General features: G+C 51.0%; 64 protein-coding genes, 3 tRNA genes and 2 pseudogenes (2 of these 69 cut by a window edge). 31 read left to right on the forward strand and 38 right to left on the reverse strand.

All coding sequences use genetic code 11. The annotated features are described in order from the left end of the window. The 9 genes from cheB to flhD form a co-directional block, all read right to left on the reverse strand. Positions 1-287, reverse strand: partial view of a protein-glutamate methylesterase/protein glutamine deamidase gene (gene cheB / locus F4V72_RS17755; protein ID WP_023248815.1) — the beginning only. It extends 763 nt beyond the left edge of the window; 287 of the gene's 1,050 nt are visible here — the first part of the coding sequence; its start codon is at positions 285-287; its stop codon lies off the left edge, out of view. Then, the gene (gene cheR, locus F4V72_RS17760) at positions 284-1,150 is read right to left on the reverse strand and encodes a protein-glutamate O-methyltransferase CheR (protein WP_000204357.1); all 867 of its coding nucleotides are present in this window, start codon (positions 1,148-1,150) and stop codon (positions 284-286) included. The genes cheB and cheR overlap by 4 nt, the downstream gene beginning before the upstream one ends. A 161-nt stretch (positions 1,151-1,311) precedes the next feature. Beyond that, positions 1,312-2,973, reverse strand: coding sequence for a methyl-accepting chemotaxis protein II (gene tar, locus F4V72_RS17765; protein WP_023248816.1), 1,662 nt, complete (start codon positions 2,971-2,973; stop codon positions 1,312-1,314). 238 nt (positions 2,974-3,211) lie between these two features. Continuing rightward, entirely contained in the window at positions 3,212-3,715 is a 504-nt protein-coding gene (cheW, locus tag F4V72_RS17775) for a chemotaxis protein CheW (protein ID WP_000147290.1), read from the reverse strand. 20 nt (positions 3,716-3,735) lie between these two features. After that, positions 3,736-5,751 carry a chemotaxis protein CheA gene (gene cheA, locus F4V72_RS17780; RefSeq protein WP_136058333.1) on the reverse strand — a complete coding sequence of 672 codons (2,016 nt, stop codon included), beginning with the start codon at positions 5,749-5,751 and terminating at the stop codon, positions 3,736-3,738. Positions 5,752-5,755: 4 nt separating this feature from the next. Continuing rightward, a complete protein-coding gene (motB, locus tag F4V72_RS17785) occupies positions 5,756-6,685 on the reverse strand; it encodes a flagellar motor protein MotB (RefSeq protein WP_023248818.1) in 930 nt (309 codons plus the stop codon). Next, positions 6,682-7,569: a flagellar motor stator protein MotA gene (motA, locus tag F4V72_RS17790; protein WP_000906315.1), complete on the reverse strand. Its 888-nt coding sequence runs from the start codon at positions 7,567-7,569 to the stop codon at positions 6,682-6,684. The genes motB and motA overlap by 4 nt, the downstream gene beginning before the upstream one ends. Positions 7,570-7,693: 124 nt before the next feature. After that, on the reverse strand, positions 7,694-8,278 hold the full coding sequence (gene flhC / locus F4V72_RS17795; protein WP_000605987.1) for a flagellar transcriptional regulator FlhC: 585 nt from the start codon (positions 8,276-8,278) through the stop codon (positions 7,694-7,696). Then, positions 8,275-8,616, reverse strand: coding sequence for a flagellar transcriptional regulator FlhD (gene flhD / locus F4V72_RS17800; RefSeq protein WP_001804550.1), 342 nt, complete (start codon positions 8,614-8,616; stop codon positions 8,275-8,277). The genes flhC and flhD overlap by 4 nt, the downstream gene beginning before the upstream one ends. Before the next feature lie 673 nt (positions 8,617-9,289). Between flhD and F4V72_RS17805 the strand changes: the two genes are divergently transcribed. Both F4V72_RS17805 and uspC read left to right on the forward strand, forming a co-directional pair. Then, positions 9,290-9,406 (forward strand): hypothetical protein, encoded by a 117-nt coding sequence (locus F4V72_RS17805; RefSeq protein ID WP_044136501.1) that lies wholly within the window; start codon positions 9,290-9,292, stop codon positions 9,404-9,406. After that, positions 9,403-9,831, forward strand: a complete 429-nt coding sequence (gene uspC / locus F4V72_RS17810; protein ID WP_023248819.1) for a universal stress protein UspC — start codon at positions 9,403-9,405, stop codon at positions 9,829-9,831. Before F4V72_RS17805 ends, uspC begins: the two co-directional genes overlap by 4 nt. Before the next feature lie 17 nt (positions 9,832-9,848). Here uspC and otsA read toward each other — a convergent pair whose 3' ends face one another. From otsA to F4V72_RS17830, 4 genes and pseudogenes are all read right to left on the reverse strand, one after another. Further along, positions 9,849-11,270, reverse strand: coding sequence for an alpha,alpha-trehalose-phosphate synthase (gene otsA, locus F4V72_RS17815; protein WP_053508904.1), 1,422 nt, complete (start codon positions 11,268-11,270; stop codon positions 9,849-9,851). Beyond that, a complete protein-coding gene (otsB, locus tag F4V72_RS17820; protein WP_136058334.1) occupies positions 11,245-12,048 on the reverse strand; it encodes a trehalose-phosphatase in 804 nt (267 codons plus the stop codon). Before otsB ends, otsA begins: the two co-directional genes overlap by 26 nt. A 162-nt stretch (positions 12,049-12,210) precedes the next feature. Further along, a pseudogene (locus F4V72_RS17825) lies at positions 12,211-12,781 on the reverse strand (ABC transporter permease subunit); the annotation flags it as partial. Positions 12,782-13,052: 271 nt separating this feature from the next. Continuing rightward, positions 13,053-13,610, reverse strand: coding sequence for a DJ-1/PfpI family protein (locus tag F4V72_RS17830; RefSeq protein ID WP_023248823.1), 558 nt, complete (start codon positions 13,608-13,610; stop codon positions 13,053-13,055). Between the two features lie 554 nt (positions 13,611-14,164). Here F4V72_RS17830 and F4V72_RS17835 point away from each other — a divergent pair. Further along, a complete protein-coding gene (locus F4V72_RS17835; RefSeq protein WP_023185714.1) occupies positions 14,165-14,668 on the forward strand; it encodes a non-heme ferritin-like protein in 504 nt (167 codons plus the stop codon). A gap of 86 nt (positions 14,669-14,754) precedes the next feature. Here the strand turns inward: F4V72_RS17835 and F4V72_RS17840 are convergent, their stop codons facing one another. Continuing rightward, on the reverse strand, positions 14,755-15,006 hold the full coding sequence (locus F4V72_RS17840) for a DUF2766 family protein (RefSeq protein ID WP_023248824.1): 252 nt from the start codon (positions 15,004-15,006) through the stop codon (positions 14,755-14,757). A gap of 168 nt (positions 15,007-15,174) precedes the next feature. Beyond that, positions 15,175-15,813: an RpiB/LacA/LacB family sugar-phosphate isomerase gene (locus F4V72_RS17845; RefSeq protein ID WP_023248825.1), complete on the reverse strand. Its 639-nt coding sequence runs from the start codon at positions 15,811-15,813 to the stop codon at positions 15,175-15,177. A gap of 255 nt (positions 15,814-16,068) precedes the next feature. Here F4V72_RS17845 and F4V72_RS17850 point away from each other — a divergent pair, with 255 nt between their 5' ends. Together F4V72_RS17850 and ftnA are read left to right on the forward strand one after the other, a co-directional pair. Next, positions 16,069-16,404 carry a YecR-like lipofamily protein gene (locus tag F4V72_RS17850; protein ID WP_000803229.1) on the forward strand — a complete coding sequence of 112 codons (336 nt, stop codon included), beginning with the start codon at positions 16,069-16,071 and terminating at the stop codon, positions 16,402-16,404. A 351-nt stretch (positions 16,405-16,755) separates the two neighbouring features. Continuing rightward, positions 16,756-17,253 (forward strand): non-heme ferritin, encoded by a 498-nt coding sequence (ftnA, locus tag F4V72_RS17855; protein ID WP_000920616.1) that lies wholly within the window; start codon positions 16,756-16,758, stop codon positions 17,251-17,253. A 45-nt stretch (positions 17,254-17,298) separates the two neighbouring features. Here ftnA and F4V72_RS17860 read toward each other — a convergent pair whose 3' ends face one another. Further along, complete coding sequence (locus F4V72_RS17860) at positions 17,299-17,538, reverse strand: YecH family metal-binding protein (protein WP_023242292.1); 240 nt, start codon at positions 17,536-17,538, stop codon at positions 17,299-17,301. A gap of 226 nt (positions 17,539-17,764) precedes the next feature. Between F4V72_RS17860 and tyrP the strand changes: the two genes are divergently transcribed. After that, positions 17,765-18,976 (forward strand): tyrosine transporter TyrP, encoded by a 1,212-nt coding sequence (tyrP, locus tag F4V72_RS17865; protein WP_136058335.1) that lies wholly within the window; start codon positions 17,765-17,767, stop codon positions 18,974-18,976. 73 nt (positions 18,977-19,049) lie between these two features. Here the strand turns inward: tyrP and F4V72_RS17870 are convergent, their stop codons facing one another. The 10 genes and pseudogenes from F4V72_RS17870 to uvrY all read right to left on the reverse strand — a co-directional run bounded on the left by F4V72_RS17870 (position 19,050) and on the right by uvrY (position 26,456). Further along, positions 19,050-19,715, reverse strand: coding sequence for a YecA family protein (locus tag F4V72_RS17870; RefSeq protein WP_023248827.1), 666 nt, complete (start codon positions 19,713-19,715; stop codon positions 19,050-19,052). 435 nt (positions 19,716-20,150) lie between these two features. Next, positions 20,151-20,477, reverse strand: coding sequence for a hypothetical protein (locus F4V72_RS17875; RefSeq protein WP_023248828.1), 327 nt, complete (start codon positions 20,475-20,477; stop codon positions 20,151-20,153). 214 nt (positions 20,478-20,691) lie between these two features. Next, the gene (locus tag F4V72_RS17880) at positions 20,692-22,131 is read right to left on the reverse strand and encodes an SH3 domain-containing C40 family peptidase (protein WP_136058336.1); all 1,440 of its coding nucleotides are present in this window, start codon (positions 22,129-22,131) and stop codon (positions 20,692-20,694) included. A 214-nt stretch (positions 22,132-22,345) separates the two neighbouring features. Next, positions 22,346-22,677, reverse strand: a pseudogene (locus F4V72_RS17885) (hypothetical protein). A 247-nt stretch (positions 22,678-22,924) separates the two neighbouring features. Beyond that, positions 22,925-23,011 (reverse strand) — tRNA-Leu (locus F4V72_RS17890). 11 nt (positions 23,012-23,022) lie between these two features. Continuing rightward, positions 23,023-23,096, reverse strand: a tRNA-Cys gene (locus tag F4V72_RS17895). 43 nt (positions 23,097-23,139) lie between these two features. Then, positions 23,140-23,215 (reverse strand) — tRNA-Gly (locus tag F4V72_RS17900). Between the two features lie 150 nt (positions 23,216-23,365). Beyond that, positions 23,366-23,914 carry a CDP-diacylglycerol--glycerol-3-phosphate 3-phosphatidyltransferase gene (gene pgsA, locus F4V72_RS17905; RefSeq protein ID WP_001160192.1) on the reverse strand — a complete coding sequence of 183 codons (549 nt, stop codon included), beginning with the start codon at positions 23,912-23,914 and terminating at the stop codon, positions 23,366-23,368. A 56-nt stretch (positions 23,915-23,970) separates the two neighbouring features. Further along, complete coding sequence (uvrC, locus tag F4V72_RS17910) at positions 23,971-25,803, reverse strand: excinuclease ABC subunit UvrC (RefSeq protein ID WP_023248831.1); 1,833 nt, start codon at positions 25,801-25,803, stop codon at positions 23,971-23,973. Next, positions 25,800-26,456 (reverse strand): UvrY/SirA/GacA family response regulator transcription factor, encoded by a 657-nt coding sequence (gene uvrY / locus F4V72_RS17915; RefSeq protein WP_023248832.1) that lies wholly within the window; start codon positions 26,454-26,456, stop codon positions 25,800-25,802. Before uvrY ends, uvrC begins: the two co-directional genes overlap by 4 nt. A 311-nt stretch (positions 26,457-26,767) precedes the next feature. Here uvrY and F4V72_RS17920 point away from each other — a divergent pair, with 311 nt between their 5' ends. Together F4V72_RS17920 and F4V72_RS17925 are read left to right on the forward strand one after the other, a co-directional pair. Then, a complete protein-coding gene (locus F4V72_RS17920; protein WP_023248833.1) occupies positions 26,768-26,923 on the forward strand; it encodes a hypothetical protein in 156 nt (51 codons plus the stop codon). Beyond that, positions 26,920-27,144, forward strand: a complete 225-nt coding sequence (locus F4V72_RS17925) for a DUF2594 family protein (RefSeq protein ID WP_000106483.1) — start codon at positions 26,920-26,922, stop codon at positions 27,142-27,144. Before F4V72_RS17920 ends, F4V72_RS17925 begins: the two co-directional genes overlap by 4 nt. A gap of 66 nt (positions 27,145-27,210) precedes the next feature. Here F4V72_RS17925 and sdiA read toward each other — a convergent pair whose 3' ends face one another. The 9 genes from sdiA to F4V72_RS17970 form a co-directional block, all read right to left on the reverse strand. Then, complete coding sequence (gene sdiA, locus F4V72_RS17930; protein WP_079817699.1) at positions 27,211-27,933, reverse strand: transcriptional regulator SdiA; 723 nt, start codon at positions 27,931-27,933, stop codon at positions 27,211-27,213. A 231-nt stretch (positions 27,934-28,164) separates the two neighbouring features. Continuing rightward, positions 28,165-28,917, reverse strand: a complete 753-nt coding sequence (tcyN, locus tag F4V72_RS17935; protein WP_136058337.1) for an L-cystine ABC transporter ATP-binding protein TcyN — start codon at positions 28,915-28,917, stop codon at positions 28,165-28,167. Then, complete coding sequence (tcyL, locus tag F4V72_RS17940; protein ID WP_023248836.1) at positions 28,914-29,582, reverse strand: cystine ABC transporter permease; 669 nt, start codon at positions 29,580-29,582, stop codon at positions 28,914-28,916. The genes tcyN and tcyL overlap by 4 nt, the downstream gene beginning before the upstream one ends. A 20-nt stretch (positions 29,583-29,602) precedes the next feature. Beyond that, positions 29,603-30,589: a D-cysteine desulfhydrase gene (dcyD, locus tag F4V72_RS17945; RefSeq protein ID WP_023248837.1), complete on the reverse strand. Its 987-nt coding sequence runs from the start codon at positions 30,587-30,589 to the stop codon at positions 29,603-29,605. Positions 30,590-30,742: 153 nt separating this feature from the next. Continuing rightward, complete coding sequence (gene tcyJ / locus F4V72_RS17950; RefSeq protein ID WP_023248838.1) at positions 30,743-31,543, reverse strand: cystine ABC transporter substrate-binding protein; 801 nt, start codon at positions 31,541-31,543, stop codon at positions 30,743-30,745. 146 nt (positions 31,544-31,689) lie between these two features. Then, a complete protein-coding gene (gene fliZ, locus F4V72_RS17955; RefSeq protein WP_023248839.1) occupies positions 31,690-32,241 on the reverse strand; it encodes a flagella biosynthesis regulatory protein FliZ in 552 nt (183 codons plus the stop codon). Between the two features lie 58 nt (positions 32,242-32,299). After that, entirely contained in the window at positions 32,300-33,019 is a 720-nt protein-coding gene (locus tag F4V72_RS17960) for an RNA polymerase sigma factor FliA (protein ID WP_079817701.1), read from the reverse strand. Positions 33,020-33,215: 196 nt separating this feature from the next. Continuing rightward, the gene (fliB, locus tag F4V72_RS17965) at positions 33,216-34,421 is read right to left on the reverse strand and encodes a flagellin lysine-N-methylase (protein WP_079817702.1); all 1,206 of its coding nucleotides are present in this window, start codon (positions 34,419-34,421) and stop codon (positions 33,216-33,218) included. Positions 34,422-34,499: 78 nt separating this feature from the next. Continuing rightward, positions 34,500-36,002, reverse strand: coding sequence for a FliC/FljB family flagellin (locus F4V72_RS17970; RefSeq protein WP_136058338.1), 1,503 nt, complete (start codon positions 36,000-36,002; stop codon positions 34,500-34,502). A gap of 255 nt (positions 36,003-36,257) precedes the next feature. On the opposite strand from F4V72_RS17970, the gene fliD reads away from it, so the two are divergent. From fliD to amyA, 4 genes are all read left to right on the forward strand, one after another. Next, positions 36,258-37,664 (forward strand): flagellar filament capping protein FliD, encoded by a 1,407-nt coding sequence (fliD, locus tag F4V72_RS17975; RefSeq protein WP_023246854.1) that lies wholly within the window; start codon positions 36,258-36,260, stop codon positions 37,662-37,664. A gap of 11 nt (positions 37,665-37,675) precedes the next feature. After that, positions 37,676-38,083 (forward strand): flagellar export chaperone FliS, encoded by a 408-nt coding sequence (fliS, locus tag F4V72_RS17980; protein ID WP_000287764.1) that lies wholly within the window; start codon positions 37,676-37,678, stop codon positions 38,081-38,083. Next, positions 38,083-38,451 (forward strand): flagella biosynthesis regulatory protein FliT, encoded by a 369-nt coding sequence (gene fliT / locus F4V72_RS17985; protein ID WP_000204899.1) that lies wholly within the window; start codon positions 38,083-38,085, stop codon positions 38,449-38,451. Before fliS ends, fliT begins: the two co-directional genes overlap by 1 nt. 71 nt (positions 38,452-38,522) lie before the next feature. After that, complete coding sequence (gene amyA / locus F4V72_RS17990) at positions 38,523-40,007, forward strand: alpha-amylase (RefSeq protein ID WP_088733887.1); 1,485 nt, start codon at positions 38,523-38,525, stop codon at positions 40,005-40,007. A 39-nt stretch (positions 40,008-40,046) separates the two neighbouring features. On the opposite strand, the gene yedD is transcribed toward amyA, so the two are convergent. Further along, entirely contained in the window at positions 40,047-40,460 is a 414-nt protein-coding gene (yedD, locus tag F4V72_RS17995) for a lipoprotein YedD (protein ID WP_023246852.1), read from the reverse strand. A 128-nt stretch (positions 40,461-40,588) separates the two neighbouring features. Here yedD and yedE point away from each other — a divergent pair, with 128 nt between their 5' ends. The 3 genes from yedE (at position 40,589) to F4V72_RS18010 (ending at position 42,730) form a co-directional block, all read left to right on the forward strand. Further along, a complete protein-coding gene (gene yedE / locus F4V72_RS18000; protein WP_328287491.1) occupies positions 40,589-41,851 on the forward strand; it encodes a selenium metabolism membrane protein YedE/FdhT in 1,263 nt (420 codons plus the stop codon). Continuing rightward, a complete protein-coding gene (yedF, locus tag F4V72_RS18005) occupies positions 41,848-42,081 on the forward strand; it encodes a sulfurtransferase-like selenium metabolism protein YedF (protein WP_000790504.1) in 234 nt (77 codons plus the stop codon). The genes yedE and yedF overlap by 4 nt, the downstream gene beginning before the upstream one ends. A 250-nt stretch (positions 42,082-42,331) precedes the next feature. After that, positions 42,332-42,730, forward strand: a complete 399-nt coding sequence (locus F4V72_RS18010; protein WP_162786016.1) for a hypothetical protein — start codon at positions 42,332-42,334, stop codon at positions 42,728-42,730. A 118-nt stretch (positions 42,731-42,848) separates the two neighbouring features. On the opposite strand, the gene fliE is transcribed toward F4V72_RS18010, so the two are convergent. After that, positions 42,849-43,163, reverse strand: a complete 315-nt coding sequence (gene fliE / locus F4V72_RS18015; RefSeq protein WP_023246849.1) for a flagellar hook-basal body complex protein FliE — start codon at positions 43,161-43,163, stop codon at positions 42,849-42,851. Between the two features lie 216 nt (positions 43,164-43,379). On the opposite strand from fliE, the gene fliF reads away from it, so the two are divergent. From fliF to rcsA, 14 genes are all read left to right on the forward strand, one after another. Further along, positions 43,380-45,062: a flagellar basal-body MS-ring/collar protein FliF gene (gene fliF / locus F4V72_RS18020; RefSeq protein ID WP_150342487.1), complete on the forward strand. Its 1,683-nt coding sequence runs from the start codon at positions 43,380-43,382 to the stop codon at positions 45,060-45,062. Beyond that, positions 45,055-46,050 carry a flagellar motor switch protein FliG gene (gene fliG / locus F4V72_RS18025; protein ID WP_023246847.1) on the forward strand — a complete coding sequence of 332 codons (996 nt, stop codon included), beginning with the start codon at positions 45,055-45,057 and terminating at the stop codon, positions 46,048-46,050. The genes fliF and fliG overlap by 8 nt, the downstream gene beginning before the upstream one ends. Beyond that, positions 46,043-46,750, forward strand: coding sequence for a flagellar assembly protein FliH (fliH, locus tag F4V72_RS18030; RefSeq protein ID WP_023246846.1), 708 nt, complete (start codon positions 46,043-46,045; stop codon positions 46,748-46,750). The genes fliG and fliH overlap by 8 nt, the downstream gene beginning before the upstream one ends. After that, positions 46,750-48,120 (forward strand): flagellar protein export ATPase FliI, encoded by a 1,371-nt coding sequence (fliI, locus tag F4V72_RS18035; protein ID WP_136058340.1) that lies wholly within the window; start codon positions 46,750-46,752, stop codon positions 48,118-48,120. The genes fliH and fliI overlap by 1 nt, the downstream gene beginning before the upstream one ends. Before the next feature lie 21 nt (positions 48,121-48,141). Next, a complete protein-coding gene (fliJ, locus tag F4V72_RS18040) occupies positions 48,142-48,585 on the forward strand; it encodes a flagellar export protein FliJ (protein ID WP_023246844.1) in 444 nt (147 codons plus the stop codon). Continuing rightward, a complete protein-coding gene (gene fliK / locus F4V72_RS18045) occupies positions 48,582-49,802 on the forward strand; it encodes a flagellar hook length control protein FliK (RefSeq protein WP_136058341.1) in 1,221 nt (406 codons plus the stop codon). Before fliJ ends, fliK begins: the two co-directional genes overlap by 4 nt. A gap of 104 nt (positions 49,803-49,906) precedes the next feature. Further along, positions 49,907-50,374 (forward strand): flagellar basal body-associated protein FliL, encoded by a 468-nt coding sequence (gene fliL, locus F4V72_RS18050; RefSeq protein WP_023246842.1) that lies wholly within the window; start codon positions 49,907-49,909, stop codon positions 50,372-50,374. Between the two features lie 4 nt (positions 50,375-50,378). Next, positions 50,379-51,383, forward strand: a complete 1,005-nt coding sequence (gene fliM, locus F4V72_RS18055; RefSeq protein ID WP_000502811.1) for a flagellar motor switch protein FliM — start codon at positions 50,379-50,381, stop codon at positions 51,381-51,383. Continuing rightward, entirely contained in the window at positions 51,380-51,793 is a 414-nt protein-coding gene (gene fliN, locus F4V72_RS18060; protein ID WP_001282111.1) for a flagellar motor switch protein FliN, read from the forward strand. The genes fliM and fliN overlap by 4 nt, the downstream gene beginning before the upstream one ends. Continuing rightward, complete coding sequence (gene fliO / locus F4V72_RS18065) at positions 51,793-52,170, forward strand: flagellar biosynthetic protein FliO (RefSeq protein ID WP_072158691.1); 378 nt, start codon at positions 51,793-51,795, stop codon at positions 52,168-52,170. The genes fliN and fliO overlap by 1 nt, the downstream gene beginning before the upstream one ends. Continuing rightward, a complete protein-coding gene (fliP, locus tag F4V72_RS18070) occupies positions 52,170-52,907 on the forward strand; it encodes a flagellar type III secretion system pore protein FliP (protein ID WP_150342488.1) in 738 nt (245 codons plus the stop codon). The genes fliO and fliP overlap by 1 nt, the downstream gene beginning before the upstream one ends. A 9-nt stretch (positions 52,908-52,916) precedes the next feature. Continuing rightward, positions 52,917-53,186 (forward strand): flagellar biosynthesis protein FliQ, encoded by a 270-nt coding sequence (fliQ, locus tag F4V72_RS18075; RefSeq protein WP_000187355.1) that lies wholly within the window; start codon positions 52,917-52,919, stop codon positions 53,184-53,186. An 8-nt stretch (positions 53,187-53,194) separates the two neighbouring features. Further along, the gene (fliR, locus tag F4V72_RS18080; protein ID WP_023246840.1) at positions 53,195-53,989 is read left to right on the forward strand and encodes a flagellar biosynthetic protein FliR; all 795 of its coding nucleotides are present in this window, start codon (positions 53,195-53,197) and stop codon (positions 53,987-53,989) included. A gap of 281 nt (positions 53,990-54,270) precedes the next feature. Continuing rightward, entirely contained in the window at positions 54,271-54,894 is a 624-nt protein-coding gene (gene rcsA, locus F4V72_RS18085; RefSeq protein WP_023246839.1) for a transcriptional regulator RcsA, read from the forward strand. A gap of 38 nt (positions 54,895-54,932) precedes the next feature. Here rcsA and dsrB read toward each other — a convergent pair whose 3' ends face one another. Further along, positions 54,933-55,127 carry a protein DsrB gene (gene dsrB, locus F4V72_RS18090; protein ID WP_000867218.1) on the reverse strand — a complete coding sequence of 65 codons (195 nt, stop codon included), beginning with the start codon at positions 55,125-55,127 and terminating at the stop codon, positions 54,933-54,935. 128 nt (positions 55,128-55,255) lie between these two features. On the opposite strand from dsrB, the gene yodD reads away from it, so the two are divergent. Together yodD and F4V72_RS18100 are read left to right on the forward strand one after the other, a co-directional pair. Further along, positions 55,256-55,483 (forward strand): YodD family peroxide/acid resistance protein, encoded by a 228-nt coding sequence (gene yodD, locus F4V72_RS18095; protein WP_023246837.1) that lies wholly within the window; start codon positions 55,256-55,258, stop codon positions 55,481-55,483. A gap of 308 nt (positions 55,484-55,791) precedes the next feature. Beyond that, on the forward strand, positions 55,792-55,807 hold the 5' end (the start) of the coding sequence (locus F4V72_RS18100; RefSeq protein WP_023246836.1) for a mannosyl-3-phosphoglycerate phosphatase-related protein. It continues 800 nt past the right edge of the window; 16 of the gene's 816 nt are visible here — the first part of the coding sequence; the start codon lies at positions 55,792-55,794; its stop codon lies beyond the right edge, outside the window.

Consider the following 55,807-nt stretch of genomic DNA (forward strand, 5'->3'; position numbering starts at 1 on the left):
GCCCGCAGCGTCACCTCGGAACCTTTACCGGTCAGCGAGGAGACCATCACCACCGGCATCGGACGCAGACGCATCAGTTTTTCCAGAAAATCGAGGCCATCCATACGCGGCATCTCAACGTCCAGCGTCAATACGTCCGGATTAAATTTTTTGATGAGATCCCTGGCGACCAACGGGTCCGGCGCGGTCGCCACCATCTCCATATCGCTATGGCTATTAATAATTTCAGTCATGATTTGACGCATCAGCGCAGAATCATCAACCGACAATACCCTGATTTTACTCATGCTTTATCCTTACTTAGCGCATACACCGTCTGTCCGCGCAGGCTAAACTCGCGCACGAGGTTGCTAAAGTTTTCTGAGTGACCGGCAAACAACAGTCCGTCAGGTTTAAGGAGTGGAACAAAACGGCGCAGAATGTCCTGCTGTGTCGTTTTATCAAAATAGATCATGACGTTACGGCAAAATATCGCGTCAAAGGGGCCGGGTATGTTGTACTGCTTTTCCAGCAAATTAAGGGAGGAAAATTCAACATAATTGGCCAGTTCCTGACGCACGCGCACCAATCCGTCATGCGGCCCCGTACCGCGCATGAAGTAACGCTGTAACTGCTGCGGCGATAACGTTTTCAGTTCGCTGAGGCGATAAATACCGCTTCTCGCTTTTTCCAGCACTTCAGTATCAATATCGCTGGCGAACACTTTCCAGCGACCGGGAGCCATCCCCAACGCATCCGCCAGCGTAATGGCGATGCTGTAAGGTTCTTCTCCCGTCGATGCCGCCGCACTCCAGACGCGGTACTCGCCGTGGCGGCGACGCGCATGTTCCGCAAGGATCGGAAAATGATGCGCCTCCCGAAAAAAAGCGGTCAGGTTGGTGGTCAGAGCGTTGATAAAAGCCTGCCACTCAGCGCTGTTTTGGTTAGCCTCCAGCATACTGAGATAACGGCCAAAATCATCCAGTCCCAGGGTACGCAGCCGACGGACCAGGCGGTTATAAACCATATCCCGCTTATGGTCGGCCAGCACGATCCCTGCGCGCTGGTAGATTAATTGACATATCCGACGAAAATGCGCGTCGGACAGCGCGAGGCGCTGTGTCATCTGTAACAATAATGACGTTTGCCCGGAGGGCAGAGATGATGTCATAGCGCCTTCTTAATCACATTCAAAATACAACGGGCGCGCCCTGCGGCAGCGCCATGCTTCCCGTATTACACATTTTTTGCTTTTATCTATCGCGAACCAGTCGAAAAGTATCGGCAGGTTCGCAAATTAATCGATAACCGATAGCACACAGCGTATGTCGATCAGAAGGTTTCCCAGTTCGCATCATCCCCGGCGGCTAACGGCCGCGGCGTATTGCCAGACTGAACGTCCACTGACGGACGCGTCTCATGTTTATTTGCCACCAGCGGTCGCGACGCCAGGCGGAAAGCCGATACCGCCTGGGTAAGACGGCTGGCCTGCTCTTCCAGCGCGGCGGCCGCCGCCGCAGACTCCTGAACCAGAGAGGCGTTCTGTTGCGTTACGCGATCCATTTCGGAAACGGCCAAAGCGACCTGATCGATACCCCGGCTTTGCTCATCCGAGGCGGAAGCGATTTCGCCCATGATATCCGTGACGCGCGTAACGGCATTGACGATGTCAGTCATGGTTTCCCCGGCGCTTTCCACCAGCACAGAACCGGTATCGACACGCGAGACGGAATCTTCAATCAACGCTTTTATTTCTTTCGCCGCCTGGGCGCTGCGGCTGGCCAGATTACGTACCTCGCCTGCCACTACCGCAAAACCACGGCCCTGCTCGCCCGCGCGCGCCGCTTCTACCGCCGCGTTCAGCGCCAGAATGTTGGTCTGGAAAGCAATACCGTCGATAACGCTGATAATGTCAGCGATCTTTTTCGAACTGTCGGCAATTTCGTGCATGGTGTTCACCACGCCATCGACAACTTTACCGCCATGACGCGCGGTATCGGAGGCGCTTTGCGCCAGTTGCGAAGCCTGACGAGCGTTATCGGCGTTTTGCTTCACGGTAGCCGTCAGTTGTTCCATGCTGGCGGCCGTCTCTTCCAGCGCGGAGGCCTGCTGTTCGGTACGGGAAGAGAGATCGGTATTACCGGCGGCAATTTCGCTGGTGCCGGAATAAATCGCATCCGAACCTTCGCGAACCTGCGTCACGGTGTTAATCAGCGAGCGTTGCATATGATCAACCGTCCCCGCCAGTTCGCCGATTTCATTACGCCCTGAGACGGTGAGCGTTTTCGTCAGATCGCCGCTGGCAATTTCACGGATATGGGCAATCACTCGCACTAATGGGTTAAGCAGGGCATGACGAATACCGTACCAAACCACCACCAAAATCAGCACCAGCACAACCGCGAGAATCCCCAGTTGCCATTGCGCAAAACGGTAGTCATGAGCGCTTTGCTCAAATGTCTGGCGGTACAGGTTTTCGCTCACCCGGGCGTAGTTGCCCAGCGCTTCACCCAACGCGTTTTGCATTCCCTGGGTTGGCTGGGCGAAGTAGGCCTCCATATTACCGTTATCCAGGAACTGGATAAGTTCGGTTAATGCGGCCTGATAACGCTGATATTTTTCATCGACGTTGGCGCTGGCCTCCGCCATCGCAGGCAATGGAGTTATGTTTTTGAAATTGGTGTAGTGCGTCGCCGCCTGTGCGAGGGTCGTTTTTGCGTTCTGGAGTAAATCCTTTTTGGCGCTGCTCTGCTGGTTAGAGGCGTCCATCATCATGCGTGCGGCGGAGCGGCTCAGGTTAATGCGCGTTTGCAGCATTAAGTCCCATGTCGACGTGAGTTCACTTTGCTGCTGGCGTAATTCGTTAGAAATAACAAAACCCTGCTGGTTATGCTGTAATGAAGAAAACAGCAAACCACCGGAAACAAGCTGTAGCAGTGCGAAAACCCCCAGCACCATCATCAGCATTGTGACAACGCGGATACGGTTAAACATAAGGCACCTTCCTGATAACGAGTTATCAACGTTATCGGCACCTGCGGTGATAACTTTACATTTGCGAAAAGGAAAAACGTTATCCCGGAAGGCGATATTGACCATACCGGTGTCGCGGCGGCGATGCTGACGCAAAATGCAGGAGTTCTGGGCGTGGGCGATGAAGAGGCAATATTACCGCAGGTGGAAGCATAACGGTTAATATTGCCGGATGGCGCAACGCCATCCGGCAACGTCATTACGCGACGTGTGATGCTGCGATATCCAGCAGCGCCATCTCTTCGCTGTTAAGCAGTTTTTCGATATTCACCAGAATCAGCATACGCTCGCCGAGCGCGCCCAACCCCGTCAAATACTCCGTTGACAAAGTCACGGCAAATTCTGGCGCCGGACGGATTTGTTCCGCCGTTAACGACAGTACGTCAGACACGCCGTCCACCACGATCCCGACGACACGTTGCCCCAGATTCAGTACGATCACTACCGTATTGTCATCATACTCCACGTCGCCTTCGCAGAATTTCACGCGCAGATCAACAATGGGTACAATCACGCCGCGTAGGTTAGTCACCCCTTTAATAAAGGCCGGTGTATTGGCGATGCGCGTCACCTGGTCATAGCCACGGATCTCCTGCACTTTCAGGATATCGATACCGTACTCTTCATCTCCCAGTGTAAACACCAGGAATTCCTGACCTGACGGCTCGCCGGCCAGTTTGCTTACATTACTCATACCGGTCATATTATTCCCTTCTCACTCAATCAGGCGGCTGTGATCGCCATACGTTGTTCGCGGTTTAAACCCTGCAATGCGGAAACATCAACAATCAGCGCGACGCTACCATCGCCCAGGATCGTCGCGGCGGAAATACCCGGTACCTTGCGATAGTTGCTTTCCAGGTTTTTAACCACCACCTGGTGCTGGCCGATGAGCTGATCGACCAGCAGCGCGTAACGGCGTCCCGCGCTTTGCAGAATCACAACAATGCCCTGCGTGGCTTCGGTTTTCGCCCCTTCCACGTCAAATACTTTCCACAATTCGACCAGCGGCAAATACTCGCCGCGGACTTCCAGAACTCGTTCGCCGCCCGCCAGCGGATGAAGATCTTCTTCACGCGGTTGCAACGACTCCATCACCGCATTCAACGGCAGGATAAAAACTTCCCCCGCTACGCGAACCGACATGCCATCGAGGATTGCCAGCGTCAGCGGTAGCAGAATACGAATCGTGGTGCCGGAGCCCTGTTTTGACTGGATCTCAACGTGACCGCCCATCTCCTGAATGTTACGTTTCACGACATCCATGCCAACGCCGCGACCGGAGACATCCGTGACCTGTTCCGCAGTTGAGAATCCCGGCGCGAAAATCAGCATGCCCACTTCATCATCGGTCATGTTTTCGTTCACCGCCATGCCCTGCGAAATGGCCTTCGCCAGGATACGCTCACGGTTAAGTCCCGCGCCGTCATCGGTTACTTCAATACAAATATTCCCGCCCTGATGTTCTGCCGAGAGAATCAGGTTGCCGACAACATTTTTTCCGGCCTCAAGGCGTTTTTCCGGCATTTCAATCCCGTGGTCGAGACTGTTGCGCACCAGGTGCGTCAGCGGGTCGATAATGCGTTCGATCAGGCTTTTATCAAGTTCAGTGGAGCTCCCCACCAGCGTCAACTCTACCTGCTTGCCCAGTTTGCCCGCTAAATCGCGTACCAGACGCGGGAAACGGCTGAAGACGTACTCCATAGGCATCATGCGAATCGACATCACCGACTCTTGTAAGTCGCGGGCGTTACGTTGTAACTGTCCCATACTGGTAATGAGATCGCCGTGGTTTACCGGGTCCAGCTCATTAGAACGCTGGGCCAACATTGACTGGGTAATCACTAACTCGCCGACCAGGTTTATGAGCTGATCCACTTTCTCTACCGCCACGCGAATACTGGTGGACTCGCGTTCACGCGCAGGTTTTTCGCGCCCCGCATGATGTTCATGCGCCGCGCTTTTGGCGGCAGGCGCAACCACCGCCGGAGGTGCTACCGGCGCCACCTCGATGTTCTCTTGCACTTTTGCAACCGGCGCGGCGACAACTTTTTCAAAAGCGATCTGATCGGCCTCGATGACAAAACAGAGCACTGCGACAATGTCATCTTCCGCAACACTGCCATCCAGAGTCGCCGACAGTGAATCCGCCCCCTTGACGACATCCGTCAGAGTAGCCAGATTACCCAACTCTTCTTCAAGCAGATCGACCTCACTGGCTTTCAACCGCGAAAGTACAATGCGCAGTTTACTCTCGTCACAAGGTGTTTCGGTTTCGGCTACGTTCTCTTCCTGGATCGCGGCGCTTAATGCCGCGGGTTCTACGACCGCCGGCGCGGTTCCGCCTTTCGCTTCCAGTGCCAACTGGCGTAGCGCATTGCAGATATATTCGAAGCTTGCGGCATCCGGCTCTTCGGAGTTTTTATAGGCGTCGAGCTGTTCCTGCATAATATCTTTCGTTTCCAAAAACAGGTTGATAATGTCGGTATTGAGCTGCATTTCACCGCGTCGGGCTTCATCCAGCAGGTTTTCCATTAAATGCGTGGTTTCCTGCAGAATAGTGAAGCCGAATGTGCCCGCGCCGCCTTTAATAGAGTGCGCCGCGCGAAAAATGGCGTTCAGTTGTTCAGCGTCCGGGGATTCCGGCGCCAAATCCAGCAGATGCTGCTCCATATCTGCCAACAGCTCGTCAGCTTCATCAAAAAATGTCTGATAAAAATCGCTAATATCCATGCTCACGCTATCACCTCGGTTCGGCTTGTGGCGATGTGGGTACGCTTGCCGGCGGGACTGCCGCAGGCTGTTGTAATACACTTACCGGCTCATTCTGGCTTTCAGCGTTTTCATGCAAAATGGCCTGTTCCGCCTGTTTGTTTAACACCAGCAGGCTTATACGGCGATTGATGGCGTCATCAGGACCGCGATCGCTCAGCCGCATCGTGGCGGCCATGCCAACCACCCGTAATACTTTTCCGTTATCCAGCCCGCCGGCGACCAGTTCACGACGCGAGGCATTGGCGCGGTCGGCAGATAACTCCCAGTTGCTATAGCCTTTTTCGCCGTTCGCGTAGGGAAAGTCATCGGTATGGCCCGCCAGGCTAATTCGGTTAGGAATACCGTTTAACACTGGCGCAATCGCGCGCAGGATATCGCGCATATACGGCTCAACTTCGGCGCTGCCAGTTTTAAACATCGGACGGTTCTGGCTGTCGATAATCTGGATGCGTAACCCCTCCTGAACTAAATCAATCTTCAGATGCGGACGTAACGCGCGCAGCTTGGGATCGGATTCGATCAGTTGATCCAGATCGCCGCGCAGTTTGTTTAACCGACTCTGCTCCATCCGTTTTTTCAGCTCGTCGATATTCGGTTGCTTTTCCACTTCACCCTGCTGTTGGGTGTAATCATCGCCGCCGCCTGGTATCGGGCTCTCGCTATTGGCAATCCGCTTACCGCCCGTTACCGCGGTGGCCAACGGCGTACGAAAATATTCGGCAATCTGAATTAATTCTTTAGGGCTGGAGATGGAAATCAGCCACATCACCAGAAAAAAAGCCATCATCGCCGTCATAAAATCGGCGTAGGCAATCTTCCAGGAACCGTGAGCCCCGCCGCCATGCGGTTTGTGCTTGCGGCGTTTTACGACGACAATGGGATGAGCCTGATTTTTCATGCTTCCTCAGTCGTCTGCTGCTGGTTTGGGTTTCTCACCGCGCGAACATGTTCTTCCAGCTCGATAAACGACGGACGCTCACTGGAATAAAGGGTTTTACGTCCAAATTCCACGGCAATCGGCGGCGCATAGCCGTTCAGATTAGACAGCAGTGTGATTTTTACGCACTGCATCATCTTGGTGGTTTCGGCGCTCTTCTGGCGCAAAACGGTAGCTAACGGTGAAATGAATCCATAAGCCAGTAAAATACCGAGGAACGTTCCTACCATGGCATGGGCAATCAGCGCCCCCAACTCCGCTGCAGGGCGATCGGCTGAAGCCAGAGCGTGAACCACCCCCATTACCGCCGCTACGATACCAAAGGCAGGCAGTGAATCCCCCACCATCGCCAAACTGTTGGCAGGGACCTCCGCCTCGCTTTCATGGGTTTCAATCTCTTCATCCATCAACGCTTCAATTTCGAACGTATTCATGTTGCCGCTGATGATCAGACGCAGATAATCGACAATAAAATCAAGCATCACCGCATCAGCCAGAATACGCGGATAACTGGCGAAGATTTCACTCTCTTTCGGATTTTCAATGTCGCGCTCAAGGGAGAACATACCCTGCTGGCGTGATTTGGCCATCAGGCGATAGAGCAACGCCAGCAGATCCATGTACATGGTTTTCGTGTATTTCGAACGACGAAACAACAACGGGATCGCTTTCATTGTGCCCTTGATGGCCTTCCCGTTGTTGCCGACAATGAACGCCCCTATCCCCGCGCCACCAATGATGACCAGTTCAGCGGGTTGATAGAGTGCCCCAAGGTGTCCGCCGGTCATGACATAACCGCCGAAAACTGTACCGATAACCACCAGGTAACCTAATAAGATAAGCACGACATCATCCTTCCGCTGTTGACTATGACAGGATGCGCAGTCGGGCGATTAACGCGAAGGTAAGGCAAAAAAAAGCAGCGGTAATGACTTACCGCTGCTGGAGTGTTTGTCCACACCGTTTCGGTTAAACAGCCTGTTCGATCTGTTCATCCAGCAGTTGTGGAATAATATCGGCAGCATCTCGGGAAAGTTTACGTCTTTTTACTGCGCGGGATGGCGGCTGGCACAAACTACACGCAAAGCTACCCACGGGCTGATGCGCATGGGTGATAAAGTTTCCGCCGCAGCAGTTGCAGCTCGACAATTCGAGCAATCCGCTTTCAACAAAACGCACCAGAGTCCATGCGCGGGTCAGCGCCAACAACGGCCCTTCAGGCGGTTGCGGACACTGCTCAAGATAAAGCCGATAAGCTTTAATCACCGCATCCACACCGCTACATAAGCCAGTTTTAAGTAAAAATTGCCAGGCATTGCAGAACATGGAAGCGTGAATATTTTGCTCCCAGGTCATAAACCAGTCTGTCGAAAATGGCAGCATCCCTTTAGGCGGCGGACTACCGCGTAACTCTTTGTACAGCCTGATGAGGCGACCACGGCTGAGCTGTGTTTCGCTTTCCAGCATTTGCAGGCGAGCGCCAAGATTGATCAACTCCATCGCCAACTGGATATCGCGAGCTTCCTGAACAATGCTTTTTTCACTCATTATCACGCCCTTTTCTTACGCGCCGTATCGTCCGCTTCATTGAGCAGACGCGTTGAAAGCATGATACCTGTGTGAATCTGCTGTAAATCGTCGACGCGCGAATCCTGAGTCAAACGGGTGATCGTCTGATGATCGTCAAACCGGAAATGACAAACTAGCTGATTCGTCTCAGCCAGTTTGACCATCTGCGGCAGGGTCAACGCGCCCAGTGTGTTTGCCATCTCTTCGTTGATACCGAGGCGGAACATCGCAGATGCTTTGTCCTGGACGATCAAACGCTGTGCAAGGAGTAAATATGACAAATTGATGTCATAAATGTGTTTTAGCAACTCGGATGTATGCATTGTTCCCATCCAGAATAACCAACTTTATTTTTGTGCGGCGTAGCCGCACCCCGTGATGTCGCCGGGAAGGCCCGGTAAAAGAAGCAAAAAGGTCAAATGCATAGCAGTGCTCAGACATTGTGACGTATAACACAGCCTCCCGCCGGGATTCGCCTTACACGTTTACATCAATTTTTACAAATGCCTAAGATTTTTCCTAATTCGACGCAACTCTACTCGTCAGCTTCGTCACATACAACGGAGCGGGACAGCGATTTTAGAAAATATGTGATGTAGATCACATATTTTAGCGGAATACTTACGATAAAACCATCAGCATGGCTTTTATTTTGTTTATTTAATCACCTAATGTTCACTTTTTCTATTCCACACTGATGAATAGAGGGACGTCAACACCAAATTATTTTTTGTTTCTCTGTGTTAAAATAACGGCAGGGTAATAGATAACACGCTATTATTTCTATTATAGAAACGATTTTATTTTACCTTTAGTAAACAGCAGGTTAAATATTAAATGTTATTAATTAATCATACCTCAGCACAAGCCCTGTCACATTAAAAACAAGCTCAATTAATTTAACTTTTAGCTTTTATTATTCATCGGCTCAATCAAAGTATCTTGATGGTGTGTAAAAAGCATCTTATAACACTATTCTTTTCATAAGAATAATTAATGATTAATTATGATGCCCTTCACATTATTGTGGTATTACCACATTGCAGAAATGAGATAAACAGAGTAAAGCTAAAGGACAACCTCATATTCTTGCAATTAAGGAGCGAGTTATGAGCTACACCCATATTCTTGTCGCTGTTGCCGTCACCCCGGAAAGTCACCAGCTACTGGCTAAAGCCGTTTCTATCGCCCGTCCAGTTCAGGCGAAAGTAAGTCTGATTACCCTTGCTTCCGATCCTGAGCTGTATAACCAATTCGCCGCGCCTATGATGGAGGATTTACGCGCGGTTATGCATGAGGAGACTGAGAATTTTCTTAAGATGCTGGGTGAGAGAGCGGATTATCCGATTGAACAAACCTTCATCACCTATGGTGAGCTAAGCCAGCATATTTTGGATGTGTGCCGCAAACACCATGTTGATCTGGTCATTTGCGGCAACCATAACCACAGCTTCTTTTCGCGAGCGTCCTGCTCAGCAAAAAGTGTGGTTAGCGCCAGCCAGGTAGATGTATTGCTGGTGCCGTTAGCGGGTGACTAGTCGCCGCTCGCGATATATCAGGCCAGCTTAGGGAACGTCGCTACTTTATTCTGCTGTTGACGCTCCGCGCTGCGCGGCGTGACCTCCTTTAGGTCATGAATAAAACGCTCCTGCCAGCGGCTAATGTCATTTTTAACGATTACGTCAAGCATTTCCGCATGACGCGAAATACGCTCGGCAAGCGGCATCGTTAAAGCGCGATTAAGCGCCGCCGCTACGTCATCCCGATCGTAAGGATTGACGATAAGCGCTGACGTCAGTTCATTCGCCGCGCCGGCAAACTGCGACAGTACCAATACGCCAGGGTTAGCGGGGTCCTGCGCGGCGACAAACTCTTTCGCCACCAGGTTCATCCCATCACGCAGCGGGGTGACGAGCCCAACATCTGAATAACGGAATATCTTCATTAATAGCTTACGGTCGAAATGCTGATTCAGATAATAGAGCGGCGTCCAGCCCAGTTGTCCATATTTCCCATTAATACGGCCTGCTTCCGTCTCAAGCTGGTGGCGAATATCCTGATATGCCTGTACTTCGCCGCGTGATGTAGGCGCGATTTGGGTGTAACGAATTTTTCCCCGGTGCTGCGGATAGTTTTCCAGTAGCGCTTCATACGCCAGAAAGCGTTCCGGCAACCCTTTCGAATAATCCAGTCGCTCAACGGAAAAAATATTCTTCACATTTTTCAGTTCCGCTTTGAGCTGCGCCAGTTTAGGCGGCAACGGACCGGCAGCCTGTAGGGCAATCTCATCGGGTTCAATACCGATAGGATACACTTCTGTCTGGAAGTCTTTACCCCACGCGATATGCTGCTTGCCACTGCGAGTCGTAACTCGTGTCTGACTTGAAAGGCTATCCAGAAAAGCCAGGCGATCATTTTCCGTCTGGAACCCTAGCAGATCAAAGTCACACAACTGCTCCAGCAGTTCATCATGCGGTGGTAAGGCGTTAAAAATCTCCGGGGTCGGGAATGGAATATGCAGGAAAAAACCAATTCGGTTGTTCACGCCGCGTTTACGCAGTTCGCTGGCAAACGGTAATAAGTGGTAGTCATGCACCCAAATGATGTCGTCCTCTTTAACGAGAGGCAATAACTTATCCGCTAATAACGCATTAACCCGCATGTAGCCTTCCCATGCAGGACGCTGAAACTGCACCAGATCCAGACGATAGTGGAACGCAGGCCAGAGAACCGCATTGGAAAATTGACAGTAATAATCTTCGTAATCTTGTTCACTCAGGTTAAACGATGCCCAGGTAATATTACCTTTTGTCACCTTTTTTAATGGCTCATCCTCGTTACCTGTCTCGCCACTCCAGCCGAACCACAACCCGCCAGCCGCTTTTAGCGCGCCAAGCACGCCAACGGCGAGGCCGCCGGCGCCGCCTTTATTATCCGGGGGGGCAATTCGATTAGATACTACGACTAAACGACTCATAGCCATCTCTCCTGTTATTCATTACTTGTTGTTCTTGTTGTGGATAATTGATTTGCTCCAGCCAGCGCCAGACATCGGGTACGCTTTCCAGTCGCCATGCCGCCTGGGTTGCCCCGACGCCCACTTTTACGGAAATTCCGCCAGCGTGATTCACCACGCCAAAGCCAGCCTCGTCGGTCAAATCGTCTCCCACAAAAACGGGAATCCGTCCCGCAAAGGGGGCTTCCTGCATAAAGGCGGCAATCGCTTCGCCTTTGTTGGTTCCTTTAGGTTTGATTTCCACTACGCATTTACCAGGCTGCAACGCCAGTTGTGGCCAGTGCTGCGTAACGTGTTGCGCAAGCGCCAGCAGTGCCGCTTCATGTTCAGGAGCCTGACGGTAGTGCAGCGCAAACGCCATGCCCTTCGTCTCCAGCTCCGCCCCGGGCAGCGCCACTAGCATCGAACGTAATAACGCCTCTACCTCGCGGACTACCGATTCAGGAAGGCGTACGATATGGGTTTTACCATTGATATCACGGCGCTCTGCCCCGTGAACGCCAGCAAGCGGAAAGCGAAAAGGTTTCGCCAAAACATCCAGCTCGGTCATTGAACGCCCTGAAATCAATGCCAGTGCCCCTGCGTTGTGCGCCGCGAGACGGTCTAACAACTGAAGGATTTTATGCGGTACCGCTACCTGATCGGGATGAGGCTTTATCTCTGCCAATGTGCCATCAAGGTCAAAAAAATACGCATAGTTCGCAGTGAGTTCGGGGGATACGGTTAACGGTTCTGCCACCCTGGTCTCCTCCTTATCATCATATTGAGACTCACAAACGGTCTCATTAGTCATGTAAGTATAGACAGTGTGACGCTGCTCGCCATTTAGAAAGGCCATCGCCAGCCGGGGTAGCGGTTAGCGATGGCGTGGGGCTATACTGTTTAGTTGAATGTTAATTCATCAAATCGTACCCTTCGCTTTTTGCTTATAATGGTCGAAAATGACTGCTGCCAGAAGGATTAAGCCGCGAACCACATACTGCGCAAAGGGTGAAATGTTGAGCAGGTTCATCGCGTTCTCCACCGTCCCTAATATCAGTAACCCCGCCACCACATATGAGATTTTTCCGAGACCGTCTTTCAGGGATGCCCCCCCTAATACGCACACAGAAATAATGATTAACTCATAATCCAGGGAGGTCATTGGCTGACCGCTGGTCATACGCGAAGCCAGAATGATACCCGCCGACACCAGGCCAGAGAGAATAAAAATGATAATTCTGGTACGTACAACCGGTACGCCGGCCAGCCGTGCGGCCTCCTCATTGCCGCCTATCGTCAGCGTGTTACGCCCGAAAGTGTTTTGTTCAGAAAAGCTCGTCTTCAATGCCTACCGATTTACCCTCGGAGATGATATAAGCCAGACTGCGCACAATCTGCATTGTGGCGAGTGCGGCAATTTCCAGATGCGCAATCACAAAGCCACTGACCAGTCCGCACAGTACGCCCAGCAGCAGCCCGGCGCCAACACCTTAGTAAATTTGTACATGGTTAACTCCAGCTTTAGCATTCTTTTATGTAGGGTAAAATCGAGCGATTCTTGTTAGATAAATACTGATGGCTGGAATAGTTTTAGTGGGAACTTGATTCCCCACAGGAGAGCAGCACAGCGCTGAATTACAGTAATTGCGTACATAAATTCAGCGGAAAATAACATAAACCAGATCAGGTTTGTCAGACAAGTGGCAGGAAAGCCAGCATCACATCTGCCAGCTAATCCTTACGTCTCTGGGCAAATAACGATTACCAGGAATAATAGATATGTCCGGCTTGTTCGCGAACCGGCGCGTCGTCTGCCAGCAGTCTGGCGGCAAGGGTTAGCGCGAAATCAAAGACATGACCCAAACCTTTGCCGCTGATTAAATTGCCGTCTTCAACAACAGGAGCATCCACATAGACACCTTCCTGAACCGCTTTCCACAGATCGCCGGAGCAAACATAACGACGCCCCTTCAGTAATCCGTGGGCACCCAGTACCCTTGCCGCAGCGGAACAGATAGGACAAATTAATTTACCTGCTGCGTCATGACGCGCAACGAAAGCGATCGCTGCCGGATTAGCGGCCAGATTGGCACTACCCTGTGGACCACCCGGTAGAACTACCGCATCGAAAAGCGCCTGCTGGCGTTCACTCAGCGTGCTGTCCGCAACCATGGGAATATCATGGTAACTCACCACCGCCCGAGATTCAGCACACGCCAGCATTTCTACGTCGATATGCAAACGCCGCAGGATATCAATAGTAACAATGGCCTCTGCCTCTTCAAATCCTGGCGCCAGCAGCACCGCGACCTTTTTCATTGACTGCTCCTTGTTAACGTGTCACCCATCAAAACTATGCTCAACCGAATAATGTGCCCGTATGATTAATGACATTAAAAATGATCTACAGCAAAATCAGTTTTTTTATAAAAACAGGTAAATTTGCTATCAACCGTTCATGCGTGTGACAACCAGATCGGATAATGTTTATTTTATTGATACTACCACGATTCAAACGATCATTCTATGATCTGAAACAATGTTTCATAAAACAAAACAATAATTATATATCTATTGTTTTTCAATTAGTTATAATTACAAAAGCACAACAGAAAACATTACTATTGAAAAAATCGCGTCACTGAAAATGTAAAAAAAGATAAACAATTGCATTTAAGGATTTTCTTATTTTTATTGACGCGCTATTCTCGTTACCGATCGATAAACAGGAAATCAGATCGCATAAGGGACTGGCGGAACGGAGTTCTTCTGCTAAGAGTATTTATTGTGCATGGATGTAAGAGTGTGACAACGGCCTGTTGCATTTTCGTCCGTCATGCACATCAACACTTTCTGGAAATAAGGATATTGTTATGGCAGCAGTAGGAATGGTTCAAAAGCTCAACACGCAAATGAACCTTGAATTTTACGCATCAAATCTTTACCTCCATCTAAGCGAATGGTGTTCTGAACACAGTTTAACAGGCACCGCCACCTTTCTTCGTACCCAGGCGCAAGGCAACGTGACGCAAATGATGCGCATGTTTAATTTTATGAAAAGCGCTGGCGCCACCCCTATCGTCAAAGCCATTGACGTTCCGGGCGATGAGCTCTGTTCTCTGGAAGAACTGTTCCAGAAAACTCTGGAGGATTATCAGCAACGCGCCAGCACGCTGTCGCGTCTTGCGGACGAAGCGAAAGCGCTCAATGATGCCTCAACGCTTGATTTTCTCCATACCCTGGAAAAAGAGCAGCAGCAGGATGGTGTACTTTTACAAACTATTCTCGAAGAAGTTCGCAGCGCTAAACGAGCAGGGTTATGTCTGGCGCAAACCGATCAACATCTCCTTAACGTCGTGACCTATCAGCATCACTGATAACAGCTACCTGAACGACGATATTGAGACGTTATTACGCCGGATAGCAACGTGAAGCGGCTAATCCGGCCTACAGTCAGCGGTTGTTAGTGAGAGTCACCCTGGGGCGTAAATTTCAGTTCGATCAGAGCTATCGCTTTTTGGATGGCGCGCATCGTGACCGGATCAGCGGCGGCAGGATGATTAGAAAAGTCTATATTTTTCAATTGGCTGGACATTTTTTCGCGTACTTCCACTGGCGCAATCACATCGATTACGTCCAGAATCTGCTTGATAACCAACTGACAAGCGACAACGTCAGAAAGCAGTTCCTGGTCGGCATTAAGTGTATGGGGCATGATGAACTCCTTATAGTCAGGACGTCATAGTACCCATTCATAGCCAGAAACGGTAGCAACACCGTTTCTGGTCTGTATGCCAGGGATAGAACCTGTCGCTACTGGTCTTTTATCGACACATCATGCCTGGCGACAGGGCGAAACGCTTCTGACTTGTCAGGCGGGGCATTACCCCAGAATCTCACGTACAAACGCTTCTATTTCTTTATTCTGGCCGTTTTCAAACAAACATTGCTGGAAACGCGGCCCTGAAACCGCTGTTTTAACCAGCTCAGAATCGATAGCCCGTAATGTATCCAGATAATTCTCTTTGACGACCGCAGCTTTAACCTGATTCAAAATGCCCGCATTGCGAACCTGCGGCGCTTTACGTTCAGGCGGATAGCCCTCGCCTTTACGACCGGTAAACGCTTTTTCAAAGATGAAACGCACGTTCAGCTCAGCGCCCCAGCCAAAGCCTTTCGCAAATGGCAGGGACAACGCATTACCGTTGTTGATCTGCGCAAACAGAAAAGCATCTGCCGGATCGATGCAATAGCCACAAATGACACCAGGATGAATATTTAGCGACATGAGCGCGCCCTGACCGGTACCGCAGCCGGTAACGACGAAATCAACCGCTTTTGAATTAAGCAGAATACTCGCCATAATGCCTAAATGAATGTACGTCAGATGATGGTCATTTTCGTCGCACATACCGACGTTAAAAACGGGAAATCCCTTTTCATCGGCGACAGCGCTAAGTTCGTTATAAATGATGGCGTTTTTGCTGGCCTGGCTGTTTTCCATCATCAATGCGATTTTCATGGTGTTCCTCCTGAATGCAGGCGATCGCGCCTGCGTAAATCATGACGTTTCGCCTACACTACACGCTTACAAACATACTTTCAAATTTAATGAAACCAAGTTTTAAAAAATAAAAAGGCGCTCACACATTTTCTGCTCCCGCTGTAAATCTCCTGCCGTTACCTTTAATCAAGGCGAATCCGTAAGTTATTCCAGCCATTGACGGTGAAAGACACGAGGTAGCATGGTCCGATACCGAACTGTCGGAGCGATTTTATGAAGCCTCTTATTTTTACTCTTTCACTGCTAGCCCTGACGGGGTGCACCATTACTCGACAAGCGCAGGTCAGCGAAGCCAGCCCGATAAGCGGCATTGTGCGCCTGACGTATAACCAGCCGCTATTTTTTACGTCACGGACAGACGACTATGTTTCTCACGGGACCGCAACTCGCGAATGCCAGCAGATGGGCTATGCCGATGCCGTGTCGTTTGGTCAGCCGGTAGGAACCTGTAGCATTTATGCGGGCTCTTTGTGCCTGAACACCCGATTTACCCTCTCCTGGCAGTGCCGGGGCGTAGCCGTCCCGCAAATCATGCCGCTTTATTATTAAGGTTGCTGGCTTAACGCCGACACCATGTACAATGGAGGATAGTGCATGGTCGCTATTGCCAGCATGAAGGTGCTGGCTTTCCTTTATTTATATACTCGTCATACTTCAAGCGGCATGTGCGTTGGCTTTCCTCGTTTCCCCAGCCACTTAATTATGTCCCCCCTCTGGGATTCGCCGCGCCGCCTGCCTGCAACCTGAATTATTTAGAGTACACAATGGTGCTAATGCGTTTTATTCCCATTCGTATTTTTAATAATTAATTTTAATATTTTACCTTTTGCAAATAATAAAATAACAAATTATAGTGGCGCCACATCACTGTATATCTTTTGCTATTTGTGGAGCGGAACCATGCTGAAAACAGAAATGATCGACAAGCTGAATGAGCAAATGAATCTGGAGCTGTATTCCTCACTGCTCTATCAACAGATGAGCGCGTGGTGCAGCTATCACAGTTTTGAAGGCGCCGCCGCATTTCTTCGTCGCCATGCGCAAGAAGAGATGACGCATATGCAACGCCTGTTCGACTACCTTACCGATACCGGAAGTCTGCCGCGCATTAATACCGTTTCTTCGCCCTTCGCTGAGTACGCCTCACTGGATGAACTGTTCCGCGCGACCTATGAGCATGAGCAACTTATTACGCAAAAAATTAATGAACTGGCTCATGCCGCAATGACCAGCCAGGATTATCCGACATTTAATTTCTTACAGTGGTATGTGGCAGAACAGCATGAAGAAGAAAAATTATTCAAATCCATTATTGATAAATTAACGCTGGCGGGAAAAAGCGGCGAAGGGCTTTATTTCATTGATAAAGAACTCTCAACACTGGATACGCAAAATTAATCCAACACGTCCTTACACGGTGAGACGAACTCTCACCGTGGTGTATTAATGGCGGCAGATCTTACTCTCATGCGTTGAAAAACCGCCATCCACGGCAATAAACTTTCCTTTCGCCGCCAGAAACGCGACCAGTTCCGCCGCCGTCATATCTGACGCTGAACAGGTGTGAAATCGTGCCCGCTCGCCAAAGCGCGCTTTAATTGCCGCCTCCAGCGAAGTATGCGTATACTGCTCGCCAGACTCAATCATCATGTTGAGCACCTCGTGACCATGAATGGAATCCATAACCCCTCCTGAATAAAACCCGTAGCCTAATGTGTCCTTGTGCGAGCGACTTTGCGCTAGCGCAGGTTTGCGGTGGTTGTACGCGTCTCTTCCCATATTCGCTTTTATGCCCGGAACTGTAAAATTTACAGTACACACATTGTAACGGCCATTTGACGAAAATAGCGTAATGGCTTACCCTGCGCCGCGGATATCACCGTTCTTTTTTACCGGGGTAGTAGAAAGCGTGAAAAACAGAACTCTGGGCAGTATTTTTATCGTGGCAGGCACCACTATCGGCGCCGGGATGCTGGCAATGCCGCTGGCAGCGGCTGGCGTTGGTTTCAGCGTTACGCTGGGATTGTTGATTGGACTGTGGGCGCTGATGTGTTATACCGCGTTACTATTACTGGAGGTGTATCAACATGTTCCGGCGGATACCGGGCTGGGCTCGTTGGCAAAACGCTATCTTGGACGTTACGGACAGTGGCTTACGGGATTCAGCATGATGTTCTTAATGTATGCGCTCACCGCCGCCTACATTTCCGGAGCCGGTGAATTACTGGCGTCCAGTATTAACAACTGGGTCGGCGCCACGCTCTCTCCTGCCGCCGGTGTGCTGCTGTTCACCTTTGTTGCCGGTGGTGTGGTGTGTGTGGGTACCTCGCTGGTCGATCTTTTTAACCGCTTTCTGTTTAGCGCGAAGATCATTTTTCTGGTCATCATGCTTGCGTTGCTAACACCACATATTCATAAAGTAAATCTTCTTACGCTTCCTTTACAGCAGGGACTGGCATTATCTGCAATACCGGTCATTTTCACCTCCTTTGGTTTTCACGGAAGTGTACCGAGTATTGTAAGTTATATGAACGGCAACATTCACAAGCTGCGTTGGGTCTTTATGACGGGCAGCGCCATTCCGTTAGTGGCCTATATTTTTTGGCAGCTTGCCACGCTGGGAAGCATCGACTCGCCGACATTCAGAGGGCTGCTAGCCAGCCATGCCGGGTTAAATGGTCTGCTGCAGGCGCTCAGAGAAGTGGTCGCTTCCCCACATGTCGAACTGGCGGTCCACCTGTTCGCCGATCTGGCGCTGGCAACCTCTTTTCTGGGCGTAGCGCTAGGATTATTTGATTACCTGGCCGATCTATTCCAGCGTCGCAGTACGGTGTTCGGGCGTATGCAAACCGGGCTGATTACCTTTCTGCCGCCGCTGGCGTTTGCGCTTTTCTACCCACGCGGATTTGTGATGGCATTAGGCTATGCCGGCGTGGCGCTGGCAGTGTTGGCACTGCTAATCCCTGCCATGCTGGTCTGGCAATGCCGCAAACAGAATTCTCAGGCGGGATATCGTGTGGCAGGCGGCACCCCGGCGCTGGCGCTGGTGTTTATCTGCGGCATTGTCGTGATTGGCGTCCAGTTTTCGATCGCAATGGGATTCCTGCCCGATCCAGGTTAATGCCAGGAAAAGATTACCGGGCCCGGACCCCATCCAGGCTCGATAATCATCACGCTATGTCGTTTATGAGGAATTAATGCAGGCAGCACTGCTTAAATTTTTTGCCGCTCCCGCATGGACAAGGATCGTTACGCCCCACTTTCACCTCTACTTTTACCGGCATCTGTAGCGGCGTAGTCTGCGGATGCGCCATCCACCAGGCATGCAGCTCAAGCGCCGCGATACGGATAGCGTCAACGCTTTTATCGAACGCTTCCGGGCTCATTTTATCCAGCAGGTCAAAGTTTTCTTCAGTGCCGTGTAATGCAATCGCTTCCAGAGCCGGTTTTAGCGTATCTGGCAAATCTGACCAGTCGGACAGCGACACTCCACGCATATAACCAAAGCACCATTCTTCAACAATCGTTAGTTCATGGCCATCAACTTCTCGCAGGCCAAACAGCGGCTCGAACTGTTCTGGATAGTCTTCAAGCCGGGCGGCTGTGTCCGCCATGTGCTGGAACACCAGGTCCATAAATCGCGTCATTTCTTTTTCAGATGTCCAGCGCGGTACGTACGCGGGTCCACCCCATATCGCTACCAGCCACTGCTCCGGCTCAATTGGACGCGGAGAACTCAGTACCGCAGTAATCAAACCGTCCAGTTCCGCGACATCCAGAATGGCCTGATCGGTATTGTATTTCGTCAACACATCATCCAGCCATTCCAGCTCGTTCTCATTTAATGGTTCCATTTTCATAACGCTTTTCCTCAGTGATGACTTCCGCCTGTGGCTCTCTTACATTGCAGCGGATAAAAATAATTTTTGCAGGCAGTTTGGATGGCAACCATCAGGGGCCAGATTAACACGAAATGGGGAGGATTCCGGAAGTTAACGCACAAAAGGAGGATCGGGACGCAGGTTTTCCGCTAAGAAGCGCTCAAATCCACATAAAAGCCAGGCATCTGAACTCGCGTTCGCGACGGTCATTGCCCGCGCATTCTCTACCATGAGATACTCTCCACTGCATATTTCTCATAACGGCGGGGGCGTCACTGTCCTATATGAGTACAACATCCTCTTCCCTTATTGAAATCAGACATTCTTTACTCAGTGTAATAATCGCTATGCTGGCGGTGCGCAAGACGGGACAGGCATTCTAAATGTTTCTCGCTATATTATACTCATGCTAACTTATACCACCGCCGCGGACAGATAAAATCGTCCTCTTAAATAGAGCTTATTTTCAGTAAAAAAGTGTTTGATGAGTTCGTCTACCGCTTCTCTGTCAGCAGAAAAGGTTATTTCCATAAACAGAGTATCATACCCTATTTTGATATTTTTTTTCTTACAGTAAGCACGGATCTCATCCTGCACACTCAGCAACGGCAGGCTAAATGTGTATAGCGGTTGCGGTTCTTTTTTCGCCGCTTTCTCAAAAACTTTAGTGACCAGATCCCCAAGATCGCGCTCCGACCGGGTACGGTTATTAAAATGCAATAAACTACGTCTTTTTACCACCCAGCCTCCAGCCAGATACCGCTAACAATAACTCTCACTTCAATGTGTGAGGCTCATGACCACATCCAGAATCAACTCCAGATAGTATTTCAAATAAACAGACCGCACTATAGCGCATACCTTTTTCAGATACAGTTTACAGGGATACCATCTTTATATCCACTGCGCACAGTTGCCTCAATCACGTATTCCGCGATAGCACAGCCTGTCAACCTTATTCTATATAACCAAGTTTAAACAGAACCTTACCAGCCAGCGATACCAGTTCAGGATTTTCAGGATAAAAATGGAGTAGTGGGAAAAATACTGCCTCGCCGATAATGCTCCGGCTATTGGCATTGTTCGGGCGCAATCCCCAGATATTTTGATAAGTGACCGGTACCACCTGCCCGTTCATGGTTGTGTTACCGATATACAGCATAATATGCCCTGGAATATAGACCAGCGTAGTAAACGGTTTTCCGTACCTGGTGAGATAATCGATCCGCATTTGGGTGCTTTTACTGCTGAGATCGACGACTCGTCCAGCAGCCTCTACCTGCGCGGTTGAATGTCTGGGTAGGAATATGCCAAACGGCATCATCAGGCTGCGGATTTCGGCTGAACAATCATTATAAAAGTTAAAATTTCCCCAGCCGTAGGGGGTGCCGCCCATTGATTTCATTAATACGGCAATATTTTCCGGCGTCATTTTCCACGGCATAGCCGTAAACTCTTTGTCACTTAGCCAGACCCAATGGATAGACGCACGACCATTGCTGTCGCGAACTGGCGCCGCAATCAGGAAAAGACCCGCTCGTTGATTCCGGAACGGTAAAATAGTGCCCGGTCGCCCGGTGAAATAATAGACGCCTGCGGCATGGACAGAAACTGGCGAGTTGATAAATGCTCCCAGTTGCTTATGAGCGAGCGAAACCCACTGGGTTACAAATTTCTGATCCACACTGGCAATATCCTCACTATGAACCCAACCTGTTACCGCCGGTGAAACGACATATTGCCAACGTTGGTCTTTGCTCTCCGTTAGCGTATAGACCGGCGTGCCGGGGCGCAGCGAAGACATTTGTAAATTATCAAAAGGGTACCCCTCGCCCGCCCGACGGGGATCGTTAAAGAGCGGATCGTCCGTTGGTAGTGCTCTGACTAAACTCTCTCTGACCATAATGCCACGTCGGGAGGCATGATATATATCATCAATCTGCGTATCCGCATTCCCTCTTACCCCCGCTTTCCAGTGTGAGGAATACAATCTGAAATTTTCCCCCCAATAAGCACTGCCGTCGCTAAGGAACTGCTTAATACTGGCATCCCGGGCCTGCCCTGCGTTTTTTTTCAGCAACGTGGTGATATAAAAAACATTCCACGGCGAGTGTGCTTCACTGTCCATTCCGAAATAATGGGATTTCAGTGCGCTAAAGTAGCGTTGTTGGGTAGCACTATCAATAACCGGAATAGTGTAATCAGCCAAGTCCGGAGGTATCCATTTATCGACCGACTGTGAATAATCCGCTAACGGAAAGCGCGTTTTTGTTGGGTCAATATAACTCCCCGCGGGGATTTCACCTTTGGTCGTTGGTCGGTACGTCGTCTGGTGACAAGCGGTAAGGCACAGCGGCATCAATAAAACGGCCCAGGCTTTGTTTTGCATCATCATCTCCGTAACGTAGGGAAAGCACAATATAGAGACTGACCAAAATCACCATTTACGAAAACCTAAAATTGTCTGTAGTTGACCTGTTATTAAGACATTATTGCAAAACGTGATTAAAGCATGACGCCAATCACATTATCTTATGATGAATGTTAGTCTGCTATTTACCTTTAATTAAATTGTGCAAAAAACATCCATTATGTAGCGATATACTCGTTTAATTTGCATAAATACCCCACTGACCAGCCCCCGTTTTTTTCAGACAATACATACTGTAGCGTGTCGATTCTGCTATTTTTATATATCCTGCAAAATCATTTGCATCGACGTAGCCGATAAAATTACGCGCATCACACGTAGAAGATGAATACTCACCCGGAAAAACATGGGTTACAACTTCCGTATCAGGTTCATATAAAATAAAAAAGAGTAGAAAAGTGCAACCTACAATTCCAATATTAATGAAGCTAATAAAGAATTTTGCATTATCGGTATATTTCACTGGCATATCTACCCTCTTCATAAATCAGGAATAAAACATATCAGTATTTTTTATACAGATTAATGAATTTTACCGGCTGATTTACCTGACGTTTAGTATTTGCCAGCATGGTCCTGGAGGGCGGTAACACGATAACTGCTATACTGGCAGAAATGCCGCTACCAATGTTTTTTACTGTGAATAGCACTGGAAAGTTCACGCTCATGACCGGCGTGTGAATTAAAGGCACAAAAAAACCACCCGTAGGTGGTTTCACGACACTGCTTATTGCTTTGATTATTCTTGTTTTTCCCATGGTACCCGGAGCGGGACTTGAACCCGCACAGCGCGAACGCCGAGGGATTTTAAATCCCTTGTGTCTACCGATTCCACCATCCGGGCTCGGGAAAAATTGGAGGCGCGTTCCGGAGTCGAACCGGACTAGACGGATTTGCAATCCGCTACATAACCGCTTTGTTAACGCGCCAAATTTTTCATCCAGCATCCGCTTTACGCCAATGCTTTTAAACTGGAGCGGGAAACGAGACTCGAACTCGCGACCCCGACCTTGGCAAGGTCGTGCTCTACCAACTGAGCTATTCCCGCATTATCAAGCAACTTGTTAATCACTTGATTTTGTTATCGTCTGGCAATCAGTGCTGCCGTTCGATGCGTTGCATTCTACTTACCTGACGCACTGAGTCAACGATATTTTTCGTCACTCATGATCGTTTGCTGAAATTTGCGGCGAAACGATCACTGATCAAGCAAATCTCCACGTGCTGCGCTCAAATATTGCAACATGGACCACAACGTTAACACTGCTGCGACAAAGAAAAGCGCGATACCCGCATACTCCACCCAGATATTCGGACGCCACAAGAGCCACGCCAGCGCCACCATCTGCGCGGTAGTTTTGACTTTACCGATCCAGGAAACCGCTACGCTACTTCGTTTGCCCAGCTCCGCCATCCATTCACGCAGAGCAGAAATAATAATTTCGCGGGCTATCATCGTCGCCGCAGGTAACGTCACCCACCAGCTATGATAATGCTCGGTGACCAGCACCATGGCGATCGCCACCAGCACCTTGTCGGCAACGGGATCGAGGAAGGCGCCGAAACGCGTACTCTGGTTCCAGCGTCGCGCCAAAAAGCCGTCAAACCAGTCGGTAATAGCGGCAATACAGAAAATCAGCGCGCTGACCATCGGCGCCCAGGCGAACGGCAAATAAAACACCACGACAAAGAATGGAATCAGGATGACGCGAAACAGCGTGAGCAACGTAGGGATATTAAATTGCATAGTGACGGGTAACTATCTGTTGTCAGTGAAATTACCCCTATGTTGCTACAGTGGCCTCAATGTTTCAACGACCAGAAGATCTTTTCTGCCAGACCTTGCGAAATACCCGGCACTTTTGCAATTTCTTCTACGCTGGCGTTACGTAGTCCTTGCAAACCGCCCATATATTTCAGCAGCATTTGACGGCGTTTAGGCCCAACGCCTTCAATAGTTTCCAGCGTACTGGTGTTTTTTACCTTCGCCCGTTTTTTACGGTGCCCGCCGATCGCGTGATCGTGCGACTCATCGCGAATATGCTGAATGACATGCAGCGCTGGGGAGTCTGGCGGCAGGCTAAACCCCTCGCCTTCCGGTTCAAAAAAAAGCGTTTCCAGCCCGGCCTTTCTGTCCGCGCCTTTGGCAACGCCGAGCAGCAACGGGCGATGCTTATCCCAGGGAACATCCAGCTCAGCGAAAACGGCTTTCGCCTGGGCGAGTTGCCCTTTTCCGCCGTCGATCAGAATTACGTCCGGAATCTTACTTTCTTCTATGGCCTTGCCATAACGTCGACGTAGCACCTGATTCATCGCCGCGTAGTCATCACCCGGCGTGATGCCCGCGATATTATAACGACGATACTCGGCGCGTAATGGCCCGTTAGCGTCAAATACCACGCAGGATGCGACCGTTTGCTCCCCCATGGTATGGCTGATGTCAAAACATTCCATTCGCATGACCGCAGGAAGTTTTAACACCGTCGCCAGCGCGGTCAAACGCTGCGTGACGGTGGACTGCTGCGAAAGTTTAGTGGTTAAGGCCGTCGCCGCGTTGGTCCGCGCCAGCTTGAGATAACGGGCGCGATCGCCGCGCGGCTTTGTCTGGACATGAATACGCCGTCCGGCAAGTTCCGACAACGAATCGGCCAGCAGCATTTTATCGCTCAGGTTAAAATCGAGTAGTATCTCGCCCGGTAGCGTGCGCATCTGGCTACCCTGCAGGTAAAACTGGCCGACAAAGGTTTCCACCACTTCGCCCAGTTCCGTACCGCCAGGCACTTTTGGAAAATAACTGCGGCTGCCCAGCACCTTACCCTGGCGAATAAACAGCACATGCACACAGGCCATACCGGCATCAAAAGCCACGCCGATAACGTCGAGATCGTCGCCCGTATTGGAGACAAACTGTCTCTCCGTAACACGGCGTACCGCCTGAATCTGATCGCGAATACGCGCCGCCTCTTCAAATGCCAGATTCTGGCTGGCCTTTTCCATCCGGGCAATCAACTGTGTTAACACCTGGTCGTCTTTGCCGGACAAAAACAGCCGGACATACTCCACCTGTTGCGCGTACTCCTCCTCGCTGACCAGTCCTGCAACGCATGGGCCTAAACACCTGCCAATCTGGTATTGCAGGCAAGGACGCGAACGGTTGCGATACACGCTGTTTTCGCACTGGCGGATAGGGAAAATTTTCTGTAACAGCGCCAGCGTTTCCCGCACAGCATAGCCATTAGGAAACGGACCGAAGTACTCGCCTTTCGCATGTTTGGCGCCACGGTGCATCGCCAGACGTGGATGAGTATCGCCGCTCAGGAAAATAAAAGGATAGGATTTATCATCACGCAACAACACGTTGTAACGCGGTTGATACAACTTGATGTAATTATGTTCAAGTAGCAGCGCTTCCGTTTCGGTATGCGTTACCGTGACATCAATGTGTTGAATTTGCGCGACTAACGCTTCGGTTTTACGCGAAGCCAGGTTGCTGCGAAAGTAGCTGGAAAGACGCTTTTTCAGGTCTTTCGCTTTGCCGACATAAATAACCGTACCACCAGCGTCATACATACGATAGACGCCGGGTTGACTGGTAACGGTTTTCAGGAACGCCTTTGCGTCAAACATTTCACTCACTGGCTTGTTAACGTCTCCGCATTACACAGGCCATGGCGGATTGCCAGGTGAGTCAGCTCAACATCACCATGAATGTTTAATTTACTGAACATACGATAGCGATAGCTGTTCACCGTTTTAGGACTGAGATTAAGCTGTTCTGAAATCTCATTGACCTTCTGACCCTTAGTGATCATCAGCATAATCTGCAACTCGCGTTCAGACAAACTGGCGAACGGCGTTTCCGTTTTTGCAGGCTCGATCTGACTGAGCGCCATCTGTTGGGCAATATCGGAAGCGATATAGCGTTGTCCGGTATACACCGAACGAATAGCGCTCACCACCTCCTGAGGCGCGGCACCTTTACTGAGATAGCCTGCTGCGCCAGCCTGCATCACTTTGGCGGGCAACGGGTTCTCCGTATGGACGGTCAGCATGATCACTTTGATATCCGCTGTCGATCGGGCAATTTTACGCGTCGCCTCAAGGCCGCCGATACCAGGCATGTTCATATCCATCAGCACAACGTCAACGGCGTTAGTACGGCACCATTTTACCGCATCCTCTCCGCAGCACGCTTCACCGACAACTTTAATGCCCTTTATATCTTCAAGAATGCGTCGTATCCCTGCGCGCACCAGTTCGTGGTCATCAACAAGAAGAACGTTGATCAAAGGAATATCTCCAGAATAGGGATAACGCTACTGATAGTTAATCGCCCTTATATTAGCTGGTTTTATCTCAACTTTGAAACGTAAAAAAACGCCGGCTATTCGATTTTGCTCTCGTTTTTGGAAATTATGTTGTACGTCATGCGGAAACCGCCAGTGCTGTAGCCCCTTCTGGCGCAACCGCCTCAGTCAGGTATTTCATAATGGTGACAAAAATTTCACGTTCCGCTGTCTAAACACTAATTAGGAAATCAACTTTGTAACAATAATTAACGAGTGAAATACGCGTAATAAACAAAGAATGAAGAAAATATATGCATCACGCAGCAACGTTTATTTTATGGGTAAATCTTCGGCTTTTTGATCAAAAAACAACCACTGCTATTTTTAGCGTAGCTTATGGTATACTCCGCCGCCTTAACATCTGCTATCGCACATTTTCACTGAAACATAACGAGGAAAATAAATGAGTACGCCTGATTTTTCCACCGCTGAGAATAATCAAGAACTGGCTACTGAAGTCAACTGCCTGAAAGCCATGTTAACGCTGATGCTGCAGGCGATGGGCCAGGCCGATGCAGGCCGCGTGATTCTTAAAATGGAAAAACAGATCGCGCAGATGGATGATGAAGCACAAGCGGCGGTATTTTCCAGTACGGTTAAGCAAATTAAACAGGCTTACCGCCAGTAGTAAAAAACCGGCTGTTAGCGTTGCTTTCAGCCGGTTTCGCGTCTGACGTGAAGAATCGTCAACGCGTCATATCAGACCTGTCGCCGCAGCGTAGCAGGCAATCTGCGTTTTATTCGGCGCATTGAATTTCTTCTGCATGTTTTTCTGATGGAAGTTAACGGTATTTTCAGAAATCGACAGAATAATAGCGATCTCCGATGAGGTCTTCCCCTCCGCTGTCCACTTCAAAATCTCTTTCTCACGTTTACTGAAACGCATCTCCGGCGCCATCACCATGTCGTCTTCCAGTCTTGTCAGCGCCGAAAGACTCTCCCGCGCCAGCAGTTGCAACCTCAGTTCCACTTCATCGTAGGTAAAGGAGGTGCAACGCAGACTGCCACGAGAGACAGACAAAAAGCCCAGCGCCCGATTCGGCAACATCACACACTGGGTTACGCTTCTGCGTAATCCGAAACGCTGGGCTGCATCCCACATCGCCTGTGCCTCATGAAATAGCACGTCATCCCAATGTAAATGGCCCTGCCTGAAATTTTCCGGCTTTAATACCGGATCGATCGCGAAATAGTTTTCGGACTGGTAATGCGTTACCCACGCCTGAGGATAAGTGGTACGAAGCGATATTTTAGGCCGGGTAAAGGGAATGGGATGACGAACACATAGTGCATAATAATCAAATTCCAGCCGCTGTGTCTGATATTGCAATTCAGTATAAACATCTTCTGCTGTCGCCATCTCCTGAAAGCGTAACAGCATTGCGCGTCGCCAGGTGAAGAAATCATTTTCCTGCATATTTTGTGGTCACGCCTTTGATATTGATAATCATTATTATGAATGATTCAAATTAACACATAAATAGCGTTTATATGTAAGAAATATCGGACGAATCGTAGAATACTTGAGCGGCATTACAGTTTTCTGCTTGCGCCTGAGGGAGTAGCTAATATTCTGGCAGAATTAGTTCATAATTATTCATTGCGCTCGCCCGAAGCACGGTTAATTCGGGCGAGCGTTGAAAAGGCATTATTTCATTAAAAATTTCTCAAGGAACTGGCGGGTACGCGGATGTTGAGGATCAGCGAATAAGGTTTTCGCAGGCCCTTGCTCAACAATTCGCCCCTGATCCATAAATATTGCCCGGTCAGCCACGTCGCGCGCAAAGCCCATTTCGTGAGTGACAATCACCATTGTGCGCTTTTCCTGCGCCAGCTGGCGAATCGTATTGAGCACCTCGCCAACTAATTCAGGATCAAGCGCCGAAGTGGGCTCATCAAACAGAATCACTTCCGGGCGCATCGCCAGCGCGCGCGCAATCGCCACGCGCTGCTGTTGCCCGCCCGACAAACGACGCGGATAGCGGGTCTCTTTTGCGGCCAATCCGACTTTGGCTAACAGTTCCCGCGCCAGCGCCGTCGCGTCGGCTTTCGGCTCCCCCTTTACAATCACCGGACCTTCAATGATATTTTCCAGCACAGTACGATGCGGGAACAGGTTAAAACTCTGAAAGACAAAGCCGACATGCTGGCGCAACTGGCGAATCAGCCCTTTCTGCTGGCTTAATGGGCGGGCGGTATCAATGACAATGTCACCCACTTTAATGGTGCCCGCTTCCGGTTGTTCCAGCAGGTTAATGCTGCGTAATAACGTTGTCTTCCCTGAGCCGCTCGGGCCGATAATGGCGACGACTTCTCCGGGCTTCACCTCAAGGTCGATACCGTGCAGCACCGTTTGACCATGAAATTTTTTGACCAGGTTGGTGACTTGGATCGCACTCATTTTGGCTCTCTCTCCTGGCGGTTAAGCTGGTTTTCAAAATAGTTTTGCAGTGCCGATAAGACGGTCGCCATCAGCCAGTAGATTAACGACGCAGCCAGATACATGGTAAACACCTCCAGCGTTCGCGAGGTAATTAACTGCGCCTGGCGAAACAACTCCGGCACCTGAATCGTCGCGGCGAGCGATGTATCTTTCACCAGACTGATAAAACTGTTGCTCAATGGTGGAAGCGCGACGCGAGCCGCCTGCGGCAAAATAGCGCGGCGTAGCGTTTGCCACGGCGTCATGCCAATACTCGCCGCCGCTTCCCATTGTCCCTTGTCGATAGCCGAGATCGCCGCGCGCAGCGTCTCAGACGTGTAAGCCGCGGTATTGAGCGATAAACCAATCATCGCCGCCGGAATAGGGTCCAGCTCAATACCAAATTGCGGCAGGCCGTAATAGATCATAAATAGCTGGGCGATAAGCGGCGTACCGCGAAAAATCGAGATATAAAAGCGCGCCAGCCAGCGAACCGGCCATAGCGGCGACATCCGCATCAGCGCCAGCACAAATCCCAGCAGCAGGCCGAAAAACATACCGCCAATACTCAGTTGCAGGGTAAATACGGCGCCTTTAAGCAAATACGGCAGCGATTCAATAACCAGTTGGATACTTTCTTGCATTCGCGTTGATTACCTGGAGATTATACATGAGGATGGTAGGCAAACAGCGCAGGCGCCCCACCGGTGTGAATAAAGAGAATCGGCCCGTCATCGTTAAAGCGTTTCTGGCTGATGCCGTCTATCAGACCCGCCATCGCTTTGCCGGTATATACCGGGTCCAGCAGTACCCCCTCCAGACGCGCCAGCAGTTTCACCGCCTCCATCCCCGCGTCATTTGGCACGCCGTAACCTGGAGCAAAATAGTCATCCCATAAATGAATATCCGCCGTCGCCGTCAGCGCCAGCTTACCGGCAATAGCCTGCTGCAAGGCAATCACTTTTGGTTTCTGCTCGACGACAGAACGAGAAACGGTCACGCCAATCAGTTCGACATCAGGCATCAGGTGTTCCAGCCCGACGGCTAACCCGGCGTGCGTACCTGCGCTGCCGGAAGCCACCACCACCGAAGAGAGTCCGACGACCTCTTCACACTGCCGGGCGATTTCCAGGGCGCTCTCTACGTATCCCATTGCGCCCAGCGCGCTGGAGCCGCCAACGGGAATCACATAGGGCCTGAACCCTTGCGCTTCAATGCGCGTCGCCAGCGTTTGAAGTTGCGCATCCGGATCGGTCAGCGCATCGCACATCTCAATTTGCGTATTAAATAAATCCAGTAACAGGCGATTACCATTCGTCAGGTAATTTTCCGCGGTAGTACCGATAGGATTTTCCAGTAAGGCGACGCAATGCAGTCCCAATTTAGCCGCGACCGCCGCCGTCTGACGGACATGGTTCGACTGAATCGCCCCTGCGGTTACCAGCGTATCCGCCCCTTCCCGCAGCGCGTCGGCCACCAGAAACTCCAGCTTGCGCAGTTTATTACCGCCCATCGCAATGGGCGTAACGTCATCGCGCTTAATGTAAATCTCACGGCCAAGATAATCAGACAACCGCGGCAGGTATTCGAGCGGGGTAGGCGCGCCGATAAACTCCAGACGAGGGAAGCGCGTTAAGTGATGTAGTGGCATTAAGCCTCCGGTAGTGTTGTCGTGTGTTCTTTTTATTATGCACGTTGATTCAACGGAAATAAAAAAGGCGCCGATTAACGCGCCTCCGTTTGCTGACATAGTATGAGATGGGTATTGCCCGGCGGCGCTCTGCCTGCCAGGCAACGTAGAGGATTATTGGGTCACGTCAGCGCCAAACCATTTTTCGGAAAGCGCTTTTAAGGTGCCATCTTTTTGCATTTCCGCAATCGCGTTATCTACCGCCTTCAGCAAATCTTCGTTACCTTTACGTAATGCAACCCCGGACTCCTGACGCGAAAAAGCATCACCGGTGACAGCCAGCGTCCCTTTGGTTTTTTTCACCAGATCCAGCGCCGCCAGACGATCGACTAAAATCGCGTCAATACGGCCTACGCGCAGATCCTGGTATTTCGTAGGATCATCGTCGTAGGTACGGATATCCACGCCCTGAACATGTTGACGTAGCCACTCTTCATAGTTAGTACCCAGCCCGACGCCTACTTTTTTGCCCTGCAGATCGGCAGCCGTTTTGATCGTGCCTTCATTCCCTTTTTTCACCAGCGCCTGAACGCCGGAGACAGTATAAGGTGTAGAGAAATCATATTTTTTCTTGCGGACGTCTGAAATCGTGACCTGGTTTATCACCACATCAATACGTTTAGAATCCAGCGACGCCAGCATTCCGTCCCATTTGGTCGGCTTCAGCGACGCTTTAACGCCCAGATGTTTTGCTAACGCCTCGGCGAAGTCGACTTCAAAACCGGTTAATTTGCCGTTGTCGCCCTGAAAGCTAAACGGCGGGTAGGTGCCTTCCAGCCCTACCAGTAGCGTGCCGCGTTCTTTAACTTTGTTCAGCAAACCCTCATCGGCAAAGCTCTTCGCGCTCATTCCCGCAACCAGCGCCACAGCCATTACTCCCATCAGTGCCTGACGTCCCAGCAGTGCTAATTTCATAGTAACCCCGAATATTGCCGTTAATGACCATAGACTGTGTCCCGCCATGGCGCATCGTCACGTCTCATGAACCTTGGGGGGACTCAGCCTAATGTAGAAGGTTTACCGCAATTCACCAACACGACTCTGCTACATCTTATTCTTTTTTAATATATATCAGAACTGGCGGTAAAGGGGGATATCTGTCTGGGCGCAATCTGTTTATGCGCTTTATATTGCTGGTATTTACGCAGTGCGATACGGTAATTATTGGTGCTGGTTTCCGGCAACCATGGCGCCAGGCTTTCGTCGAGAAAACCGTCCCGCAGCAGATCGTGGGAAATGTTTTGCTCGCTGAGATAATTGCCAAGACGTCGCAAACGCACTACATATTCCCGCACCGTGCCATGGCTCATCTCGGTTTGTTCAAACAAATACTGTTTAAAACCGATAATATCGAAAAAATCGCTCTGTTTTTTGCAGTGTAAATCGCCGCAAAAGCGACACAGCGCCACCCACTCTTTTTGCTCTCGCTGCCAGGCAGCGTCGTCAAGCAGCATATCCAGCTGTGAAATGGCGATTTTATTAACGATCTTGCCACGACGGACCAGCGTAATGCGGTCGAGCAGTTTGTGACAATGCGCGCAATGCGTCTGGCTGTGTTTAAAGTCTTTAAGATAGCGGCTCAGGGGCCGCCTTTTAGGTTGCTGCACCGTCATGAGAACTCCTGGTAGTCTATACGTTGTGCGGCACTTTTCGGGTGCGATCATGCGCTACCTATAACTTACCCAGTTTGGTACGTAATCGTTTGATGGCCTGACTATGCAACTGGCTGACCCGCGATTCGCCGACTTCCAGTACCGCGCCAATCTCTTTCAGATTGAGCTCTTCCTGATAATACAGCGTTAACACCAGTTGCTCGCGTTCCGGCAGCGATTCAATCGCGTCCATTACCCGCTGTCGCAGGTCACCCTCCAGCAGTTGATGTAACGGGTTTTCCTGTTGATGTTCTTCAGTCACCAGTTCGATGCTATCGCCATGCTCTTCCCGCCACTCATCGTAAGAGAAAAGTTGGCTGTTATTGGTGTCGAGCAACATCTGACGATACTCTGCAACAGGAATGCCAAGACGTTCCGCCACTTCGGTTTCCGTCGCATTACGCCCCAGTTCCTGCTCCAGTTGTCCCAGCGCCTGCGCCACTTCGCGGGCATTACGCCGGACGCTACGCGGCACCCAATCGCGGCTGCGTAATTCATCCAGCATCGCCCCACGAATACGCTGCACTGCGTAAGTGGTAAATGCCGTTCCTTGCAAAGCGTCATATCGGTCGACCGCATTTAATAACCCGATGCCGCCCGCTTGTAGCAGATCGTCCAGTTCCACGCTCGCCGGCAATCGCACCTGCAGGCGCAATGCTTCGTGACGCACCAGAGGTACATAACGCTGCCACAGCGAGTGTTTATCCATTACACCTTCAGCGGTATACAGTGAATTCACGATAAACAGCCCTGCGTTAAATGAGTTATCGGCATGATTATCCGTTTCTGCAGAGGGTTCTATCGAAGGAATAAGGCTATAAAAGAAGGGTTATTTCACTTATGTAACCTGTAGCGCCTTTTTTGCGGATAAAAGAGCAGAATAAAATCAGCCAGATAGAATTAACGGGATGCACAAGAGCCCACCCCGAACAAAATTATGTCAGAAGATGAATCATCGACAGATCGTCGCCAGTACGCACCGTTTCTATATGGCGATGAAAATTCTTCGCCACCTCGCTGTTATGCTGACTGCGGGAGTGAAAACTATACACAATGTTGGTAACGTCATCCCACTCAAGCCGCCCGCGCTCATGCACGCTGGCCGCCGTTAATAGCTTAATAAACGCATATTCCGCCACGATAATATACAGCGCGCGTAACGGGTCAACATTCGGCTGATTGGGGAAATTATTTTCCCAAATTTTATAGAGAATTAAATTCCTGAAGGCCCAGCACCCCTGCTGCTCATCCGCCTGCAAACAACGTGCGAACGAGGTCTCAATATCGCCGACCTTCTGCTCCATTGAAACGCCCTCTTCCGCCGTCAACACCCGCAGAAGACACTGGATGTAGTGATCAAGGATAATACTGCCGCGATTAAGCGGGAGCGAGCGGAAATAGTTCTGCATCTGCAATACCAGCGAGGTTTTTACCTTGCTATCCGGCGCGATATTCATCAACTCCTGCGCCAGCACGCCTGTCTGCAATTGCTCAAGTAACGCGGCATACACTTGTTCCAGTTCACCCAGCGCCGCATCATCAATTTTGGCAAATTTCTGCGCATACATGACAAATTTAATTAACGCATAGAGCGCGGCTTCCGTACTGCTGTTGGCATGGTTGATCAAACTCAGGCAAAACAGATTGAGTAACTTTTGCTGCGGTGGAAATAACGGCGCAGTATTGAATGTCTGCTGAATGATTATTTTTTCGCCAAGCGCCATCGCGTCAGGGTCGTTTAAAATGCGGGACGTCACCTCCGGGCAGGCAAGGCTCAGAGAGTTACGTACCTCATTTTTATAGGTATGATGCGCCCGCGGGAAAGAGGAACAGGTATGACTTAATGCCTTTGCTCCCAACGTTTTTTGCACCCGGCACAGACGGTCCTCATCCAGATAGGGGCAATTTCCCAGCGCGGAAGGCAGTTTAATTTCCCCCCAGTGGCTGTTGTTCTTTTTCAGCAGAATAATATGGTCTTGCGCTATGGTACGAATCGTCGTGTCTTTACTGGCGAGATACTTTTTGACCGTCGTCTTATCCAGCGTGATTTTCCAGCCCTTACAACAGTGGTCGCGACAGGCCGAGCCAGAACAGGAAAAGCGGGTGACAAAGGCAGGTTCAGTGACGGTGATTTCTTTCATTACACAGGCTCCGGAATTAAAAAAGGCAGCTTTCGCTGCCTTGATTGTGTACCACGTGTCGGTGAATCAATCGCCGGATTAACGCAGTAAAGAGAGGACGTTTTGCGGAACCTGGTTAGCCTGCGCCAGAACGGAAGTCCCTGCCTGCTGCAGAATCTGCGCGCGAGACATGTTGGAGACTTCGGTCGCATAGTCGGAATCTTCGATACGGCTACGGGCAGAAGTCAGGTTGTTTACGGTGTTGCCCAGGTTGGTGATAGCGGAGTTGAAACGGTTCTGTACCGCACCCAGGTCAGAACGTAACGTGTCAACCTGTGCCAGCGCAGCATCAATTTTCTGCAGCGGGTTTTCGGTGGTTGTGGTAGCCGCTTCCGCCAGATCAGGCTGTGCTTTAAAGTTGTGACCTTCGGCTTTACTTGCAGCGTAAGTTTTACCACCAATAGAAACAACTTCGGTTTTGCCGTCTGCGCCACCCAGTTGGTTTAGTGCGGATTTAGTATTGCCGTCTTTATCGGTATATTTAGTGGTGTTAATGCTGATCGTTCCATCTTTATTTTTTGTTGCAGCATAAATATCAGCCCCAACTTTAACACCGAAACCGCCATCAATAGTCTTACCGTTTTTATCAGTATAAGACATTGTGACTAATTGACCTTTTGCAGCATCAGCAGCACTAATACCACTGTCGGTCAACTGAGCTTTAACTTCAGTACTGAGAGCTACAGGTTTTGGCTGCGTTTCGGTTACTGCCGCCGCCGTTGCTGGCATACCACCTGCCACTTTCGTGGTTGCCGGCATTGTAACAGTACCATCATCTGCAACACTAACTTCATAAACACCATTTTTAGCAGCGTCGCCAGCGGTTAAACCTTCAACTTCAATAAAATATTTATTATCAGTTGCATCGAAGAAGACTTTATTATCTTTAATGGCAGCAGTACCGCTTGTTGCACCACCAACACCCGTTTTAAGAGCTGCATCATTAAGACCAGTGGTACTTAGTGTTGCCCCACCGCCGCTTTTAACAGCCTCACTCTTCACATCATATTTTTTCTGCACATTCAGCGTATCCAGACCCAGGGTCTGAGAGTTGATCTGCTTCAGATCGATATCAATGGTTTCACCGTCATTGGCGCCAACCTGGATGGTCAGGGTGTTGTCCTGCGCCAGAACTTTCACGCCGTTGAACTGAGTCTGACCGGATACACGGTCGATTTCGTTCAGACGCTGGGTGATTTCAGCCTGGATAGAGTCGAGGTCAGACTGGGAGTTGGTGCTGTTAGCAGACTGAACCGCCAGTTCACGCACACGCTGCAGGTTGTTGTTGATTTCGTTCAGCGCGCCTTCAGTGGTCTGCGCAATAGAAATACCGTCGTTAGCGTTACGGGAAGCCTGAGTCAGGCCTTTGATGTTCGCGGTGAAACGGTTAGCAATCGCCTGACCTGCCGCATCGTCTTTCGCGCTGTTGATACGCAGACCGGAAGACAGACGCTCAATAGCGGTGCCCAGTGCGGACTGGGATTTGTTCAGGTTATTCTGGGTCAACAGCGACAGGCTGTTTGTATTAATGACTTGTGCCATGATCTTTTCCTTATCAATTACAACTTGATGTTATTGGGCTGTTGCCCACGGTTTCTCACCGTAACCCTTGTATCGGCACCTGAATTTCGAACTTTAGAAAATTTTTCACTTCCCCCGATCTTTTTCTTAGCCTGCGAAATAGCCGCTTTATGCATCATTATTCCGCGCATTATTTTTGCAAAATTAACATTAAACTTTGCCTCCAGATTGCCGATAACGCGCTTAACTACTGTTTGCAATCAAAAGGAAGAAGGCATGGCTTCAATTTCATCATTAGGTGTGGGATCAAACTTACCGTTGGACCAGTTGTTGACAGACCTGGCAAAGAACGAAAAAGGACGCTTAACGCCAATTACCAAGCAGCAGAGCGCGAATTCGGCAAAGCTTACTGCCTACGGCACACTGAAAAGCTCATTAGAAAAATTCCAGACGGCAAATACCGCGTTAAATAAAGCGGATCTGTTTAAGTCTACCGTGGCGTCCAGTACTACCGACGATCTCAAAGTCAGTACTACCGCTGGCGCTGCCGCAGGTACTTATAAGATCAGCGTAACCCAGCTTGCCGCCGCACAGTCGCTGGCGACAAAAACCACCTTCGCGACCACCAAAGAGCAGTTGGGCGATACGTCGGCCACGTCCCGGACAATTAAAATTGAACAGCCGGGACGTAAAGAGCCGCTGGAAATTAAGCTGGATAACGGCGACACCTCAATGGAGGCGATTCGCGATGCGATCAATGACGCCGACAGCGGTATTTCCGCCAGTATCGTTAAGGTCAAAGAGAACGAATTCCAGTTGGTGCTTACCGCCGATAGCGGTACCGACAATACGATGAAGATAACGGTGGAAGGCGATAAGAAACTTAACGATCTACTCGCCTATGACAGCACCACCAATACCGGCAACATGAAAGAGCTGGTGAAGGCGGAAAATGCAAAGCTGAACGTAAACGGTATCGATATTGAGCGTCAGAGCAATACCGTAACCGACGCCCCTCAGGGAATTACGCTAAACCTGACGAAGAAAGTGACCGACGCGACCGTGACGGTAACGAAAGATGATACTAAAGCGAAAGAGGCGATTAAATCCTGGGTTGATGCCTATAACTCGCTGGTGGACACCTTTAATTCATTAACTAAATATACTGCTGTCGAGCCGGGCGAAGAGGCCAGCGATAAAAATGGCGCTCTGTTAGGCGATAGTGTGGTTCGTACTATTCAGACCGGGATTCGGGCACAATTTGCCAATAGCGGTAGTCACTCTGCGTTCAAAACGATGGCGGAAATTGGCATCGCCCAGGATGGGACTTCCGGCAAACTGAAGATTGATGATGATAAGCTGTCCAAGGCACTGAAAGATAACACAGCAGCAGCACGTGAGCTGCTAGTGGGCGATGGTAAAGAAACGGGGATCACCACCAAAATTGCCACCGAAGTAAAAAGTTATCTGGCGGATGACGGCATTATTGATAATGCGCAGGACAACATTAACGCCACGCTGAAAAGCCTGACTAAACAATACCTGTCCGTTAGCAACAGCATCGATGAAACCGTTGCCCGTTACAAGGCCCAGTTTACCCAACTGGATACCATGATGAGTAAACTGAATAACACCAGTAGTTATTTGACCCAGCAATTTACAGCAATGAGCAACTCCAGATAACAGAGGTCACCATGTACACCGCGAGCGGTATCAAAGCTTATGCGCAAGTCAGCGTGGAAAGCGCCGTGATGAGCGCCAGCCCGCACCAGTTGATTGAAATGTTGTTTGATGGCGCGAATAGCGCCCTGGTGCGCGCTCGCCTGTTTTTAGAACAAGGCGATGTTGTCGCGAAAGGTGAAGCGTTAAGCAAAGCTATTAATATTATCGATAACGGTCTGAAAGCCGGTCTCGATCAGGAAAAAGGCGGTGAGATTGCGACGAATCTTTCCGAACTATACGACTATATGATTCGCCGTTTACTGCAGGCTAACTTGCGTAACGACGCTCAGGCCATCGAAGAAGTGGAAGGGTTACTCAGCAATATTGCAGAAGCCTGGAAGCAGATTTCACCGAAAGCATCTTTCCAGGAGTCTCGTTAATGACCTCAACCGTGGAGTTTATCAACCGTTGGCAGCGTATTGCGCTGCTCAGTCAATCGCTGCTTGAACTTGCGCAGCGAGGTGAATGGGATCTCTTACTGCAACAAGAGGTCTCCTATCTGCAAAGTATTGAAACGGTGATGGAAAAGCAAACTCCACCGGGCATTACGCGAAGTATTCAGGATATGGTCGCCGGGTACATCAAACAAACGCTGGATAATGAGCAGCTCCTCAAAGGGCTGCTGCAACAGCGACTGGATGAACTCAGTAGTTTGATCGGACAATCCACCCGCCAAAAATCGCTCAATAACGCTTATGGCCGTCTCTCCGGTATGTTACTCGTGCCAGACGCGCCTGGCGCCTCATAATATTTTCCCGTCTCGTATGAAAACTCCTCCATACTCCAGAGGTCGGCTAAACGACTTCTGGAGCGCGGAAGATGAAAAACCCCACGTTATTGCAGTACTTCCACTGGTATTATCCCGACGGCGGTAAACTCTGGCCTGAGCTGGCGGAACGTGCTGATGAGCTGAATGATATCGGTATCAATATGGTCTGGCTACCGCCCGCCTGTAAAGGCGCCTCCGGCGGCTATTCCGTAGGCTATGATACCTACGACCTATTTGACCTCGGCGAATTTGACCAAAAAGGCACCGTCGCGACAAAGTACGGCGATAAACGCCAGTTACTGGCAGCGATAGACGCGCTCAAAAAAAATAATATTGCGGTGTTACTCGACGTGGTTGTGAACCACAAAATGGGCGCAGACGAAAAAGAACGTATTCGCGTCCAGCGCGTGAATCAGGATGACCGCACGCAAATCGATGACAACATCATCGAATGCGAAGGCTGGACGCGCTACACCTTCCCTGCCCGCGCGGGCCAATATTCCAACTTTATTTGGGACTATCACTGTTTCAGCGGCATTGATCACATCGAAAATCCCGATGAAGACGGCATTTTTAAGATCGTCAATGACTATACCGGCGATGGCTGGAACAATCAGGTTGATGATGAGATGGGTAATTTTGACTACCTGATGGGCGAAAATATCGATTTTCGCAACCATGCGGTTACGGAAGAGATTAAATATTGGGCACGCTGGGTCATGGAACAAACCCACTGTGACGGCTTTCGCCTGGACGCGGTAAAACATATACCCGCCTGGTTTTATAAAGAATGGATTGAGCATGTACAGGCCGTCGCACCAAAACCGCTGTTTATTGTCGCAGAATACTGGTCGTATGAAGTGGATAAACTACAAACGTACATCGATCAGGTTGACGGGAAAACCATGCTGTTCGACGCGCCATTGCAGATGAAATTTCACGAGGCCTCCCGCCAGGGCGCGGATTATGACATGCGCCACATTTTCACCGGCACGCTGGTAGAAGCCGATCCTTTTCACGCGGTAACGCTGGTCGCTAACCACGATACACAACCGTTACAGGCGCTGGAAGCCCCGGTAGAACCCTGGTTCAAACCGTTAGCCTATGCGCTGATCCTGCTTCGTGAAAATGGCGTACCGTCGGTATTCTATCCCGATTTATACGGCGCCAGCTATGAGGATAGCAACGAAAATGGTGAGCCCCGTCGGGTCGAAATGCCGGTCATTAACCAACTGGATCGGCTGATCCTCGCTCGTCATCATTTTGCGCACGGCATACAAACACTCTTTTTCGATCATCCTAACTGTATTGCCTTTAGCCGCAGTGGTACTAAAGAAAACCCAGGCTGCGTGGTCGTACTTTCTAATGGCGACGACGGTGAAAAAACCCTCCTGCTCGGCGACAATTACGCTAACAAGACCTGGCGTGATTTTCTGAGAAACCGGGATGAGCATGTTGTAACTAACAAGCAAGGCGAAGCGACTTTTTTCTGCAACGGAGGCAGCGTCAGCGTGTGGGTTATTGAGGACGCGTGATGAACTTTCCCGGCGGCAGAACGCTGCCGGGAAGCAAAATTACGGCAGTGGCGTCGGCAGTGGCGTTTTTTCTAACGCGGCGGCGCACTCCGGCGTCGGACGAGCGACCCGTTGCAGCGTCATACCATCATATTCCAGGGTATTCCCGTCGCGCTCAATCTCATAAAGCTCACGCTTAACCGTAACATTGGTTAAATCATCGGAGAGCATGGTCAGCTTACCCGGCAGGGCAATAACGCGCTGCCACTGGCGACAGTCCAGCGTATCGCCGTCTTTAGTTACTACCAGGCTGGCGATAGCTTCAGGACTCACCAGCTTACGTTGCGGGCCTTTTGACTGCCAGTACCCTTCCAGACCGGCCGGCGCTGGCGTTTTCACCACATCATTATAATTTTCCACCTCAGCGCATCCGGCCAGAACCAGCAATGCGCCAACGATCGCTACTTTTTTCATCATTCATCCTGCATCAGAAGAAAGAGGAATTGTGGCATTAAAGCCCTGATGCCGCCAGCCTTTCCAGGCTCTGGCCGCAATTTGATCCAGTCGGGATTACCGCTTATTAGGTGTGGGCAAATTCTGTGATCGGTGTAGTATGCACACTTCTTGTTTCACACCTTCTGAGTTCAGAGGCTAAACACATGTCATGGCAACACTTCAGGCAAACCTGGTTAATTAAATTCTGGGCCCCGGCCCCTGCGGTGATCGCAGCCGGTATTCTCTCTACCTACTATTTTGGCATCACCGGTACTTTCTGGGCCGTGACGGGCGAATTTACCCGCTGGGGCGGGCAAATTTTACAGCTTTTTGGCGTTCATGCCGAACAGTGGGGCTACTATAAGCTGATTCATCTGGAAGGTACGCCGCTGACGCGTATCGACGGAATGATGATCCTCGGCATGTTCGGTGGCTGTTTCGCCGCCGCGCTGTGGGCCAACAACGTAAAACTGCGTATGCCGCGTAGCAGAATCCGTATCGTGCAGGCGGTGGTCGGAGGCATTATCGCTGGCTTCGGCGCGCGTCTGGCGATGGGGTGTAACCTGGCCGCCTTTTTTACCGGTATTCCGCAGTTCTCCCTACACGCGTGGTTCTTTGCGCTGGCGACCGCTATCGGCTCCTGGTTCGGCGCCCGCTTTACGCTGCTGCCGATATTTCGTGTACCGGTGAAAATGCAGAAGGTCTCCGCGGCTTCCCCGCTGACGCAGAAACCGGATCAGGCAAGACGGCGTTTCAGGCTCGGTATGCTGGTCTTTATCGGCATGATGGGCTGGGCGCTGTTAACGGCAATGCATCAGCCGAAACTGGGACTGGCGATGCTGTTCGGCGTCGGATTTGGACTACTGATCGAGCGCGCGCAAATCTGCTTTACCTCGGCCTTCCGCGATCTGTGGATCTCCGGACGCGCCCATATGGCAAAAGCGATTATTTTCGGCATGGCGGTCAGCGCCATTGGTATTTTCAGCTACGTGCAGTTGGGCGTTGCACCTAAAATTATGTGGGCAGGCCCGAATGCGGTCATTGGCGGACTGCTGTTCGGTTTTGGCATCGTGCTGGCGGGCGGCTGCGAAACCGGCTGGATGTACCGCGCCGTAGAGGGCCAGGTGCATTACTGGTGGGTGGGACTCGGCAATGTCATCGGTTCGACCATCCTGGCTTACTACTGGGATGATTTCGCGCCCGCGCTGGCGACCAGTTGGGATAAAGTGAACCTGTTGAGTACCTTCGGCCCGCTGGGTGGTCTGCTGGTCACGTATCTGTTGTTATTTGCCGCGCTGATGTTAATCATCGGTTGGGAAAAACGTTTCTTCCGCCGCGCCGGACTAACTCTCGCTAAGGAATCCACATGAAAAATATCGTCCCTGATTACCGTCTTGATATGGTTGGCGAACCCTGTCCGTACCCGGCGGTAGCGACTCTGGAAGCGATGCCGCAGCTAAAAAAAGGGGAGATTCTGGAAGTGGTGAGCGATTGTCCGCAATCTATTAATAATATTCCGCTGGATGCGCGCAATCATGGCTATACGGTGCTGGATATCCAGCAGGATGGCCCAACAATTCGTTATCTGATTCAAAAATAAGCGCATGCTCCCGCTGTACGTTACGGCGGGAGACATTTTTTACGGCGTAACAGGCAAAAATCTAAAACACATAAAATAAATCAGACAAGGTTGTCTTGTGCGCCGCTGCATAAATCTATTATTAATAGATACCGCTTTAATTTTTTCTGAGATGATGAAAAATTTATGACTATTTGACCAAAATATAAAGTAATTATTATTTTTCGCCCACACCATAAAAACTATCGGATATTGATACTTTTACTCACTGATGCCATCAGGTGAGATTTATTTATGCGCAGCAAAAGTCAAAAAAATGATAAAAGTTATTCTCATTTCTCTTATGGTAACCGTCAGCCTTGCTGCTGCCCGTTACTCACCCGTCACAGTAGTCAATGCGTATCCCAGCGTCATTGCCCGCTGTCTCGCTGATAATCTGTACCAGTATGGTTATATACTGGATCTCCATGAAACAGATTTTCCAGGCGTTAATAAAGAATTTACCGTGTATTATCGCAACGGCGCGCACATTGCCGGAACATTCTGGATCGCAAACTCAATGTCAACATCGCCAGAACGAACGGTAGGGATGTATGGCGTCAGTAAACAAGCGTACCCTATTTTTAATAAGTCCCTGCAACAATGTGCAACCCGCTTATCAATGAAATGAGCTCGCCTCGCAAAAAATAAATCCACTTTCTGACGCACTAGTTACATAAGTCACGCTCCCAGCCACTGACTTATGTAAACGCCTGGGAGCTCGCTGCCGATGTGTTGTCAGCTCTGGCTTAAACCTGCATCGACATTACTTCCTGGTACGCAGCCACCAGCTTGTTGCGCACCTGAATTCCCATTTGCATGGAGACGGACGCTTTCTGCATATCGGCCATCACATCATTAAGCGCAATGCCCGGCTCACCCAGAGTGAATTTTTCAGCCTGAACGCGCGCCTCCGTCTGCTTGTCGCTAATACGATCCAGCGCAGCATGTAGCTGACCGGCAAAACTCACCGTCGGCTGCGAGTGCGTTTCTTGCCCGCGCGCGGCCACCGCCGTCGCCTGTAACTGGCTAATAACCCCTTCAATCCCCTGTATTGCTGCCATGCTATTCCCCTGGATGATTTTTTACGCAACAGAGATTACCAGTTTGTCAATAAGATAAAGGCGTTAAATAACGATAAAAAACCTCGGTTTTTAGCGCATAGAAAAATTCGAAACCGCAAATAATGAGACCGTCAATTTTTCGAGTTTGCTGACCCGGGAGTGAGTCTTGTTCCACTTTGCAAAAAACGCCGTCCACGATCAGTCACGAGGTGCGAGATGAGTGCGACTGCATCGACTGCAACCCAACCTAAACCTCTCGAGTGGCTTAATCGCCTACGCGCGAATCCCCGAATTCCATTAATTGTGGCGGGTTCCGCTGCCGTGGCGATCGTCGTTGCGATGGTGCTGTGGGCCAAAACGCCCGATTACCGCACGCTATTTAGCAATCTTTCCGATCAGGACGGCGGCGCGATCGTCGCGCAGTTGACCCAGATGAATATCCCCTATCGCTTTGCCAATGGCAGCGGCGCGATTGAAGTGCCAGCCGACAAAGTGCACGAACTGCGTCTACGTCTGGCACAGCAGGGGTTGCCCAAAGGGGGTGCGGTAGGCTTTGAACTGCTTGATCAGGAAAAATTCGGTATCAGTCAGTTCAGCGAGCAGGTGAATTATCAGCGCGCGCTGGAAGGTGAACTGGCCCGGACGATCGAGACGCTGGGTCCGGTAAAAAGCGCCCGCGTTCACCTGGCGATGCCAAAACCGTCTCTATTTGTGCGGGAACAAAAATCCCCTTCCGCCTCCGTCACCGTCACACTGGAACCGGGCCGGGCGCTGGATGAAGGACAAATTAGCGCCGTAGTACATCTGGTTTCCAGCGCTGTCGCCGGTTTGCCGCCAGGAAACGTTACTCTGGTCGATCAATCCGGTCATCTGCTTACGCAATCCAATACCAGCGGTCGCGACCTTAATGACGCACAATTAAAATTCGCTAATGATGTGGAAAGCCGTATCCAGCGCCGTATCGAAGCCATTCTGTCGCCTATCGTCGGTAACGGTAATGTTCACGCTCAGGTAACCGCCCAGTTGGATTTCGCCAATAAAGAACAGACGGAAGAGCACTACAGCCCGAACGGCGATGCGTCGAAGGCCACCCTGCGTTCACGTCAGTTGAATATTAGCGAACAGATAGGCGCGGGCTACCCCGGCGGCGTGCCTGGCGCGCTGTCGAACCAACCAGCGCCGCCGAACGAGGCGCCGATCGCTACGCCGCCGACCAATCAGCAAAACGCGCAGAATACGCCACAAACCAGCACCAGTACGAACAGTAACAGCGCTGGTCCGCGCAATACGCAGCGTAATGAAACCAGCAACTACGAAGTGGACCGTACCATTCGTCACACCAAAATGAATGTGGGCGATATTGAGCGTCTCTCAGTGGCCGTCGTGGTGAATTACAAAACGCTGGCGGATGGCAAACCGCTGCCGCTGACTGCCGATCAGATGAAACAGATCGAGGATTTAACCCGCGAAGCAATGGGCTTTTCCGATAAACGCGGCGATACGCTAAACGTGGTGAATTCACCGTTTACCGCAGTGGATGAAACCGGCGGCGAACTGCCCTTCTGGCAACAGCAATCCTTTATCGATCAACTGCTCGCGGCAGGTCGCTGGTTACTGGTGCTGTTGGTGACCTGGATTCTGTGGCGCAAAGCGGTACGTCCGCAGCTGACGCGCCGCGTTGAAGAAACGAAAGCAGCGCAGGAACAGGCGCAGGTTCGTCAGGAAACCGAAGAAGCTGTGGAAGTACGCCTCAGCAAAGACGAGCAACTCCAGCAACGTCGGGCTAACCAGCGTCTTGGCGCCGAGGTGATGAGTCAGCGTATTCGCGAAATGTCAGACAACGATCCGCGCGTGGTGGCGCTGGTCATTCGCCAGTGGATGAGTAACGATCATGAGTAATCTTAGCGGTACCGATAAAAGCGTCATTTTGTTGATGACCATTGGCGAAGACCGGGCGGCAGAGGTGTTTAAACACCTCTCCACCCGCGAAGTACAGGCGCTAAGTACAGCGATGGCTAACGTGCGTCAGATCTCCAACAAACAACTGACGGACGTACTGTCAGAGTTTGAGCAGGAAGCGGAGCAGTTCGCCGCGCTGAATATCAATGCCAACGAATACCTACGCTCCGTACTGATAAAAGCGCTGGGCGAAGAGCGCGCCTCCAGCCTGCTGGAAGATATTCTGGAAACGCGCGATACCACCAGCGGTATCGAAACGCTCAACTTTATGGAACCGCAGAGCGCCGCCGACCTGATTCGCGACGAACACCCACAGATTATCGCCACCATTCTGGTCCACCTCAAACGCGGCCAGGCCGCCGATATTCTGGCGCTGTTTGACGAGCGTCTGCGTCATGATGTGATGCTGCGTATCGCGACGTTTGGCGGTGTACAGCCGGCGGCGCTGGCGGAGTTGACCGAAGTGCTGAATGGCCTGCTCGACGGTCAGAACCTGAAACGCAGCAAAATGGGCGGCGTAAGAACCGCGGCGGAAATTATCAACCTGATGAAAACGCAGCAGGAAGAAGCGGTTATTACCGCTGTGCGTGAATTCGACGGCGAACTGGCGCAGAAAATCATCGACGAGATGTTCCTGTTCGAAAATCTGGTGGATGTGGACGATCGCAGTATTCAGCGTCTGCTGCAGGAAGTGGATTCCGAGTCGCTACTGATCGCCCTGAAAGGTGCCGAACCGCCATTACGCGAGAAGTTCCTGCGCAATATGTCCCAGCGCGCCGCCGATATCCTGCGCGACGACCTTGCCAACCGTGGCCCGGTTCGTCTGTCTCAGGTGGAAAACGAGCAGAAAGCGATTCTGCTTATTGTGCGTCGTCTGGCGGAAACCGGCGAAATGGTGATTGGCAGCGGCGAGGATACCTATGTCTAATGAATTGCCGTGGCAAGTCTGGACCCCCGACGACCTCGCCCCGCCGCCAGAGACGTTTGTGCCGGTTGAAGCTGATAACGTTACCTTGACAGAAGATGCGCCAGAGCCCGAGCTCACTGCCGAACAACAGTTGGAGCAGGAACTGGCGCAGCTAAAAATACAGGCCCATGAACAAGGTTATAACGCCGGGCTGGCGGAGGGACGGCAAAAAGGACACGCACAGGGATATCAGGAAGGGTTAGCGCAGGGGCTGGAGCAAGGACAAGCCCAGGCGCAGACGCAGCAGGCGCCGATTCATGCCCGTATGCAGCAGTTAGTGAGCGAGTTTCAGAATACGCTTGACGCGCTCGATAGCGTCATCGCCTCACGGCTGATGCAAATGGCCCTGGAGGCCGCGCGTCAGGTCATCGGCCAAACGCCGGCAGTGGACAACTCAGCGCTGATTAAACAGATCCAACAACTATTGCAGCAAGAGCCGCTCTTTAGCGGCAAGCCGCAGTTGCGCGTGCATCCGGACGACTTACAGCGGGTGGAAGAGATGCTGGGCGCCACGCTCAGTCTTCATGGCTGGCGGTTGCGTGGCGATCCGACTCTGCATCACGGTGGGTGTAAAGTGTCTGCCGATGAGGGCGATCTGGACGCCAGTGTCGCCACTCGCTGGCAAGAGTTATGTCGCTTGGCGGCGCCGGGAGTGCTCTGATGACCACGCGTCTAACCCGCTGGCTTACCGCGCTCGACAACTTTGAAGCAAAAATAGCGTTATTGCCGGCGGTGCGTCGTTATGGACGTTTAACCCGCGCCACTGGACTGGTACTGGAAGCCACCGGTCTCCAGCTTCCGCTGGGAGCAACCTGCATTATTGAGCGCCAGGACGGCCCTGAAACCAAAGAGGTGGAATCGGAAGTGGTCGGTTTTAACGGCCAACGTCTGTTTTTAATGCCGCTGGAAGAAGTCGAAGGCATTCTGCCCGGCGCCCGCGTTTACGCCCGTAACGGGCATGGCGATGGTCTGCAAAGCGGCAAACAGTTACCGCTCGGCCCGGCCCTGCTTGGTCGGGTGCTGGATGGCGGCGGTAAACCGCTGGACGGACTGCCTGCGCCGGATACGATGGAGACTGGCGCGTTAATCACACCGCCGTTTAACCCGCTACAGCGAACGCCAATCGAACATGTGTTGGATACCGGCGTGCGCGCTATCAACGCGTTGTTAACCGTAGGGCGCGGTCAGCGTATGGGGCTATTTGCCGGTTCCGGCGTCGGTAAGTCGGTTCTGCTTGGCATGATGGCGCGCTACACGCGGGCGGACGTGATTGTCGTGGGACTTATCGGCGAACGTGGCCGCGAAGTCAAAGATTTCATCGAAAATATTCTCGGCCCCGACGGTCGCGCGCGCTCGGTGGTGATTGCCGCCCCGGCTGATGTCTCACCGCTGCTGCGAATGCAGGGCGCCGCCTATGCCACTCGCATCGCCGAAGACTTTCGCGATCGCGGACAGCATGTGTTGCTGATTATGGATTCGCTGACTCGCTATGCGATGGCGCAGCGTGAAATTGCGCTGGCGATCGGCGAACCGCCAGCCACCAAAGGTTATCCGCCCTCGGTGTTCGCAAAGCTGCCGGCGCTGGTCGAACGTGCCGGTAATGGCATCCACGGCGGCGGCTCTATCACCGCGTTTTATACCGTGTTGACCGAAGGGGATGACCAACAAGATCCCATTGCCGACTCGGCACGCGCAATTCTTGACGGGCACATTGTCTTGTCCCGCCGTCTGGCGGAGGCCGGACACTATCCGGCCATTGATATCGAGGCGTCAATCAGCCGGGCGATGACCGCGCTCATTACCGAGCAGCACTATGTGCGGGTACGGCTATTTAAACAGTTGCTTTCCAGTTTCCAGCGTAACCGCGATCTGGTCAGCGTCGGCGCCTATGCCAAAGGCAGCGATCCGATGCTCGATAAAGCCATTACCTTATGGCCGCAATTAGAAGCGTTTTTACAGCAAGGCATTTTTGAACGGGCCGACTGGGAGGACTCTCTCCAGGCGCTCGATTTAATTTTCCCGACGGTGTGATAAAGCAGGAGGGCGACGATCATGGCACAACATGGCGCTCTGGAAACACTCAAAGATCTGGCCGAAAAAGAGGTAGATAACGCGGCGCGTTTACTGGGAGAAATGCGTCGCGGCTGCCAACAGGCGGAAGAACAGCTCAAAATGCTGATCGATTATCAGAATGAGTATCGCAGTAATTTGAACACCGATATGGGCAACGGCATCGCCAGTAATCGCTGGATCAATTATCAGCAGTTTATTCAGACACTGGAAAAGGCGATAGAGCAGCATCGCCTCCAGCTTACGCAGTGGACGCAAAAAGTTGACATGGCGCTGAAGAGCTGGTGTGAAAAAAAGCAACGTCTTCAGGCCTGGCAAACCTTACAGGACCGACAAACCGCGGCAGCGCTGTTAGCTGAAAACCGCATGGATCAGAAAAAGATGGATGAATTTGCTCAGCGTGCAGCAATGAGGAAACCCGAATGATCACCCTGCCCCAACTGATCACCACCGATACCGACATGACCGCGGGTCTGACGTCAGGAAAAGCCACCGGTTCAGCCGAGGACTTTCTGGCGCTACTGGCGGGCGCGTTAGGCGCAGACGGCGTACAGGGCAAAGACGCCCGCATCACGCTGGCCGATTTACAGGCGGCAGGCGGCAAATTATCAAAAGGGTTACTGACCCAACATGGCGAACCGGGTCAGGCGGCGAAGCTTGCCGACCTGCTGGCGCAAAAAGCGAATGCGACGGATGAAACGCTTACGGATCTGATACAAGCACAACATCTACTGTCTACGCTAACGCCATCGTTGAAAACCAGCGCTCTGGCCGCATTGAGTAAAACAGCGCAGCATGATGAGAAAACGCCAGCGCTGAGCGATGAGGATCTCGCCAGTCTGAGCGCCTTATTCGCCATGCTGCCCGGACAACCTGTCGCGACGCCTGTCGCCGGAGAAACGTCGGCTGAAAATCACATCGCCTTACCGTCACTTTTACGCGGCGACATGCGATCGGTGCCGCAGGAAGAGACACATACGCTCTCTTTTAGCGAGCATGAAAAAGGGAAAACAGAGGCGTCGTTTGCGCGCATCAGCGACGATCGCGCCACGGGTCAATCACTGACGCCGCTGGTTGCTGCCGCCGCCGCGACCAGCGCGAAAGTGGATGTTGATAGCCCACCCGCGCCAGTAACGCATGGCGCGGCAATGCCGACTCTCAGCAGCGCCACGGCGCAACCGCTACCTGTTGCCTCAGCCCCGGTTCTCAGCGCGCCGTTAGGCAGCCATGAATGGCAGCAAACGTTCAGTCAGCAGGTCATGTTATTTACACGTCAGGGACAGCAAAGCGCGCAGCTTCGATTACATCCGGAAGAGTTAGGTCAGGTGCATATTTCGCTCAAGCTGGATGACAATCAGGCGCAGCTCCAGATGGTATCGCCGCACAGCCATGTCCGCGCCGCGCTGGAAGCCGCGCTGCCCATGTTGCGGACCCAGTTAGCGGAAAGCGGCATTCAGTTGGGACAAAGCAGCATCAGTAGCGAAAGCTTTGCCGGACAGCAGCAGTCTTCATCGCAGCAGCAACAGCCTGCCCGCGCCCAACATGCGGACGCGTTTGGCGCTGAAGATGACATAGCGTTAGCGGCGCCGGCCTCGCTTCAGGCCGCCGCACGCGGCAATGGCGCAGTGGATATCTTCGCCTAACGCCAGAGGTAGCATGATTATCCGCGTCTTTTCCACGCTTTGTCGTGGACAGGACACGGGATAATCAGCCAATAAGCAGTACCGAAACAGGAAGCCCGTATCAGATGACTGACTCCGCGATTAACAAAAAGAGCAAACGCTCGATTTGGATACCTTTGCTGGTGTTGATTACCCTCGCCGCCTGCGCAACCGCAGGTTATAGCTACTGGCGTATGCAGCAACAACCGACCCCGAACGCTAAAGCGGAACCGGCTCCGCCGCCTGCGCCGGTATTTTTTGCGCTGGATACGTTTACCGTCAATCTGGGCGATGCGGATCGTGTGTTGTATATCGGCGTAACCCTGCGTCTGAAAGACGAAGCGACCCGCGCGCGATTAAATGAATATCTGCCGGAAGTGCGCAGCCGTCTGCTGTTGCTGTTTTCCCGTCAGAATGCCGCCGAGCTCTCAACGGAAGCAGGCAAACAAAAACTGATTGCCGCCATTAAAGAGACGCTGGCCGCGCCGCTCGTTGCCGGACAACCAAGACAGGTCGTCACCGACGTGCTTTATACAGCTTTTATTCTGCGGTAACGATATGGGCGATAGTATTCTTTCTCAGGCTGAAATCGATGCGCTGTTGAACGGCGACAGCGACACTAAAGACGAACCCACTCCCGGTATCGCAAGCGATAGCGATATTCGCCCTTACGATCCCAATACCCAGCGTCGCGTCGTGCGTGAACGCTTGCAGGCGCTGGAGATCATTAACGAACGTTTCGCACGCCAGTTCCGGATGGGATTATTTAACCTGCTGCGCCGCAGCCCGGATATTACCGTGGGCGCTATACGTATTCAGCCGTATCACGAATTTGCGCGTAATCTGCCGGTACCGACCAACCTGAACCTTATCCACCTGAAGCCGCTACGCGGCACCGGGCTGGTGGTGTTCTCGCCGAGTCTGGTGTTTATTGCCGTCGATAACCTGTTCGGCGGCGACGGTCGTTTCCCGACCAAAGTCGAGGGCCGCGAGTTTACCCATACGGAACAGCGCGTCATCAACCGTATGCTGAAACTGGCGCTGGAAGGCTATAGCGATGCATGGAAAGCCATTAATCCGCTGGAAGTGGAGTATGTTCGTTCCGAAATGCAGGTGAAATTTACCAATATCACCACCTCGCCGAACGATATCGTCGTCAATACGCCGTTTCATGTGGAAATCGGCAATCTGACCGGTGAATTTAACATCTGTCTGCCATTTAGCATGATCGAGCCGCTGCGTGAGCTGCTGGTGAACCCGCCGCTGGAAAACTCGCGCCATGAAGATCAGAACTGGCGTGATAACCTGGTACGCCAGGTTCAGCACTCCGAACTGGAGCTGGTGGCGAATTTTGCCGACATTCCGTTGCGTCTTTCCCAGATTTTGAAGCTGAAACCCGGCGATGTACTGCCGATTGAAAAACCCGACCGCATTATTGCTCATGTGGACGGCGTGCCGGTACTCACCAGCCAATATGGCACCGTAAACGGACAGTATGCGCTACGCGTAGAACATTTGATCAACCCAATTTTGAATTCGCTGAATGAGGAACAGCCCAAATGAGTGACATGAATAATCCGTCCGATGAGAATACTGGCGCATTGGATGATCTGTGGGCTGACGCGTTAAACGAGCAAAAAGCGACCACCAATAAAAGCGCCGCCGACGCGGTTTTCCAACAACTTGGCGGCGGCGATGTCAGCGGCGCCATGCAGGATATCGACCTGATTATGGATATCCCGGTCAAACTGACCGTAGAGCTGGGCCGCACGCGAATGACCATTAAAGAACTGCTGCGCCTGACGCAGGGGTCGGTCGTCGCGCTGGACGGGCTGGCGGGCGAGCCGCTGGATATCCTGATTAACGGCTACCTGATTGCCCAGGGTGAAGTGGTCGTCGTGGCGGATAAATACGGTGTACGTATCACCGATATTATTACGCCATCCGAGCGTATGCGTCGTTTGAGTCGTTAATGATGAAGACACAGGCCACGGTTTCTCAGCCCGCCGCGTCAACCGGATCGCCGCTAATTCAAGTGAGCGGCGCATTAATTGGCATTATAGCGCTCATTCTGGCGGCGGCCTGGGTGATTAAGCGTATGGGATTCGCCCCAAAAGGAAATAGCGTGCGTGGACTCAAGGTATCAGCCAGCACCTCGCTCGGCCCGCGAGAACGCGTGGTGATTGTTGAGGTCGAAAATGCACGTCTGGTACTGGGCGTAACCGCCTCGCAGATTAACCTGCTGCACACTCTTCCTCCCGCGGAGAGCGACACGGAAGCGCCTGTGGCCCCACCGGCAGATTTCCAGAACATGATGAAGAGCTTACTCAAGCGTTCCGGGAGATCCTGATGCGCCGCTTGTTATTCCTTTCGCTGGCGGGCCTGTGGCTTTTTAGTCCCGCCACCGCTGCGCAACTGCCGGGGCTTATCAGCCAACCATTAGCGGGCGGAGGCCAAAGCTGGTCATTATCCGTCCAGACTCTGGTCTTCATCACCTCGCTGACGTTCCTGCCAGCGATTTTACTGATGATGACCAGTTTCACCCGCATCATCATTGTTTTTGGCTTGTTGCGTAACGCGCTGGGCACGCCCTCGGCGCCGCCAAATCAGGTACTACTCGGACTGGCGTTGTTTTTGACCTTTTTTATTATGTCGCCCGTCATTGACAAGATTTACGTGGACGCTTACCAGCCGTTTAGCGAGCAGAAAATTTCTATGCAGGAAGCGCTGGATAAAGGCGCGCAACCGTTACGCGCGTTCATGCTGCGCCAAACCCGCGAAGCCGATCTGGCGCTGTTTGCCCGTCTGGCCAATAGCGGCCCGTTACAGGGACCGGAAGCAGTACCGATGCGTATTCTCCTGCCCGCCTATGTCACCAGCGAATTAAAGACGGCGTTTCAGATCGGTTTTACGATTTTCATCCCTTTTTTGATTATCGACCTGGTGATCGCCAGCGTACTGATGGCGTTAGGGATGATGATGGTACCGCCAGCGACAATCGCCCTGCCGTTTAAGCTGATGCTGTTTGTACTGGTCGATGGTTGGCAATTGCTTGTGGGGTCGCTGGCCCAAAGCTTTTACAGTTAGAGGCGCAAAATGACTCCAGAATCCGTCATGATGATGGGCACCGAGGCGATGAAAGTCGCCCTCGCCCTGGCTGCGCCGCTGTTACTCGTCGCGCTGATTACCGGCCTCATTATCAGTATCTTGCAGGCCGCCACTCAGATTAATGAAATGACGCTGTCGTTTATCCCTAAAATCGTCGCCGTATTTATCGCAATTATCGTTGCCGGCCCGTGGATGCTCAACCTGCTGCTGGATTACGTACGCACTCTGTTCAGCAATTTACCTTATATCATCGGATAAACAGAACGATGATACAGGTCACAAGCGAGCAATGGCTATACTGGATGAATCTTTATTTCTGGCCTTTGCTGCGCGTGCTGGCGCTGATTTCAACCGCGCCGATTCTCAGCGAGCGCGCTATTCCCAAGCGTGTAAAGCTGGGACTGGGAGTGATGATTACCCTCGTTATCGCGCCGTCGTTACCGACAAACGATACGCCGCTTTTTTCTATTGCCGCCTTATGGCTGGCAATGCAACAAATTCTGATCGGTATTGCGCTGGGATTTACCATGCAGTTCGCCTTTGCGGCGGTTCGTACCGCGGGTGAATTTATCGGTCTGCAAATGGGGCTTTCCTTTGCCACCTTCGTCGACCCGGGCAGCCACCTTAATATGCCGGTCCTGGCGCGTATTATGGATATGCTCGCCATGCTACTGTTTCTCACCTTTAATGGTCATTTGTGGCTTATTTCGCTGCTGGTCGATACCTTCCACACCCTGCCCATCGGTAGCAACCCGGTGAACAGTAATGCGTTTATGGCGCTCGCCAGGGCCGGAGGACTCATTTTCTTAAACGGACTGATGCTGGCATTGCCGGTCATTACCCTCCTGCTTACGCTCAATCTGGCGCTGGGGCTACTAAACCGCATGGCACCACAGCTTTCTATATTCGTTATCGGTTTCCCGCTGACGCTCACCGTCGGCATTATGCTGATGGCCGCGCTAATGCCATTAATTGCACCGTTTTGCGAACATTTATTCAGCGAAATTTTCAATTTGCTTGCTGATATTGTTAGCGAGATGCCGATAAATAATAACCCATAATCTTTATCATGTTTTACTAAGGTTTATCCGAAAATAAATTTTAAAAAACATTCACCAGGATATATCTGTTGCCACTTATTTGTTTTTACTTCACTCACATAACACAATATTCACTTTACTTTAAGATGATTCCTGGCAAATTATATGCAACTTTACGGGATAGTAAGTTCGCCTGAAAAACGGCGTAAGCGTTATCTAAGGTGACTATTCGTGTTCCGTCTGATTATGGTGAGTTATTCAGGTAAGGGGAATTATCGTTACGCATTGAGTGAGGGTATGCCATGTCAACGATTATTATGGATTTATGCAGTTACACCCGGCTAGGGTTAAGCGGGTATCTGGTCAGCAGAGGGGTGAAAAAAAGGGAAATCAACGACATCGAAACCGTTGACGAACTCGCTATCGCTTGTAGCGCGCATCAGCCTTCGGTGGTGTTTATTAATGAGGACTGTTTTATTCATACGCCTTCAGACAGTCAACAAATAAAGCAAATCATTAATCAACATCCTGACACGTTATTTATTGTTTTTATGGCAATTGCTAATGTACATTTTGATGAATATTTATTAGTAAGAAAAAACTTACTGATTAGCTCAAAATCGATTAAACCTGACTCGCTGGATACTATTCTTGGCGATATTCTGAAAAAAGAGTCTGGTATTTCAGGAACCATAAATTTACCAACGTTATCGTTAAGTCGAACTGAATCCAGCATGCTGCGAATGTGGATGGAAGGTCAGGGAACCATTCAGATTTCTGACAGAATGAATATTAAAGCCAAGACAGTGTCCTCCCATAAGGGGAATATTAAACGAAAGATAAAAACGCATAATAAACAAGTGATCTATCACGTAGTACGACTGACAGATAACGTCACTAACGGCATTTTTGTTAACATGCGCTGAGACATCCGGACTGGCAATGCACCTCCAGTCCGGCTCAATTAGTCCTGCTCCGCCTTCTCGACAAAAATGCCGTCCTGATGACCTGACTCATTGAAGAACCAGATGCCGAGCGGGTAATCTTCCAGCGAAACCAGATACATTGTGCCTTCACTAAATTCTTCCACTGCCAGTACCACGCCCGGTCGGCGGGGACCGCCGTCCGTTTTAACGGTTACCCGATCATTCACCTTCATCATTTTCCTCCTGTTACTTTGTGCCAGTGTAGAACAATTTTCCGCGTCTGACAGCGCCTTGCTGACGTGTTTGCTGGTTTTCTCAACGGGCTATACTTAGGCTGTCAGGAACCAGCGAGGTAGTGAAGATGAAAACGGCAAAAGAGTACAGCGATACGGCCAAGCGCGAAGTCAGCGTCGACGTAGATGCGCTACTGGCGGCAATAAATGAAATCAGCGAAAGCGAGGTTCACCGTAGCCAGGAAGATCCTGAGCGAGTGAGCGTAGACGGACGGGAATATCATACATGGCATGAATTAGCTGAAGCATTCGAGCTGGATATTCATGATTTTAGTGTAACGGAAATAAACCGTTAAAAATGGCCGAAAAAAATCCCGGCCTACGGGTCGGGATCAAACTTGCTTATGCAAGAAGCACTTGAAAATTCGTTACACCAGGAAATCTGATGTGAGATTTACCTTATCTGCAATTTTTTTGCATGACAAGTAAATATTTTTTACATGAATGATTAAGCCTGCTAATGGTTCGGTAGCAAAAGTGTGACAACGCATGCGCTGTCTGGAAGCGACGGGATCGGTTCCAGTTAGCGTTCTACTTCTTTCGGATGTGCTTTAGGATTTTTCCTAGAAATAAGCCCGCCGTTGCAATGGAAAATGAGGAAAAAATGCTCTCAATCCATG

The sequence above is a fragment of the Salmonella enterica subsp. diarizonae genome, from assembly GCF_008692785.1.
Classification (GTDB): Bacteria; Pseudomonadota; Gammaproteobacteria; order Enterobacterales; family Enterobacteriaceae; genus Salmonella; species Salmonella diarizonae.

What these genes read in the sequence shown, in the direction of transcription:
- cheR (WP_000204357.1), bottom strand. Translation starts at nt 1,150, where the DNA reads ATGACATCATCTCTGCCCTCCGGGCAAACGTCATTATTGTTACAGATG.
- tar (WP_023248816.1), bottom strand. Translation starts at nt 2,973, where the DNA reads ATGTTTAACCGTATCCGCGTTGTCACAATGCTGATGATGGTGCTGGGG.
- cheW (WP_000147290.1), bottom strand. Translation starts at nt 3,715, where the DNA reads ATGACCGGTATGAGTAATGTAAGCAAACTGGCCGGCGAGCCGTCAGGT.
- motB (WP_023248818.1), bottom strand. Translation starts at nt 6,685, where the DNA reads ATGAAAAATCAGGCTCATCCCATTGTCGTCGTAAAACGCCGCAAGCAC.
- flhD (WP_001804550.1), bottom strand. Translation starts at nt 8,616, where the DNA reads ATGCATACATCCGAGTTGCTAAAACACATTTATGACATCAATTTGTCA.
- F4V72_RS17805 (WP_044136501.1), top strand. Translation starts at nt 9,290, where the DNA reads ATGATTAATTATGATGCCCTTCACATTATTGTGGTATTACCACATTGC.
- uspC (WP_023248819.1), top strand. Translation starts at nt 9,403, where the DNA reads ATGAGCTACACCCATATTCTTGTCGCTGTTGCCGTCACCCCGGAAAGT.
- otsA (WP_053508904.1), bottom strand. Translation starts at nt 11,270, where the DNA reads ATGAGTCGTTTAGTCGTAGTATCTAATCGAATTGCCCCCCCGGATAAT.
- F4V72_RS17830 (WP_023248823.1), bottom strand. Translation starts at nt 13,610, where the DNA reads ATGAAAAAGGTCGCGGTGCTGCTGGCGCCAGGATTTGAAGAGGCAGAG.
- F4V72_RS17835 (WP_023185714.1), top strand. Translation starts at nt 14,165, where the DNA reads ATGGCAGCAGTAGGAATGGTTCAAAAGCTCAACACGCAAATGAACCTT.
- F4V72_RS17840 (WP_023248824.1), bottom strand. Translation starts at nt 15,006, where the DNA reads ATGCCCCATACACTTAATGCCGACCAGGAACTGCTTTCTGACGTTGTC.
- F4V72_RS17845 (WP_023248825.1), bottom strand. Translation starts at nt 15,813, where the DNA reads ATGAAAATCGCATTGATGATGGAAAACAGCCAGGCCAGCAAAAACGCC.
- F4V72_RS17850 (WP_000803229.1), top strand. Translation starts at nt 16,069, where the DNA reads ATGAAGCCTCTTATTTTTACTCTTTCACTGCTAGCCCTGACGGGGTGC.
- ftnA (WP_000920616.1), top strand. Translation starts at nt 16,756, where the DNA reads ATGCTGAAAACAGAAATGATCGACAAGCTGAATGAGCAAATGAATCTG.
- F4V72_RS17860 (WP_023242292.1), bottom strand. Translation starts at nt 17,538, where the DNA reads ATGGATTCCATTCATGGTCACGAGGTGCTCAACATGATGATTGAGTCT.
- F4V72_RS17870 (WP_023248827.1), bottom strand. Translation starts at nt 19,715, where the DNA reads ATGAAAATGGAACCATTAAATGAGAACGAGCTGGAATGGCTGGATGAT.
- F4V72_RS17880 (WP_136058336.1), bottom strand. Translation starts at nt 22,131, where the DNA reads ATGATGATGCAAAACAAAGCCTGGGCCGTTTTATTGATGCCGCTGTGC.
- pgsA (WP_001160192.1), bottom strand. Translation starts at nt 23,914, where the DNA reads ATGCAATTTAATATCCCTACGTTGCTCACGCTGTTTCGCGTCATCCTG.
- F4V72_RS17920 (WP_023248833.1), top strand. Translation starts at nt 26,768, where the DNA reads ATGCATCACGCAGCAACGTTTATTTTATGGGTAAATCTTCGGCTTTTT.
- F4V72_RS17925 (WP_000106483.1), top strand. Translation starts at nt 26,920, where the DNA reads ATGAGTACGCCTGATTTTTCCACCGCTGAGAATAATCAAGAACTGGCT.
- sdiA (WP_079817699.1), bottom strand. Translation starts at nt 27,933, where the DNA reads ATGCAGGAAAATGATTTCTTCACCTGGCGACGCGCAATGCTGTTACGC.
- tcyN (WP_136058337.1), bottom strand. Translation starts at nt 28,917, where the DNA reads ATGAGTGCGATCCAAGTCACCAACCTGGTCAAAAAATTTCATGGTCAA.
- tcyL (WP_023248836.1), bottom strand. Translation starts at nt 29,582, where the DNA reads ATGCAAGAAAGTATCCAACTGGTTATTGAATCGCTGCCGTATTTGCTT.
- dcyD (WP_023248837.1), bottom strand. Translation starts at nt 30,589, where the DNA reads ATGCCACTACATCACTTAACGCGCTTCCCTCGTCTGGAGTTTATCGGC.
- tcyJ (WP_023248838.1), bottom strand. Translation starts at nt 31,543, where the DNA reads ATGAAATTAGCACTGCTGGGACGTCAGGCACTGATGGGAGTAATGGCT.
- fliZ (WP_023248839.1), bottom strand. Translation starts at nt 32,241, where the DNA reads ATGACGGTGCAGCAACCTAAAAGGCGGCCCCTGAGCCGCTATCTTAAA.
- fliB (WP_079817702.1), bottom strand. Translation starts at nt 34,421, where the DNA reads ATGAAAGAAATCACCGTCACTGAACCTGCCTTTGTCACCCGCTTTTCC.
- F4V72_RS17970 (WP_136058338.1), bottom strand. Translation starts at nt 36,002, where the DNA reads ATGGCACAAGTCATTAATACAAACAGCCTGTCGCTGTTGACCCAGAAT.
- fliD (WP_023246854.1), top strand. Translation starts at nt 36,258, where the DNA reads ATGGCTTCAATTTCATCATTAGGTGTGGGATCAAACTTACCGTTGGAC.
- fliS (WP_000287764.1), top strand. Translation starts at nt 37,676, where the DNA reads ATGTACACCGCGAGCGGTATCAAAGCTTATGCGCAAGTCAGCGTGGAA.
- fliT (WP_000204899.1), top strand. Translation starts at nt 38,083, where the DNA reads ATGACCTCAACCGTGGAGTTTATCAACCGTTGGCAGCGTATTGCGCTG.
- amyA (WP_088733887.1), top strand. Translation starts at nt 38,523, where the DNA reads ATGAAAAACCCCACGTTATTGCAGTACTTCCACTGGTATTATCCCGAC.
- yedD (WP_023246852.1), bottom strand. Translation starts at nt 40,460, where the DNA reads ATGAAAAAAGTAGCGATCGTTGGCGCATTGCTGGTTCTGGCCGGATGC.
- yedF (WP_000790504.1), top strand. Translation starts at nt 41,848, where the DNA reads ATGAAAAATATCGTCCCTGATTACCGTCTTGATATGGTTGGCGAACCC.
- F4V72_RS18010 (WP_162786016.1), top strand. Translation starts at nt 42,332, where the DNA reads ATGCCATCAGGTGAGATTTATTTATGCGCAGCAAAAGTCAAAAAAATG.
- fliE (WP_023246849.1), bottom strand. Translation starts at nt 43,163, where the DNA reads ATGGCAGCAATACAGGGGATTGAAGGGGTTATTAGCCAGTTACAGGCG.
- fliF (WP_150342487.1), top strand. Translation starts at nt 43,380, where the DNA reads ATGAGTGCGACTGCATCGACTGCAACCCAACCTAAACCTCTCGAGTGG.
- fliG (WP_023246847.1), top strand. Translation starts at nt 45,055, where the DNA reads ATGAGTAATCTTAGCGGTACCGATAAAAGCGTCATTTTGTTGATGACC.
- fliH (WP_023246846.1), top strand. Translation starts at nt 46,043, where the DNA reads ATGTCTAATGAATTGCCGTGGCAAGTCTGGACCCCCGACGACCTCGCC.
- fliI (WP_136058340.1), top strand. Translation starts at nt 46,750, where the DNA reads ATGACCACGCGTCTAACCCGCTGGCTTACCGCGCTCGACAACTTTGAA.
- fliJ (WP_023246844.1), top strand. Translation starts at nt 48,142, where the DNA reads ATGGCACAACATGGCGCTCTGGAAACACTCAAAGATCTGGCCGAAAAA.
- fliK (WP_136058341.1), top strand. Translation starts at nt 48,582, where the DNA reads ATGATCACCCTGCCCCAACTGATCACCACCGATACCGACATGACCGCG.
- fliL (WP_023246842.1), top strand. Translation starts at nt 49,907, where the DNA reads ATGACTGACTCCGCGATTAACAAAAAGAGCAAACGCTCGATTTGGATA.
- fliM (WP_000502811.1), top strand. Translation starts at nt 50,379, where the DNA reads ATGGGCGATAGTATTCTTTCTCAGGCTGAAATCGATGCGCTGTTGAAC.
- fliN (WP_001282111.1), top strand. Translation starts at nt 51,380, where the DNA reads ATGAGTGACATGAATAATCCGTCCGATGAGAATACTGGCGCATTGGAT.
- fliO (WP_072158691.1), top strand. Translation starts at nt 51,793, where the DNA reads ATGATGAAGACACAGGCCACGGTTTCTCAGCCCGCCGCGTCAACCGGA.
- fliP (WP_150342488.1), top strand. Translation starts at nt 52,170, where the DNA reads ATGCGCCGCTTGTTATTCCTTTCGCTGGCGGGCCTGTGGCTTTTTAGT.
- fliQ (WP_000187355.1), top strand. Translation starts at nt 52,917, where the DNA reads ATGACTCCAGAATCCGTCATGATGATGGGCACCGAGGCGATGAAAGTC.
- fliR (WP_023246840.1), top strand. Translation starts at nt 53,195, where the DNA reads ATGATACAGGTCACAAGCGAGCAATGGCTATACTGGATGAATCTTTAT.
- rcsA (WP_023246839.1), top strand. Translation starts at nt 54,271, where the DNA reads ATGTCAACGATTATTATGGATTTATGCAGTTACACCCGGCTAGGGTTA.
- dsrB (WP_000867218.1), bottom strand. Translation starts at nt 55,127, where the DNA reads ATGAAGGTGAATGATCGGGTAACCGTTAAAACGGACGGCGGTCCCCGC.
- yodD (WP_023246837.1), top strand. Translation starts at nt 55,256, where the DNA reads ATGAAAACGGCAAAAGAGTACAGCGATACGGCCAAGCGCGAAGTCAGC.